Annotated in this window: 51 protein-coding genes and 1 rRNA gene; 20 read left to right on the top strand and 32 right to left on the bottom strand. The window is 61.5% G+C overall.

Annotated elements, in window-relative coordinates:
- The 9 genes from F561_RS28030 to F561_RS0118255 form a co-directional block, all read right to left on the bottom strand.
- On the bottom strand, nt 1–215 hold a 215-nt coding region (locus tag F561_RS28030), incomplete at its 3' end, for a transposase (RefSeq protein ID WP_157451949.1).
- 4 nt (nt 216–219) lie between these two features.
- The gene (locus F561_RS29035) at nt 220–471 is read right to left on the bottom strand and encodes a hypothetical protein (protein WP_157451992.1); all 252 of its coding nucleotides are present in this window, start codon (nt 469–471) and stop codon (nt 220–222) included.
- An 87-nt stretch (nt 472–558) separates the two neighbouring features.
- Nucleotides 559–1,680 carry an LptF/LptG family permease gene (locus F561_RS0118285; RefSeq protein ID WP_019011413.1) on the bottom strand — a complete coding sequence of 374 codons (1,122 nt, stop codon included), beginning with the start codon at nt 1,678–1,680 and terminating at the stop codon, nt 559–561.
- A complete protein-coding gene (locus F561_RS0118280) occupies nt 1,665–2,726 on the bottom strand; it encodes an LptF/LptG family permease (protein WP_019011412.1) in 1,062 nt (353 codons plus the stop codon). The genes F561_RS0118285 and F561_RS0118280 overlap by 16 nt, the downstream gene beginning before the upstream one ends.
- A 114-nt stretch (nt 2,727–2,840) precedes the next feature.
- A complete protein-coding gene (gene ddrC / locus F561_RS0118275) occupies nt 2,841–3,542 on the bottom strand; it encodes a DNA damage response protein DdrC (RefSeq protein WP_019011411.1) in 702 nt (233 codons plus the stop codon).
- A 292-nt stretch (nt 3,543–3,834) separates the two neighbouring features.
- Nucleotides 3,835–4,368, bottom strand: a complete 534-nt coding sequence (locus F561_RS0118270; protein WP_019011410.1) for a macro domain-containing protein — start codon at nt 4,366–4,368, stop codon at nt 3,835–3,837.
- Nucleotides 4,369–4,378: 10 nt separating this feature from the next.
- Nucleotides 4,379–5,092: a guanylate kinase gene (gene gmk, locus F561_RS0118265; protein WP_019011409.1), complete on the bottom strand. Its 714-nt coding sequence runs from the start codon at nt 5,090–5,092 to the stop codon at nt 4,379–4,381.
- 168 nt (nt 5,093–5,260) lie between these two features.
- Nucleotides 5,261–5,692, bottom strand: a complete 432-nt coding sequence (locus tag F561_RS0118260) for a hypothetical protein (protein WP_019011408.1) — start codon at nt 5,690–5,692, stop codon at nt 5,261–5,263.
- A gap of 706 nt (nt 5,693–6,398) precedes the next feature.
- A complete protein-coding gene (locus F561_RS0118255; protein ID WP_019011407.1) occupies nt 6,399–6,692 on the bottom strand; it encodes an Lrp/AsnC family transcriptional regulator in 294 nt (97 codons plus the stop codon).
- Nucleotides 6,693–6,881: 189 nt separating this feature from the next.
- Here F561_RS0118255 and ahbA point away from each other — a divergent pair, with 189 nt between their 5' ends.
- Nucleotides 6,882–7,955 carry a siroheme decarboxylase subunit alpha gene (gene ahbA / locus F561_RS0118250; RefSeq protein ID WP_019011406.1) on the top strand — a complete coding sequence of 358 codons (1,074 nt, stop codon included), beginning with the start codon at nt 6,882–6,884 and terminating at the stop codon, nt 7,953–7,955.
- A 134-nt stretch (nt 7,956–8,089) separates the two neighbouring features.
- Nucleotides 8,090–8,365, top strand: coding sequence for a hypothetical protein (locus F561_RS0118245; protein WP_019011405.1), 276 nt, complete (start codon nt 8,090–8,092; stop codon nt 8,363–8,365).
- An 89-nt stretch (nt 8,366–8,454) separates the two neighbouring features.
- Here the strand turns inward: F561_RS0118245 and F561_RS0118240 are convergent, their stop codons facing one another.
- Nucleotides 8,455–8,994: a M23 family metallopeptidase gene (locus F561_RS0118240; RefSeq protein ID WP_019011404.1), complete on the bottom strand. Its 540-nt coding sequence runs from the start codon at nt 8,992–8,994 to the stop codon at nt 8,455–8,457.
- A gap of 94 nt (nt 8,995–9,088) precedes the next feature.
- Here F561_RS0118240 and F561_RS0118235 point away from each other — a divergent pair, with 94 nt between their 5' ends.
- Entirely contained in the window at nt 9,089–10,435 is a 1,347-nt protein-coding gene (locus tag F561_RS0118235; protein ID WP_019011403.1) for a M16 family metallopeptidase, read from the top strand.
- Nucleotides 10,428–11,720, top strand: a complete 1,293-nt coding sequence (locus F561_RS0118230; RefSeq protein ID WP_083922539.1) for a M16 family metallopeptidase — start codon at nt 10,428–10,430, stop codon at nt 11,718–11,720. Before F561_RS0118235 ends, F561_RS0118230 begins: the two co-directional genes overlap by 8 nt.
- A 239-nt stretch (nt 11,721–11,959) precedes the next feature.
- Here the strand turns inward: F561_RS0118230 and cmk are convergent, their stop codons facing one another.
- Complete coding sequence (gene cmk, locus F561_RS0118225) at nt 11,960–12,592, bottom strand: (d)CMP kinase (protein WP_026299042.1); 633 nt, start codon at nt 12,590–12,592, stop codon at nt 11,960–11,962.
- Nucleotides 12,593–12,652: 60 nt separating this feature from the next.
- Between cmk and F561_RS0118220 the strand changes: the two genes are divergently transcribed.
- On the top strand, nt 12,653–13,435 hold the full coding sequence (locus F561_RS0118220) for a peptidylprolyl isomerase (RefSeq protein ID WP_019011400.1): 783 nt from the start codon (nt 12,653–12,655) through the stop codon (nt 13,433–13,435).
- A gap of 217 nt (nt 13,436–13,652) precedes the next feature.
- Here the strand turns inward: F561_RS0118220 and obgE are convergent, their stop codons facing one another.
- The 3 genes from obgE to rplU form a co-directional block, all read right to left on the bottom strand.
- Nucleotides 13,653–14,972, bottom strand: coding sequence for a GTPase ObgE (gene obgE, locus F561_RS0118215; protein WP_026299041.1), 1,320 nt, complete (start codon nt 14,970–14,972; stop codon nt 13,653–13,655).
- Between the two features lie 243 nt (nt 14,973–15,215).
- The gene (rpmA, locus tag F561_RS0118210) at nt 15,216–15,491 is read right to left on the bottom strand and encodes a 50S ribosomal protein L27 (RefSeq protein WP_019011398.1); all 276 of its coding nucleotides are present in this window, start codon (nt 15,489–15,491) and stop codon (nt 15,216–15,218) included.
- A gap of 11 nt (nt 15,492–15,502) precedes the next feature.
- On the bottom strand, nt 15,503–15,805 hold the full coding sequence (gene rplU / locus F561_RS0118205) for a 50S ribosomal protein L21 (protein WP_019011397.1): 303 nt from the start codon (nt 15,803–15,805) through the stop codon (nt 15,503–15,505).
- Between the two features lie 399 nt (nt 15,806–16,204).
- On the opposite strand from rplU, the gene F561_RS0118200 reads away from it, so the two are divergent.
- The 6 genes from F561_RS0118200 to F561_RS0118175 all read left to right on the top strand — a co-directional run bounded on the left by F561_RS0118200 (nt 16,205) and on the right by F561_RS0118175 (nt 21,447).
- A complete protein-coding gene (locus F561_RS0118200; protein ID WP_245556570.1) occupies nt 16,205–16,591 on the top strand; it encodes a YkvA family protein in 387 nt (128 codons plus the stop codon).
- A gap of 120 nt (nt 16,592–16,711) precedes the next feature.
- Nucleotides 16,712–17,374, top strand: a complete 663-nt coding sequence (locus tag F561_RS0118195) for a response regulator transcription factor (protein WP_019011395.1) — start codon at nt 16,712–16,714, stop codon at nt 17,372–17,374.
- A gap of 43 nt (nt 17,375–17,417) precedes the next feature.
- A complete protein-coding gene (locus tag F561_RS0118190; protein ID WP_019011394.1) occupies nt 17,418–18,812 on the top strand; it encodes a sensor histidine kinase in 1,395 nt (464 codons plus the stop codon).
- A 186-nt stretch (nt 18,813–18,998) separates the two neighbouring features.
- Nucleotides 18,999–19,823: a nucleotidyltransferase family protein gene (locus F561_RS0118185; protein ID WP_019011393.1), complete on the top strand. Its 825-nt coding sequence runs from the start codon at nt 18,999–19,001 to the stop codon at nt 19,821–19,823.
- A gap of 172 nt (nt 19,824–19,995) precedes the next feature.
- Nucleotides 19,996–20,232 carry a ferredoxin gene (locus tag F561_RS0118180; protein ID WP_019011392.1) on the top strand — a complete coding sequence of 79 codons (237 nt, stop codon included), beginning with the start codon at nt 19,996–19,998 and terminating at the stop codon, nt 20,230–20,232.
- A 339-nt stretch (nt 20,233–20,571) separates the two neighbouring features.
- Nucleotides 20,572–21,447 (top strand): sulfurtransferase, encoded by an 876-nt coding sequence (locus tag F561_RS0118175; RefSeq protein WP_019011391.1) that lies wholly within the window; start codon nt 20,572–20,574, stop codon nt 21,445–21,447.
- 48 nt (nt 21,448–21,495) lie between these two features.
- On the opposite strand, the gene F561_RS29030 is transcribed toward F561_RS0118175, so the two are convergent.
- From F561_RS29030 to crcB, 3 genes are all read right to left on the bottom strand, one after another.
- Nucleotides 21,496–22,080, bottom strand: coding sequence for a hypothetical protein (locus F561_RS29030; RefSeq protein ID WP_157451991.1), 585 nt, complete (start codon nt 22,078–22,080; stop codon nt 21,496–21,498).
- A 64-nt stretch (nt 22,081–22,144) separates the two neighbouring features.
- Nucleotides 22,145–23,353 (bottom strand): exodeoxyribonuclease VII large subunit, encoded by a 1,209-nt coding sequence (gene xseA, locus F561_RS0118165; RefSeq protein WP_019011389.1) that lies wholly within the window; start codon nt 23,351–23,353, stop codon nt 22,145–22,147.
- A 121-nt stretch (nt 23,354–23,474) separates the two neighbouring features.
- Complete coding sequence (gene crcB, locus F561_RS0118160) at nt 23,475–23,849, bottom strand: fluoride efflux transporter CrcB (protein WP_019011388.1); 375 nt, start codon at nt 23,847–23,849, stop codon at nt 23,475–23,477.
- 133 nt (nt 23,850–23,982) lie between these two features.
- Between crcB and F561_RS0118155 the strand changes: the two genes are divergently transcribed.
- A complete protein-coding gene (locus tag F561_RS0118155) occupies nt 23,983–24,897 on the top strand; it encodes a magnesium transporter CorA family protein (RefSeq protein WP_019011387.1) in 915 nt (304 codons plus the stop codon).
- A 131-nt stretch (nt 24,898–25,028) separates the two neighbouring features.
- On the opposite strand, the gene F561_RS0118150 is transcribed toward F561_RS0118155, so the two are convergent.
- Complete coding sequence (locus tag F561_RS0118150; RefSeq protein ID WP_019011386.1) at nt 25,029–26,189, bottom strand: acyl-CoA dehydrogenase family protein; 1,161 nt, start codon at nt 26,187–26,189, stop codon at nt 25,029–25,031.
- A 142-nt stretch (nt 26,190–26,331) separates the two neighbouring features.
- Nucleotides 26,332–27,114 (bottom strand): TatD family hydrolase, encoded by a 783-nt coding sequence (locus F561_RS0118145; RefSeq protein ID WP_019011385.1) that lies wholly within the window; start codon nt 27,112–27,114, stop codon nt 26,332–26,334.
- Nucleotides 27,115–27,374: 260 nt separating this feature from the next.
- On the opposite strand from F561_RS0118145, the gene F561_RS0118140 reads away from it, so the two are divergent.
- Genes F561_RS0118140 through F561_RS0118130 form a run of 3 tightly spaced genes read left to right on the top strand, consistent with a single transcriptional unit; the run spans nt 27,375 to nt 30,053 of the window.
- The gene (locus tag F561_RS0118140; protein WP_019011384.1) at nt 27,375–27,983 is read left to right on the top strand and encodes a hypothetical protein; all 609 of its coding nucleotides are present in this window, start codon (nt 27,375–27,377) and stop codon (nt 27,981–27,983) included.
- 46 nt (nt 27,984–28,029) lie between these two features.
- Entirely contained in the window at nt 28,030–28,944 is a 915-nt protein-coding gene (locus tag F561_RS0118135) for an LptA/OstA family protein (RefSeq protein WP_019011383.1), read from the top strand.
- Nucleotides 28,945–28,979: 35 nt separating this feature from the next.
- Complete coding sequence (locus F561_RS0118130; RefSeq protein ID WP_019011382.1) at nt 28,980–30,053, top strand: LptA/OstA family protein; 1,074 nt, start codon at nt 28,980–28,982, stop codon at nt 30,051–30,053.
- 97 nt (nt 30,054–30,150) lie between these two features.
- Here F561_RS0118130 and F561_RS0118125 read toward each other — a convergent pair whose 3' ends face one another.
- Entirely contained in the window at nt 30,151–30,612 is a 462-nt protein-coding gene (locus F561_RS0118125; protein ID WP_019011381.1) for a universal stress protein, read from the bottom strand.
- Between the two features lie 105 nt (nt 30,613–30,717).
- Here F561_RS0118125 and F561_RS0118120 point away from each other — a divergent pair, with 105 nt between their 5' ends.
- The gene (locus tag F561_RS0118120) at nt 30,718–32,193 is read left to right on the top strand and encodes an MBL fold metallo-hydrolase RNA specificity domain-containing protein (RefSeq protein WP_019011380.1); all 1,476 of its coding nucleotides are present in this window, start codon (nt 30,718–30,720) and stop codon (nt 32,191–32,193) included.
- Nucleotides 32,194–32,548: 355 nt separating this feature from the next.
- Here the strand turns inward: F561_RS0118120 and F561_RS29545 are convergent, their stop codons facing one another.
- On the bottom strand, nt 32,549–32,938 hold the full coding sequence (locus F561_RS29545) for a VOC family protein (protein WP_019011379.1): 390 nt from the start codon (nt 32,936–32,938) through the stop codon (nt 32,549–32,551).
- 426 nt (nt 32,939–33,364) lie between these two features.
- Nucleotides 33,365–33,925 carry a 3'-5' exonuclease gene (locus F561_RS0118110; RefSeq protein ID WP_019011378.1) on the bottom strand — a complete coding sequence of 187 codons (561 nt, stop codon included), beginning with the start codon at nt 33,923–33,925 and terminating at the stop codon, nt 33,365–33,367.
- Nucleotides 33,926–34,028: 103 nt separating this feature from the next.
- Between F561_RS0118110 and F561_RS0118105 the strand changes: the two genes are divergently transcribed.
- Nucleotides 34,029–34,538 carry a thioredoxin-like domain-containing protein gene (locus F561_RS0118105; RefSeq protein WP_026299039.1) on the top strand — a complete coding sequence of 170 codons (510 nt, stop codon included), beginning with the start codon at nt 34,029–34,031 and terminating at the stop codon, nt 34,536–34,538.
- A gap of 48 nt (nt 34,539–34,586) precedes the next feature.
- On the opposite strand, the gene F561_RS0118100 is transcribed toward F561_RS0118105, so the two are convergent.
- The 8 genes from F561_RS0118100 to rpsF all read right to left on the bottom strand — a co-directional run bounded on the left by F561_RS0118100 (nt 34,587) and on the right by rpsF (nt 41,175).
- Complete coding sequence (locus tag F561_RS0118100; RefSeq protein ID WP_019011376.1) at nt 34,587–35,519, bottom strand: magnesium transporter CorA family protein; 933 nt, start codon at nt 35,517–35,519, stop codon at nt 34,587–34,589.
- Nucleotides 35,520–36,052: 533 nt separating this feature from the next.
- A complete protein-coding gene (rny, locus tag F561_RS0118095) occupies nt 36,053–37,741 on the bottom strand; it encodes a ribonuclease Y (RefSeq protein ID WP_019011375.1) in 1,689 nt (562 codons plus the stop codon).
- Nucleotides 37,742–38,100: 359 nt separating this feature from the next.
- The gene (locus tag F561_RS27350; RefSeq protein WP_245556569.1) at nt 38,101–38,634 is read right to left on the bottom strand and encodes a dienelactone hydrolase family protein; all 534 of its coding nucleotides are present in this window, start codon (nt 38,632–38,634) and stop codon (nt 38,101–38,103) included.
- On the bottom strand, nt 38,567–38,881 hold the full coding sequence (locus F561_RS30070; protein WP_245556568.1) for a hypothetical protein: 315 nt from the start codon (nt 38,879–38,881) through the stop codon (nt 38,567–38,569). The genes F561_RS27350 and F561_RS30070 overlap by 68 nt, the downstream gene beginning before the upstream one ends.
- A 155-nt stretch (nt 38,882–39,036) precedes the next feature.
- Complete coding sequence (gene rplI / locus F561_RS0118085) at nt 39,037–39,477, bottom strand: 50S ribosomal protein L9 (protein WP_019011373.1); 441 nt, start codon at nt 39,475–39,477, stop codon at nt 39,037–39,039.
- 11 nt (nt 39,478–39,488) lie between these two features.
- Entirely contained in the window at nt 39,489–39,764 is a 276-nt protein-coding gene (gene rpsR / locus F561_RS0118080; protein ID WP_019011372.1) for a 30S ribosomal protein S18, read from the bottom strand.
- A 60-nt stretch (nt 39,765–39,824) separates the two neighbouring features.
- Complete coding sequence (gene ssb, locus F561_RS0118075) at nt 39,825–40,715, bottom strand: single-stranded DNA-binding protein (RefSeq protein WP_026299038.1); 891 nt, start codon at nt 40,713–40,715, stop codon at nt 39,825–39,827.
- Nucleotides 40,716–40,866: 151 nt separating this feature from the next.
- Nucleotides 40,867–41,175, bottom strand: coding sequence for a 30S ribosomal protein S6 (gene rpsF / locus F561_RS0118070; RefSeq protein ID WP_019011370.1), 309 nt, complete (start codon nt 41,173–41,175; stop codon nt 40,867–40,869).
- A 155-nt stretch (nt 41,176–41,330) separates the two neighbouring features.
- Here rpsF and F561_RS0118065 point away from each other — a divergent pair, with 155 nt between their 5' ends.
- Entirely contained in the window at nt 41,331–41,912 is a 582-nt protein-coding gene (locus F561_RS0118065) for a DinB family protein (RefSeq protein WP_019011369.1), read from the top strand.
- On the top strand, nt 41,913–42,866 hold the full coding sequence (locus F561_RS0118060) for a GNAT family N-acetyltransferase (protein WP_019011368.1): 954 nt from the start codon (nt 41,913–41,915) through the stop codon (nt 42,864–42,866). It begins immediately after the preceding gene.
- 106 nt (nt 42,867–42,972) lie between these two features.
- Here the strand turns inward: F561_RS0118060 and F561_RS25935 are convergent, their stop codons facing one another.
- On the bottom strand, nt 42,973–43,968 hold the full coding sequence (locus F561_RS25935) for a serine/threonine-protein kinase (RefSeq protein WP_019011367.1): 996 nt from the start codon (nt 43,966–43,968) through the stop codon (nt 42,973–42,975).
- 314 nt (nt 43,969–44,282) lie between these two features.
- Nucleotides 44,283–45,378 (bottom strand): peptide chain release factor 2 gene (gene prfB / locus F561_RS0118050; protein WP_211214835.1). Its coding sequence is split into 2 segments (ribosomal slippage): nt 44,283–45,332 and nt 45,334–45,378, totalling 1,095 coding nucleotides; the frame shifts between segments, so codons are not numbered across the junction.
- A gap of 539 nt (nt 45,379–45,917) precedes the next feature.
- On the opposite strand from prfB, the gene F561_RS0118045 reads away from it, so the two are divergent.
- Nucleotides 45,918–46,029: ribosomal RNA gene (locus F561_RS0118045) — 16S ribosomal RNA — on the top strand; the annotation flags it as partial.

The following is a 46,029-nucleotide window of genomic DNA, read 5'->3' as shown; positions in this document are numbered from 1 at the left end:
CGCTCATTCCACTCTTGAAAACGCTCGAAACAGGTGGATTTGGGCGGATAGTCCGGCCGGGGGAGTTGCGCCCACTGCGCACCAGTACGCAACACCCATAGGATGCCTTCAAGCAGCTCTTGGTCACCCCGCCGCGGACGTCCGCGGCGGGTCTGCTTCTGAGGGGGAGGAAGGAGGGGGGCGAGGATGGCCCATTGCTCGTCCGTCAACCGCATTCATTCAGGATGCCAGTCGTCCTCGCCTCGCTACCGTAACCAATTTCCGGATGATCTCTAAACCCTCAAGAATGACTTGTCCTGCTCCGCCTGTCCAAGCACTAGGAGTGACGCTTATCTTACCTGCTGCGTCCAAGGTGAGCTTGCCTTCCACCACGGTTCCATCCAAGTTTTTCGCTTCAGGAGCCTTGAACATGTCGCAGGACGCGAGAGCGAGAGGGGCAAGAACCAACAGTCCAAGAGTGATTTTTTTCATACTTTAAGTAGCCTATCGGACTGTTACTGTAAGCGAGGCTAATACGAGCATTCGTATAGACATAAATTTTACAATATGGTTTCTGGTTCAGCGCCGTCCCGCCATCCGTAGCAGCACCAGCCCCGCAAATACGGCGATCAGATCGGGGGCATAGGCGGCCAGCAGGGGCGGCACGGCTCCGTTTTCGCCCATCACGCGGAAGACGCTCCAGGTGGCGTAGTAGGCAAAGCTGAGCAGCAGCGCCCACACCAGCCCCACGTTCAGGCCACTGCGGAAGGTGTACACAGCGAGGCTGACAGCAAAAAAGGCGAGGGCTAAAGCTGCCAGCGGTTCGGCAAATTTGCGGTGCAGAGCAGTAAATTCGGCGGGGGCGCGGATATTCTGGGCGCGGTAGGTCTGGGTACGCGCCAGCAGGTCGGGCAGGGGCAGATAGATGGGCTTGAGCTGCCCGCCGTTGTCTTCAAAGCTGGCCTGAACGTCCTGCACGGGCAGCGTGCCTTTTTCAAAGGTCAGCACGGTCACGGGCCGCGCATCCTGATAGGTGATGCGTTGGCCGTTTTCCAGCTCGAGCACGTTGCTGCCGGGTTTCAGGCGGCCTGTGCGGGCGGTGATGACCTCACGCGGGGGTTGACCGATCTGCATGGTCACGATTCGCAGGTCGCGCAGTTCTCCGCCCGCCTGCACGCTGCCGATGCTGATGGCGCGGTTCAGGGCGTCGCGCAGCACGAGGCTGTCCTTGCCCACCTCTCCCAGCCCGATCACGCGGGGATTGTCGAACACGATTTCGCGCTGCACGGTCTGGGCCTGCACCTTGGCACGCGGCACCAGCGTTTCAGCCACCACAAACGACAGCACAGTTACGCCCGCTGCCAGCGCCAGCACGGGCCGGAACAGCCGGGAAGCTGGAATGCCCGCCGACAGCGCCGCCTTGATTTCCGAATCCGAGGCGAGGCGCGACAATCCCTGCAAGGTGGCGAACATCAGGGCAATCGGCAGCGCCCGTGCCACGGCTTCCGGCACGTTCAGGGCCAGCAGGCGGGCCACCAACAGCGGATTGGCTCCCTTTGCCAGCAGCGGCGCAATGGCATCTTCCAGCGCGGCCAGCACCAGCAGCACAATAACCACCACCAACGCGCCCACCAGCGGCGGCAGGATTTCCTCCAGAACATACCGCTCGAACCGCTTGAGTCCTATCACCGGAGCCGCCACGCCAGCACGCCCGCCACAACCAGAAACACCAGATTGGGAATCCACGCCGCCAGATTGGGGTCGATGGCTCCGGCGCGGGCCAGTTGCGGCACGGTGGTCCACAGCACATAAAAGCTGACGATGAAGACCAAGACGGTGGCAAAGGCAGCGGCGCGGTTGCGGATCAAAAGGCCCAAAGCTCCAGCGGCCAGCGCAAACACAATCGGCGTGACCGGATCGGCCAAACGGGAGGCGAGCTGAAACTGGATGTCGCGGCGTTGCGTGGGCGTCAGGCGGTCATTGCCCTGTGCCAACTGTGCACGGAGGGCCGGGGTACTGACCTTTTTGGCTTCGGGCGGCGGCGGGGCCAAAGTATCGGCTTCCGGCACAGTGATGGGCTTGGTCTGTGCCTGTGGATTCTGTCCGGGCCGCACGATCCACGCGCCCGTCAGCGTCCATGTTTTGGCGGTGGTGTCCCAGGTGCCGCTTGGCGCGGTGATGGTTTCATCGCCCCGCTGCACCATCACGCCCTGAAGTTGCGCCACCGTGCTGCCTGCATCGTTGCGAACCCGTCCGGCGTAGTACAGCGCACCGGGTTCGGCATAGGTGTACTTTTCCTGTGTGGGCTGCGGCGGAAGCATGCCGTAAATCTTGTACCAGGCGTTGTCCCAGCGGTCCAGTCCGGCGGGAACCACGTATCCGGCGTTCACAAAGGCCAGCGCTCCCACCACGGCAAAGGGCAGCACCAGCGGCCACACCAGACTCAGGGGCCGCACACCCGCCGCGAACATGGCTTTAATCTCGCTGTCTTTTTGCATCCGTGAGAAGGCCAGCAGCACGGCAAAAGGCACGGCCAGCACCAAAGCCCGGTTCAGCAGCGTCGGCAAATATCCAGCAAATGCGCCCGCCGCCTGCCCAAAACTGGCGTTGTAGGTCAGCAACCGGCCCACGGTGGTGCTCAGGGCATCGGTCATCTGCAAAATCAGGAACAGGGCGAGGCCCGCGCCGTACCACCCCAACACCTCACGAAAAACAGAACGGGGCAACAGAGACGGCACAGGCGGCATTCTAGCGGCTGAGTGCATGAGAGATGGCGGAAGTGGGCTGGTATGCCCGGATAAAGCCCAATGAAAGAAGGCAGGCCAATTAGACTTCTTGGTCTGCCTTCTGGATTGAACGGATTAGCCCGCTTGCGGAGCCAGCGGCGCGTCCCACAGGTGGCGCTCACGGCGGGCCACATGCTCGTGCAGACGCAGAATTGCGGTGTTGCCGTGTGCCCCGTGATCCTGAATGGCCCGCTCGGTGGCCGTGTCCACATACGCCATCCGCAGCAGTTCGGCGCTGCTGAGGCCATCGCGGGTCTGCTTCACACCACGCTCACGGCGAATGGTGGCGCTGTCGGTGCCCAGCACGCTGCGGTTGCTGATGCTGCCCAACTGTCCGTAGACATTGCCCTCGCCGCCGTGCCGCGCCACGGTGCTCATCAGCGTGCGGCGGGCGTCGGTACTTTCCAGGCGTGCGGCCAGCCAGCGCCGCGCTTCGGGGTCGGGGTTGCGCTCGGCAATCTGGGCACTCAGGCGCACATCGCCCTGCATGGCACGGGCCAGTAGGGTCTGGGCACGCTTGCGCCACCGCTTGGCTTCGGGTGTGGTCAGCACAAAGGCGAGGCGGGCAAATTCGTCGGGGTGTAGCGTGGCTTCCGGGCCGACGCCAAAGTCCCGCTGAGCGCTATGAAGGTCGTGCTGGGCGGCAAAAGTAGTCCAGTCGGAGACGGGCACAGTCAGGCCCAGTTGCAGGAGGGCGGTGGGGGCGTGCAGCAACCCATCCGCGCTGGCGGGCAGGCGCACCGTACCAAATTCCAGTGTGTTGGGGAGGCTCTTCATACGTATATATTAGCATAGATTATGTTTTTAGCATAACAAAACGGGCGGAAAATCACCAATCTGATCCAACGATAAAGGGCAAGTTTTTGACGTCTGGAACGGCGTTCTTGAAATCATCTCGGTGCCGATCTTGAGGTATGTGCCCAGAAGCTCCAGATGCCAGAGATCTGACTCTTCAACGTTCGTTCAGGGCGTCCAGCCAGAGCGGAGAGCCTAGATGTGAACAGCAAAAAAAGCCGCCCTCTCGGACGGTGTTGAAAAGAATATAGCGCGGTATGCAGGGCCAGTCAAGCTATGCATTCGGATTCTGGGCGGCGAACTTCTCCCACGCCCGCTGAAACACATGAAGATTCCCCACGTCATACAGCACCAAGCGCACCCTCAGGTCTGGACGTTTCGCCAACACTTCGGCAATGGCGGCGAGGGCCACAGGCGCGGCTTTTTCAACCGGGTAGCCGTACACGCCCGTACTGATCGAAGGAAACGCCACGCTGCCGCAGCCGTGTTCCAGTGCCAGGCGCAGGCTGTGGCAATAGGCTCCGGCCAACAGTTCAGCCTCTCCCGACTGCCCGCCGCGCCAGATGGGGCCAACCGCATGAATGACGTATTTCACGCCCTGCTGCGCCAATCCGAAGGCGGGGGTAATGACGGCGGTGCCTGTGGGTGTGCCGCCCAGTGGCCGAATTGCCCGCAACAACTCTGGCCCTGCGGCGCGGTGAATCACGCCGTCCACGCCCCCGCCGCCCATCAGTTCCTTGTTGGCAGCCGTCACCACAGCGCAGGTGGTCTGCGCGGCAATATCGCCCTGTACCAGTTCTAGCGGCATCAGTCCTCCTTTAGCTGTTTACGACCTGTTCCAGATCGGCGGCGCTCAGGCCGTCGCTCCGCACCGAAACGGCCAATTCCTGCGCGGCGCGGTCTTCGGGGGTCCAGTGTTCTTCGGGAATTTGCCGCGCCCGCTCGAAGCGTTGTACGGCCTGCAATTCGTGCAGGGCGCGGTTCAGGTCGTCGTTCACGATCACGTAGCGGAAGGCGTGCGCCTGCGTGATTTCCTCACGGGCACGCAGCAGGCGTTTTTCTATGCGTTCAGGCGTCTCGGTGGCCCGGCCTTCCAGACGGCGGCGCAGTTCGGTCAGGCTCGGCGGCATGATGAACACCAGAATGGCTTCCTCGCCCGCACGGGCCTGAACCTGCATGGCCCCTTCTACCTCAATTTCCAGCACCACGTCCTGGCCACGGCTCAGGGCCGTTTCAATAGGTTCTATGGGCGTGCCGTAGCGGTTGCCCACAAAAGCGGCATGCTCCAAAAAGCCGTTGGCAGCGGCTTTGGCTTCAAAGGCTTCAGGCGTGACGAACACATAATCCACGCCGTCCTGCTCGCCGGGGCGGGCGGTGCGGGTCGTCCATGAGGTGGAATAGAACACGTCCTGGCCGTCCAGCCAGCGTTCGCGGAGTGTACCCTTGCCCACGCCTGACGCGCCCGTCATGACGATCAAGAGGCCTCGGCGGGCAGAAGAGGAAAGGGCAGGAGCGTCAGACACGGCCATCATTGTCAGGCAGGATACGCGCCCCTGACACCAGAGGAAAGGGGCAAAACGGATACGATGCCAAAATGCCGCCAGTCACCTGTGTTCTGCCAATAGACAACGCAAACAGGGTGGATGCTCTTTTAGCGTCCACCCTGTCAGTAAAATTAAATAATTGAACAGCCGTGAGGCTTACTTGCGCTTGCCGCCCTTGCTGCCCTTGGCCCGGCTGTTACCCAGAGCCTGACCTTTTTCATAGCTGGCCTGCATTTTCTTGCGGGTTTCTTCGGCCATTTTCTTAAAGTCCACCAGACCGGATTCAATCGCTTCCACGCTGGGCTTGATATTGCCGCCTTTGCGTGCAGCAGCCAGATCACGGTTGGTCTGGTCGAACCAGGCTTCAAAATCAGGCGTGATTTCAAACAACATCTCTTTGGCGTCGCGTTGGTAGGTACCTTCTGCACCACGGCGGCTAAATTGTTTGGGCATGGTGAAGCGTTCAGGCATATACGTGGCATCAAATTTGCCCTGACGTACAGCATCGCGGAAGAGTTTTACAAAGGAGTCGCTGCGCTGTGGATTGCTGAGCTCATGAATCTGCTCGCTGAGTTTCTTGTAAGTCATCTCGGTAATCCTCCGGGGATTCAGTATGGACGTTTGGCCTATACGTTGTAAAGCCCCCTTTTCGAGTGGAGTTGTGTGTAAAGAGCTTGTTTGCACCAGCCAAAGCCAATAAATCTCTCTCTGAACGTACCCAAAGGTTATATGAGGATTTGATTTAACGTAGGACGGATTCTGTGGCCTTCACAAAAACGCAATCCTCTCTTCTCGGAAGTGATGGTCAAAATTTCCAATCAACGCGCCCCTCTGGAAGGTTGAAGGCCGTTCTGAACGATGAAAATTTGCATGGTCTCATGCGGCAACCGATGTCTACTGGTTGAGGCTGAGCAGTCAGATAATGTTTATTGACAGCATGGTAATTTTTTTGAAAGGCATGTAAAGTGCATCCCTCCATATTTGTCTAGAGGGGAAATGTATGGAGATTCTGTGCAAGCTGCTTTTATGCCGCTGGGAGGGCCGTGCCATGAGAGTCAGATCTACAGGGTTGGAATGCCTTTCAAGTTCAGCCCAACTGCTGTCATACCTCTCTGCTCCACCTGCAACCTCTGCACAGACACCTCATCTCAAATGAGAGCAGCCAGCAATTATATGTCCAGAGCGTCATCGCTCTAGACACGGGGCTTAATCCCAATACATATCAGGCGCAATCCACAGAGAGCAGATTCTTTGTGGCTTCAGCAGTCTGGATGTGGTTGGACAGCAGGGGATCTTATTCCGTTCGGCCCTCGTCCAACCCCACGCCAAAGCCCTGATCCAGCAAATCTTCGCTGTAGGTGCGGAAGGCCAGCATGGTCTGGGTGCGTGTAATGCCGTCTACCTTGCGGAGATGACCCGTCACGACGTCGTCCAGATCTTCGTAGCGGCTGAGGCGCAAGACGGCCACGATGTCCCATTCTCCGGTGACCGAATACACCTCGCGCACGCTCGGCACGCTGGCGAGCGCCTCGGCGGTTTCTTGAATGCGTTGACGTTCTGCCTGTACCATCACGAGTGCGGTCACCATGTGCGTATTGTGGCCTGTCGGCGGGTCCACTGTGCACAGGAAGGCCAGTTTCTTATAGAAGGTAGCCCTCATGTGACGCTGCCAAAGCCCCGCACTTCTTAAGCAGATGCAAAGGCTTGGGCCGTCTGCCCCGGCTTACCGCTCGTTCGGGGACGTTTTACCGCAGGGAGCGGGCGTATCTTGAACAATATGACCGCTCCTTCGACCGCTCCTGCTCACCCGGAGCCGATCACCACGCCTACGCCGCGTGAGCAACTGCTGAACCGCATTCAGCGTGATATTCCCATCGTGCAGCGCCCCTACGCCGTCATTGCCGAGCAGGTAGGCCTGACCGAAGCCGAAGCCCTGGCCATCCTGCGCGAGGTCAAAGCTGAGGGTGTACTGCGTCAGGTCAGCGCCATCTTCGATACCCGGACGCTGGGTTACCAGAGCAGCCTCGTGGCCGCTGTACACGACGAAGACCAGCTGGATGCAGGCGCAGAGATCGTCAACGCGCATCCCGGCGTCAGCCACAATTACAAGCGCAACCACGCCTTCAACCTGTGGTACACGATTGCCGTACCGCCCGAAAGCGATCTGGAAGCCCACGTCCAGAAGCTGCACGAGCAGAGCGGCGCACGCCTGACCCGGCTGATGCCCACGCTGCACCTCTTCAAGATCGGCGTGGAATTCGACATGACCGGCAAGGAAGACTGGAACGCCAAAGCCGCGCCGCAGTACACCAGCGAGCAGCGCAACATCGGCTACGCCGTTACCGACCTTGACCGGGCCTTTGTCACCGAGTTTCAGAAAGACCTGCCCGTGACCGAAGAACCCTACGCCGACGCCTGCGCCGCGCTGGGCCTGAGCATCTCGGAAGTGGCCGCCCACGCCGAGAAGATGAAGGCTGCCGGAGCCTTGCGCCGCGTGTCTGCCGTGTTCCGCCACCAGAAGGCCGGATTTACTTTCAATGCGATGGGCGTTTGGGCTGTGCCGCAGGAAGAAGTGGCCGAAACCGGGCGGCGCATGGCCGAATTCAAGGCCGTGTCTCACTGCTACCTGCGCCCCACCTATGCCGAGTGGCCCTACACCATTTTTACGATGGTGCATGGCCGCAGCAAAGAAGAAGCCTTCGGCAAGATTCAGGCCATTCATGATGAAGTGGCGCAGGGTGTAGACCACGCCATCCTGTATTCCACCAAGGAGTACAAGAAGATTCGGTTGGAGTTTTACAAACCCGAGTTCTACCAGTGGGCGCGAGAAAACCTGGGAACTGACGCCTGATCTTAGAAGTTCATCAGCGCGGCACGGCCAGAAAGGGGCAACAGGTTTAACCGCCGTTGCCCCTTTCTTCAACTGGTCTTCAGCTTGTCTGAGTTCACCCATTTTTCCCAACAGGCGGGCGGCAGGCTAAGACCATGCTTGCCTTTCACCCCCACCTGTTCGTGAGGATTCAGGAACTGACTGGCCCCCGTGCGCCTATGCCCCGCCCGCTGGACAGCGGCTTTTCGGAAGACCGCCTGTACCGCGTGCTGGGCGTCTTCAATCCCAGTGAAACCAGCGACGCCTATTTTATTCTGGCGAATGACCGCGACGAGATGTGGTTCATCTGCCAGCGCCATCTGCGCTTCGGCGCGTTGGTGGATACCCAGCAGCACCATCTGCCGTGGGTAGGTCAGCAGGCCGCCGACTGAGAAGAGAAGTTGATCCATTGACTGCCCTTCAAAAAACTGAGATTTCGACCCACCCGCTTTTCCCACTGACCCCTTACTCCTGACAGATTTCAGCGCTTTTCCCATTCCCGCCGCAGGAGTGGATAAGGATTGATGGCCCCGCTATATCCGGTGTAATTGGCATAGATGCCGTAGTGCAGATGTGTAGGCGTCCCCTTTGCATTCCCGCTGTCTCCGACGTAGCCCACCACGCTTCCGGCCTCTACCCAGTCCCCCTCTTTCAGTTCGGAATAGCGCTCCAGGTGGGCGTAATAGTGGCGCTGCCCGCCGGGGCCAAGAATCATGACCGTGCGCCCGCCAAGGCGGTTTTCGCCCACATTCACCACGATGCCGCGTGTGGTGGCCTGAATCGGCGTGTTGCGCGGCGCAAAAATATCGACGCCCTCGTGCTTGCGGCCCTCGCTGCGTGCGCCGCCCCACGTATCCACAAAGCGCTGACCGGGCAGCGGGTTGGGCAGGCTGCGGGCAGCGGCTGGTGGGGCAGACAGCAGCGCCGAGTAGCGGCTGGCGTTCTTGAGCATGGGCCACAACAGATAGGCCAGGCCGCCCAGCACGGCCAGAGTCAAGAGGAGGGAGAGCAGACGGCGCATAGGCTCTCAGCATGGCGGTTCAGGGGGAGTCAGGAGTCCTTCTAAAGTTGCCTTTTCTCTGTGTTCCGAGATGGGGAGCGGTAGACTACCCCTGATGACGATTGGCGCAGAAGGACAGGCAGCCGCGCCTGAGGTTCAGACGGGGACAGGACAATACACAAGCGGGCCGCAGGTCTGGCTCTGGACGCTGGAGAGCGGCTTGCGGGTGGCCTACGAGCGCCGCGCTGGGCCGGGATTCGCCCTTGATCTGCGGATTCCGGTGGGCAGCGCACACGACCCGGTGGGCCTTCAGGGATCAGCGGGTGTGCTGGAAGAATGGCTGTTCAAGGGAGCCGGGGGCCGTTCTGCCCGCGCCCTGCAAGACGCCTTCGATGATCTGGGCGTGCGCCGGGGCGGAGGCGTGGGGCCGGAAGCCACCCGCTTTGGCGTCAGCGGCCTGCGGGCCGACCTGCCCGGTGCGCTGGCATTGCTGGCCGACGTGCTGCTGCGCCCCGACCTGCCCGACTCCGAATTGGCGGTGCTGCTGGATCTGGCCCGTCAGGATCTGGAAGGACTGGAAGACAGCCCGCCCGATCTGCTGGCGGTGCAGGCCCGCAGTGTGGCGTTCGACGGCGCGGCGGCGGCTCCGTTCGCGGGGTTTGCCCACCCAGCCAGCGGCACGCCGGAGGGCCTGGCCGCCATCACACCAACCAGCCTGCGCGACTTTCTGACCCGTTACGGCGGTAAAGGCAGTGTGCTGGGGCTGGTGGCCGATGCCGACCCAGACGAGGTACACGCGCTGATGGCCCATGCTTTTGCCGATTGGCGCAGCGGGCAACACGACCTTGTTACAGCCCGCTTTCTGCCCGGTCTGCGCTCGCATCTGCCCTTCGAGGACGGCGAGCAGACCCACATCAGCCTCAGTTCGCCGGGGGTCGCGCCGCTGCATCCCCACTGGCTGCACTGGCAACTGGCGATCACGGCGCTCTCGGGCGGCAGTGCCAGCCGTCTGTTTCATGCGGTGCGCGAGGAACGCGGGCTGGCGTACTCGGTCAGTGCTTCGCCCGTGGTGCTGGGCGGGCAGGGCTTCCTGTCCACCTATGCCGGAAGCACGCCCGCCCGCGCCCCCGAGACGCTGGAAGTGCTGACGGCCGAACTGGGCCGCCTGCCCCTCGGCCTGACCGACGCCGAATTCGTGCGGGCCAAAACGGGCCTGACCGCCAGCGTGGTCTTCGGGGCCGAAAGCCTGCGGGCACGCGCCACCAGCCTCACGCGGGATGTGGCCGTCTTCGGGCGAATTCGCAGTGTGGCCGACCTGCGCGGGCAACTCGCGGCCCTGACACTGAACGATGTGAACGCCTTCCTGGAGGGCTACGACCCGGCAGGGCAGGCCACCACCGTCACGCTCGGGCCTGCCGAAGTTGGCCCAGCAGATGCAGCGGCAGAGGTCAACCATGTCTGAATTCCCTACTCCAACAACCCAAGTCCCTGAATCTCGTGTGCCTGAAACCCAGCTTCATGTGCTGCCTTCCGGCCTGACCCTGCTGCTGGAACCCGATCCCGCCGCGCAAACCGTGGCCGCCGGATATTTCGTGAATACGGGCGCACGCGACGAAACACCCGCCGAAATGGGGGCCTCGCACTTCATAGAACACCTGATGTTCAAGGGTTCCGAGGCCCTGAGCGCGGCGCAACTGAACGAGCGGCTGGACGACCTGGGCGGCAATGCCAACGCCTTTACCAGCGAGGAGGCCACCGTGTACCACGCCGCCGCGCTGCCCGAATACACCCCCGCCCTGCTGGACACCCTGACCCACCTGATGCGCCCCGCCCTGCGCCAGAGCGATCTGGAATCCGAGCGCGGCGTGATTCTGGAAGAAATCGCCATGTACGCCGACCAGCCGCCCGTGCGCGTGATCGACGAATTGCGGGCCGATTACTGGGGAGCGCACCCGCTAGGGCAACCCGTGTTGGGCACGGTGGAAACCGTCAGCGCCCTGACCCGTGACGCGCTGGCCCGCAACCACCGCGAACGCTACGGCGCGAATGAGGTCACACTGGCCGTGGTGGGCGCGTTCGATCCGGTGGCAGTGTTGGCGTGGGCCGAAGCCGAATTACAGGGCTGGCCCGCCGCCGCGCCTCTGCCCACGCCCCCGCTGCCCGCTCCGGTGCATCCCAGTACAGTGCGGGTCGTTCACGATCCCAGCCTGACGCGGGTACAACTGGCCCTCAGCCTGCCGGGTTTGCCCACCACCCACCCCTTACGGGAAGCCGCCGTGGTCCTGGCCGACCTGATCGGCGGCGAAAACGGGGCGCTGTACTGGGCCTTGCTGGATACCGGGCTGGCCGATGGCGCTGATCTGGCGCATCTGGAATACCGCGATACCGGAACTTTCGAGGGCGGTTTTTCCTGCGACCCAGACCGCGCCCAACTGGTGCTGGACGGCTTCCGGGCAGTGCTGGCCGGGGCCGCTGACCTGATTACCGAAACCGCCGTACGCCGCGCCGCCCGCAAGATGGCCGTGGGAACCTTGCTGCGGGCCGAAACGCCGCATGGCCGCCTGTTTACGCTGGGCATGGAACATCTGGCCCACGGCCACCCCAGTACCACCGCCGACCTCGTAGACCGCTATACCCGCGTTACCGCCGACGATGTGCGCGAAGTCCTGCGCCTGTGCCCCATCAACCTCGTGGCCGAGTTTCCGCCCACGGTGGTGGCGTTGGGGCCGATTGAGGCGCTGAAGTAGGGTGTTGGTCTGGAAGTAGGACGTGGGTTGTGGGAACGGTAGCCTGAAAGCTGGGCGACTGAACCCCCCAGTCTGCTTCGCAGCCAGCCCCCCTTAGAGGGAGCACATCAGCCCTTGTCCTCCCCTCTAAGGGGGGGCGTTGCGTCAGCAACGGGGGGGTTCAGTCGCTCTAGGAACAGAAAAACGAGCCGGAAAGCCTTTCAGAACGCTGTTCCAACAGCCCACTTCCTGGAGCTGCTCTAGGCTTTCCCCACTTCCCCCAAGCCTTCCAGAATCACGCTGATCACGCCCTCTAAGGTCAGTGGCCCGGTGTCAATGACTCGTGCGTCGGGGGCGGGGGCACTCTGCACCTTGTCCTTGGCGTCCCGGCGAATCAGGGCGGCTTCGATGGCGGGAATGTCTTCGGGGCGTTCGCGGGCGCGGCGTTCGGCCCGGATGCGGGGGCTGGCGGTCAGGTAAAACTTGGCTCCGGCCTGCGGAAAAACGTTGGTGCCCATGTCGCGTCCCTCGGCCACAAAGGGTTCAGGCAGGGCACGCAACTGGGCATCCACCCACGCCCGCAACTCGGGCAGCACGGCCACCACGCTCACGCCCGCATCCACGCGGGAAGAATGCAGGGCGTCCGTGAGTTCACGCTTTCCGGCCCAGACGCGGTTTCCTTCGGCCAGCGGCTCCAGCCGGGGCGCGTGGGTTTCCAGCAGGGTCAGGAGTGCCGGGGCGTCGTGCAAATCTACGCCTGCTTCCAGGCCCAGCAGGGTGGCGGCGCGGTACAGCAGGCCGCTGCTGACATACGGAATGCCCAGTTCCCGCGCCACACCCGAAGACACACTTGATTTTCCACTGGCGGCTACGCCATCTATCGTTACGATCACATCCCGCAGTCTACCGTCAATCACCGTTTTGCCCCGTGCCGAGCAGGTAGACTGCACCCGATGAAACAGGCCGCCCTGCTGCTGACCCTTGCCCTGACCCTGACCGCGTGTCCCAAGAACGACACCGCCGCGACCACCACGCCGGAAGAGACGGCCACGGAAACGCCCGAAACTGCGGCGACCACACCCGAAACCACCACGCCCGAAACGGCTGCCACGCCTGCCGTCGCCAAACCCGGCGCGGTGCCTGCTGGCTATACCCTCGTGCCTTTCCTGACCGACAAGCCCGTGCGCGAATTCAAGACCGAGCCTGCCCTGAGCCTGCAAGACGGCAAGAACTACTTTGCCCTGATCGACACCAACCGGGGCCAACTGCTGGCCGACCTGTACGAGGCCGAGACGCCCGTCACGGTCAATAATTTCGTGTTTCTGGCCCGCAACCATTATTTCGATGGTATCCGGTTCCACCGCGTGATGGACGGCTTCATGGCGCAGTCGGGCGATCCTCAGAGTACCGACCTCGCCAAAAAAGCCCAGTGGGGCACGGGTGGCCCCGGCTACAGCTTTGCCGACGAATTTCGCACCGCCCTCACCTTCGACAGTGCCGGAATTCTGGCGATGGCGAATAGCGGCCCAGCCACCAACGGCAGCCAGTTTTTCATTACCTTCGCCCCCACCGAGAACCTGAACGGCAAGCACACCATCTTCGGCAAAGTGGTTACGGGTGACGACGTATTGCCCAAGCTGACCCGCACCAGCGACAGCAGCACCGGACAGGAAACCCCGATTGAGAGCGCTGTGGCCGACGATATTCTGTCGGTGCGGATTTTGACCAAGAACTGAATTCCGAATATCCAGTCGCCGTTTGACTGAATATTCCGAGCAGAGCGAGTAGGAAAAGGGCAGATTCCAGAGTGGAGTTGGCTCCCGGTGTTGTTCCGGGGGCCAACGAAATGGCCGGAATCTGCTTGCTGGTGCAGAGAGACAGAACGTGGACCGCAGCCCGTAGATTCTCCCTACGTTCCACGGTCCACGTTCTGGCCGTCGTTCCGGCCCGCGTTCAGTTCCCTTTTTCGCCGGGCTGATCGTCGTCGAAGTACTCGAAGCGGAAGGTGCCGATTTCCACGGTGTCGCCCTCGCGTGCGCCTGCCCGCTTCAGTGCCCGGTACAGACCCTGACGCTTGAACAGGTTCGACAGGTATTCGGCGGCGTCGTCGAGGTGGCGGGCAAATCGGGTGATCTTCTCGGCAAAGCCGCCGCCATGCACTTCCCAGACCCGCTCGTTTTCGCCGCCGGGTTTGGCGGGTTCGTCCTCGCGGTATACCACCGTCAGGGCTTCTTCGCGCACGTCTTCCACTTCGATTTCCAGTGCATTCTGCTGCGCCCACAGTTCGCGGTCAGGCAGCATGGCAAACACGTTGTCGCGGAGTTCGGTCAGGCCGATCTTCTCTTTGGCACTCACGCGCAAGATGGGCAGACCAAAGTCCAGCAGCTCGTCTTCGACCATCTGGGCAATGTCTTCTTCGACGAGTTCCACCTTGTTCAGCGCGATCAGGGCCACGTTGCTCAGCAGGCTCGGATCGTAGCTCTGAAGCTCGGAACGCAGGCTCCGCATTTCCTCGATGGGGTCGCGGGTCACGTCCAGCACATAGATCAGCAGGCGGGTGCGGCTGATGTGGCGCAGGAATTCCAGCCCCAGCCCTTTGCCTTCGCTGGCTCCCTCGATGATGCCGGGAATGTCGGCCAGCGTAAAGCGGTCATCGGTATCCACGCGGTCCACCACGCCCAGAATGGGGGAGAGGGTCGTAAACGGATAGGCGGCGATGGCCGGATTGGCCCGCGACATGGCCGCCAGCAGGCTGGATTTGCCCGCGTTGGGGTACCCCACCAGGCCCACATCGGCAATCAGGCGCAGTTCCAGACGCACGCGCCGCTTTTCGCCCGGAGTGCCCAGCTCGGCAAAGCGGGGAGCCTGCCGGGTGCTGCTGGCAAACGTGGAGTTGCCGCGCCCGCCGAAGCCGCCGCGTGCAATAACTTTTTCCTGCCCCACGCGCACCAGATCGGCAATCACGCGTCCGGTGTCTTCATCGAAAGCCGTGGTGCCCACTGGAACTTCGATGTAGATGTCTTCGCCGTCTGCACCCTGCCGGAGTCGGCCCTCGCCATATGCGCCGTTTGCGCCCTTGAATTTGCGCTTGCCGACCAATCGCTCCAGGCTTTCTACGCCCTCGATGGCCCGCAAAATGATGCTGCCGCCGCGTCCGCCGTGCCCACCGTCGGGGCCGCCCTTTTCCATAAATTTGGCGCGGTGAAAACTCATCGACCCATCGCCACCATTTCCGGCGGCTACTTCAATATTTAAAACGTCACGAAATGCCATGTGTACCTCTGGTTGTTGGTGCTGAAAAAGAGTGTCTAAGGGTCAGGGGGTCTAAGGAAGGGTGGGGAAAGATATTCTTGGTCTTTTGAACGCTTCTTTGAGGTCTGAAAAGAAATCCAAGTCCTCAAGCAGAAGTGGTTCTTGGACGCTCAGACTTTTGACCCTTAGACAGTCCTTTCCCCAATCCAAACAAAACACGCCATGCCACCTGTGCGGCAGGGCGTGCTGCGTTCCTGCCTGATCTCAGTCGGCAGCGAGTTCGGGTGCGGCGACTTCGATGGAGATGAAGCGGCCCGTTGCGCCCTTGTTGGTAAACACGACTTTGCCGTGCTCGAGAGCAAACAGCGTGTGGTCGCGGCCCATGCCCACGTTGGGGCCAGCCTTGAACTTGGTGCCGCGCTGACGCACGAGGATGTTGCCTGCCAAGACCTGCTCGCCGCCAAACTTCTTGACGCCGAGGTACTTGGGCTGGCTGTCACGACCGTTCTTGGAAGAACCTACGCCTTTCTTGTGTGCCATTTCAGTTCACCTTACCCTTTGATGCCCAGAATTTTGATGGCCGTAAAGCCCTGACGGTGGCCGGTGCGCTTACGGAACTGCACGCCGCTCTTGTACTTGCGGACGTAGATCTTGTCGCCGCGTCCGTGCGCCACAACTTCGGCTTCCACGGTGTAGCCGCCCACAGCGTCACCGAACAGGGCATTGTCGCCGCCCACAAAGAGGGGCTTGAGGTCCATCTTGTCGCCCGCTTCGGCCTTCAGGTTCTCAACGCGCAAGACGTCGCCTTCCTGCACGCGGTACTGCTTGCCGCCCGTTTGAATAATTGCAAACATCGGTCGTTCCTCCTGCTGTCCCCGCCCCGGAACGCTGCCGGGCGGGTGCTGCTCACCCACATACGCGGGTCACCAAGCAAAGACTTTAACACATCTCGGGGCGGCCTGCCAGAATCATGCAAACATCCCCGAACCGGACTGGAGGCCGGAACGGGTCGCAAACATCGGGGTCAACACGGTTTCTGTACAGAAAGACCTCCCTGCACGCGGCAGGGCCAACCCGTGAGGGCTGGATGTTGGATGATGGTTGCAGTTTCCGTTCCTGAACGTGTCCTCGCGGTACACGACGGCTCGCGTGATGCGAGTCATATTGCTGTGGCCTCCGGCGCGGCGCACCTGAGGGCGGCCACGACTACCCGGCAGAATAGCAGATGCCTCCCGGCCCCTTGCAACTCTGGGGTGTCAGACCCCGTATCTGTGGGCGTGATTGCCCGCATTCGTCCCATCTGGCGTGACGCCCTGGCCCTGCTGTTCGCCCTCGGTGACCGCCGAACGCCGCTGCCTGCCAAAGCCGCCGCGCTGATCGCCATCATCTATGCCGTCAGCCCGCTGGACCTGCTGCCCGACCTGACCCCCTTTCTGGGTCTGGGAGACGATCTGGTGATCGTGCCCACGATTCTGGCCCTCGCTGCCCGCAGCCTGCCCGCGCCCGTGCTGTACGATGCCCGCGCCCGCAGCGCCGGAATGCAGCGCCGCCTGCCCTGGCTGCTGCCTGCGCTGGGTGCAGCGTTGGTGTTGGGTGTGGTGCTGCTGGTGTGGGGGGTGGTGCGGAGCTTAGGCGGGTAATTGGTTTATCTGACAGGAAACAGTTTCTTCCCATCAGCACTTTTGCTGCCTGCCGCTCAATGCCGCTTAACCCACCCCTAACCGCCGCGCCTACACTGAGAGCTGTATGAGGCTCCCCCGATGAGACTGCTGCTTGTAGAAGACGACCCCCGCATTGCCGAGCCGACGCGGGAGGCACTACGGGAGGCGGGCTACGTGGTGACTTGGGCGCAGACTGGGCCGGAGGGTCTGGAAGCTGCCATGCTGGGCGACTATTCCCTCCTGGTGCTGGACGTGATGTTGCCCGGTCTGGACGGTTTCGAGGTGGCGCGGCAACTGCGTGGGGCCGAGGTGGATTCGGCCATCCTGTTCCTGACGGCGCGGGGCGAGTTGGGCGACAGGGTACAGGGGCTGGATCTGGGCGGAGACGCCTACCTTGTCAAGCCGTTTGCCATGCCCGAACTGCTGGCGACCCTGCGTGCCCTGTCGCGCCGAGAGCGGGGGCAGGGTGCGCCGAGGCTGGCGTTTGCAGCGGGGCGCGGCGTGGTGGATACGGTGGCCCGCACGGTGGCCTGGGATAGCGAAGAAGTGGCGGTGACTGGGCGCGAATACGCCCTGATCGAGGTGCTGGCACTGGCCCCTGAACGCTGGTTTACCCGCGAGGAACTGCTGGACCGGGTGTGGGGGCCAGAGTTTGAGGGAGAGGCCCGAATCGTGGACGTATACGTGCGCTACGTGCGGCGCAAGCTGGCGCAGGAGGTCATTTCCAGCGAGCGGGGGCGCGGCTACCGGGTCGAGAAATGAGGGGGCTGCGGGCGGCGCGGCCTCGCTTCTGTGGCGGGAGTGTATGTCTCTGAACTGGCCTGCCCTGACCCTGCGGGCGCGGTTGGCACTGTGGGCGGCGCTGGCAACGGGTCTGGCGGTGGCGTTGGTGGCGGGCGGACTGTATGTAACGGTCAACGGCTTCCTGTTGCGCTCGCAGCAAGACCGTCTGCTGAGTGCGGTCAGCGCCGTGCAGGAGCGGGTCGAAGGAGCACTGGGCCGCGCCGCTGGCCCGCTGGGGCTGGGCGTGGTGGAGGTGACGGTAGCCGATCTGGAACGGATCGTGAATGGCAATCCGCAGACCCGCAACCTGGAACTGCGGCTGGTGTCGGTGCAGTTGGGTGTGATGTCCCAGGTTCAGACGGCCAACTTTCCCGCAGGAGTGGCCCTGAATCTCAAAGACAACCTGTACCGCCTGAACGACCAATTGATTGCGGTGCGCGGCGTGCGGGCGCGGGGGCCGGGGCGCGACTCGGGAACGGACATCACGTTGGCGGTGGCTTCTGATGCACAGGCGTTGACCGAGGCGCAGCGGGCCTTCGGGCGGGCGTTGGCCTGGCTGCTTCCCGCCGCACTGCTGCTGTCTTTGGCCGTCGGTTGGGGCGTGGCTGGACGGCTGCTGCGGCCCGTGCGGGCGCTGGAAGGGGCGGCGCGGGACATCGGTGCAGGGGGTGATCTGCGGCGGCCAGTTCCCGGAGCCGGACAGCGTGACGAATTGGCGCGGCTGGCCCTAACCTTGCAGGGGACATTCGCAGGCCTAGCCGATGCCCGAGAACGCGAACAGGCTTTTTTGCGGGCTGCCGCGCACGATCTCCGCAGTCCGTTGGCGGCTGTACAGGCGCGGGTCGAAGGCACTCTGGCCCGTGACCGGGATGCGGCCCGCTACCGCGACGAACTGCGCGAGGTGGGCACCGATATGAACCGCCTTGCCACCCTCACCAATCATCTGCTGCTGTTGGCACGCGATGCCGAGGCGATGGGGCGTGCGCCCGTGCCCCTGCGCGATCTGGCCGCCGACGCCGTAGACCGTGCCCGAGAACTCTCGCCTGAAGCCGACGTGGATCTGCTGGCCCCCGCGCCGGTATCGGTGCAGGGAGATCGGGTATTACTGGGTCAGGCCATCTGGAACCTGACCATGAATGCTGTGCGGCACGCGCCCGGAGCCACCATCACCGTCAGCGTGGAGGCCGAGGCCGGGGGCGCGAGCATCACCGTTCAGGATGACGGCCCCGGCGTATCTTCCGAGGTGTTGGCCCGCCTGGGCGAAGCCTTTTACCGCCCCGACGCGGCCCGCAGCGGCGAGGGGCACGGATTGGGGCTGGCTATCGTGCGCCGCGCCGCCGAACTGCACGGAGGAACCCTGACGCTGGCAAGTACGCCCGCAGCAGGCTTCACCGCAAGACTGTATCTGCCGGGGTAGGGTGTGTCGGTCAACATGCCTCCACAGCATCAGGAATGAACTGAAGCGGGCCGCGAAAGAGCGACCCTCGTTGCTCATTGATCCCCTGTGTGCGGCAACTCAGCGCTTCTTCAGCTCAGGCTCTCAGACGACTGATATAAACACCCGTTCAGACTCACTGTCTTGTCCCTGCTACCCTTGACCCAGATGAGTCAACCTGAGCGCGTGACAAGTGACGCCCCCCCTGCGGCGGCCTCGGCGGTGCGCTGGAGTGCCGTGGTACTGGGCGGCGGCGATCCCGGCGATCCTTTTGCAGCGGCGCACGGCGTGAAGGTCAAGGCGCTGATTCCGGTGGCGGGCCAGCCGATGGCGCTGCATGTCCTGCGTGCCCTGCACGGCAGCGGGCGCGTGGAGCGGATTGCTTATGTCGGCCCCACGACTCCCGAGATGGACGCCATGATTGCCCTGCGCGTGACCGATCACGGCACGTTGCTGGGCAATCTGGAGGCTGGTGTAGAGGCTCTGGCAGCGGGCGTGGGCGAGCGTGTGCTGGTGGTCACTGCCGATATTCCGCTGCTCACGGCAGATCAGGTGCGCGACGTACTGGACGCCACCCCCGCCGACGCCGCGTTGGTGTATCCGGTGGTGCGGCGTGAGGTCTGCGAGGCCGCCTATCCAGGAGTGAAGCGTACCTACGCCCGCCTGAAAGACGGCACGTTTACGGGCGGCAACCTGTTTATGCTCGACCCGGCCCTCATCGGCCAATTCTTGCCGCGCCTGCGCGATGTGCTGGCTGCCCGCAAAGCACCTCTGAAACTGGCGGGCCTGATCGGGCCGGGTATCCTGCTGAGGCTGCTGACCGGGCAACTGACGGTGGCGCGGCTGGAATCCAAGGTGGCTGCGCTGCTGGGCGTGCCCGTTCACGCCCTCCTGACGCCCCACGCCGCTGTGGGCACCGATGTAGACAAAGAAGAGGACCTGCACCTGGCTGAGGCACATTTTACTGATCAATATTCTGGGGCAGCCCAGTAGATCGCCCTCTCCTGGCCCTGTTCTGCATTCCATCTACCCCGCGCTGGGCAATCCCGACCTCTAAGCTCGGATTTTTCCGCACCCGCACGGACAAAACCTGACTAGTCCGGTACAACTCCGTTGGGGGGCTTTGCCCTTGTCACTTCCCCCGGCGCTGTGCATACTGTCTGGCATGCCTCATGTCATCGTCAGCCCCTGCATTGGTGTCAAGGACAACGCCTGCACCGAAGTTTGCCCCGTAGAGTGCATCTACGACGCAGGCGACCAGTTCCTGATCCACCCCGACGAGTGCATTGACTGCGGCGCGTGCGTGCCTGCCTGCCCTGTCAGCGCCATCTACCCCGAAGAAGACGTGCCGGGCGGCGAAACCGAATTCATCGTCAAGAACCGCGCCTACTTCGGCCTGTAAGAACCGCTTCGTTCGTGTCGCCTACCTTCCGGCTCTGGCTGGGGGTAGGTGTTCTTTTTTGGTTGCAGGACATGACTTCTGGGACATGCGGAAGAGGCCGAGTCAATGGCGTCTTTCGACTTGCAAAAACCGCAGGCGGCGGCCTGAGCAGTTGGCCTCAGTCTATGCAAGGCACTGGGAAACGCCTGAAGAAAACTGACGTGCAGGATGAGGTTTTCTGGTCACAGCGTATGGGTTTGACTTTGCCTGCATAGCACGCTATATTTAACTTATCACCGTCCGAGCAGGGCGGATTTTTTGTTTTCTCTCTTCCCGGCCTGCCGTTGTAGGCTAGCGGGCATGACCGACGCCAAGATTGTTGCTGGCCTGCCCTCTCCGCTCAAGTCTGCCGGATGGCTGCTGGAACATCTGGCCGACCCGCAGGTCAGGGTGCTGGACTGCCGCTACGCCCTGTCTGATCCGTTGGTGGGGCGTTTTGCGTACATGGGCGGGCACATTCCGGGCGCGGTGTACGCCGATCTGGAAACCGACCTCAGCGGCCCGGTGCAGGAAGGCGGCGCGGGTGGCCGTCATCCCCTGCCCGATCCCGAGGAGTTGGCGGCGTGGCTGGGCGCGGCGGGCATAGACAACGGCAGCACCGTGGTGGCCTACGACGATCCCAGTACCGGGCAGGGCTTTTACGCGGCGCGGGCGTGGTGGCTGCTGCGCTGGCTGGGGCATGCCGAGGTGTATGTGCTGGACGGCGGCTGGCCCGCTTATCTAGCAGCGGGCGGAGAGGCCACCACCGATGAGGCCCCGGTCACGCCCAGCACCTTCACGCCCCAGGTGCGCCCCGAACTGGTCGCTACCGCGCAGGATGTGCAGGCCCGCGACGGTTCCACCCTGCTGATCGATTCCCGCGCCCCTGCCCGCTACCGGGGCGAAACCGAGCCGATAGACAAGAAAGCCGGACACATCCCCGGAGCCGTGAACCGTGACTGGACCGGTGCACTGACCCCGGCGGGCACCTTCCGTAGCGGGCCAGAGCAGGCCGAGCGCCTGAACGCCGCTGATGCCCCCACCATCACCTACTGCGGCAGCGGCGTAAGCGCCACGCCCAATCTGCTGGCCCGCGAACTGGCAGGCGTGCCACTGGGCGCAGAAAACCGCCTCTACGCCGGATCTTGGAGCGACTGGATCAGCGATGATGGGCGGGAAATTGTGGAGGGGGAGTAGAGAGTGGGAAGTAAAAAAATTATGCTTTCTGACAAAAACTAGAGCCAATTAAGAAACTAAGAAATCTCTGATGGTTTCACGGAAATGGTCAGATAGCTTTTCAAGCAGATTAGGATCTGTGACTCCATCAGTATTGAGAGAAAGAATGAGTTGATTCGTCAAGACTCTGTATGCACTCATTGTTTTGCTGGACGCAATTCTTGCTTCTGAGGGTCTTCTTTCCTTGATTTCATATTCTTGGCTTATATAATCGCAAAAGCCTAAAAAGCTAACATTCGCGTAGAGTATGTTGTTTAAATCTCCATTGACTTCGAAGCTCGCCAAGTAATGAGGGATACATATGCAGGATTCCAGTGCATTGTCGCCCAACTCAATAGCCTCATCCAGCAAACCTTCATAGGTCTGCATCATATCTTGCCAAGAGGGGGCGGGGGTAGTATGGAATATTCTTTTTATATGTAAATCTATAGTCCCATTGTATCTAGCCAAAAAGCTGGAACTCACGGCCACGCAAGATGGATATTGCCTGACTGTTTTCAATAAAATCAAGCCATACAAGGCGGCTTTTCCGGTCTCTAAATTACTGATGGCAATGTGAATAGGATCATTTTTGTAAAATTCTAAAGTTGTCAAGCGTATCTCCTGTAGAAGTGGGACTGTTTATCTATTGAAAGGTCTATTTAGGTACTCTGTCCACTTACTCGCTCACCACTTTCCGCTCCCCGTCCTGAAACTCCAGTGTCAGGCGTTCGCTGGGGCCGATCTGGGCGGCGCGGGTGATGGGTTGGCCTGCCGCGTTGCGGACCAGAGCGTAGCCACGTTGCAGCGTGCGGGCGGGTGTGAGGCCCAAGGCTTGGCGCATCAGGGCATCGGTGTGGGCGTGGGCGGCGTCGGCCTGGCGCAGGGCGGCGGTGCGGGTACGGTCAAGCGCCCACTCTGCGGCGGCGGCAGCGTCGACCAGAATGTCGCGGGCATGGGCGCGGATGGAACGGGCATCTTCCTGGGCCTGTGCAGCGGCGGCGGCCACTACACCCACGATCAGAGCAGCGGCCTTGCTGGGCGTGTCGGTGCGGGTGTGGGCCACCTCGTCGGGCAGGGTATCGTCGCGGGCGTGGCCCAGTCCGGTGATCACGGGGGCCGGAAAGGTCGCCAGCGCACGGGTCACGTCCAGATCATTCAGCCATGCCAGATCGGTCACGGCCCCGCCGCCCCGGATGACCACCAGCGCGTCAACAGGAGCCTCGGCGTGTGCGGCCCGCGCCTTTGCAATGGCCCGCGTCAGGCTGCCCGAGGCGTCCCGGCCCTGAAAGGTGGCTTCCAGATAGATGAATTGGATGACCCCCGCGGCCTCCAGCGGGTCTGTTTCTCGCCGGAAGTCGCCCAGACCCGCCGCCCCTTCCGGGCTGATCACGGCCACTCGCGCAAAGTCGGTGGGGGCGGGCAACAGGCGATTCAGGCCGTAGACGCCTTCCCGTACCAACTGTTCGCGCAGGGCGTCCAGCCGGACCGCCGCGTCTCCGAGGGTAAATTCGGGCGATACATCCAGCACATTCAGCGAGAATCCGTATTGCGGGTGAAATTCGGCGGTGCAGAACAGCAGCACTTTCAGGCCCGCCGTGAAGGTGCCCCCGGTGGCGCGGCGAAACTTGCCTTCCAGCGCGAAGCGTTCACGTGCCCACACGGTGGCGCGGCACTTGGCGACCTCGCCCTCCTCGCCCAGTTGCACCAGATCCATGTACAGGTGGCGGCGATCCGTGAGGCTGGCAATCTCGGCCCGCACCCAGATGGCCCCCGGCACGCCCCGCGCGATGACCTGACCCACGTAGGTCAGCACGTCGGCCAGATCCAGAAACTGTTCGGGCGGGCGGGTGGCTTCGGCTTTGGTCCGGCGTTTTTTTCCAGTCATGATTGGTGCCGCTACAGTACAGCGGCGGGTAGTGGTGAGTGGTCAGTGGTGAGTGGGAAAGGCGTGGGGGACACTTCATCAGCGGTTTGGTCAGGGCCAGAAGCGTCCTGAAAGTCCCTTCCTACAGCCTGCCCCCCAACACCCGCCCTGCCACCGCCGCCAGTACGCCCAGCAGCACGCTGCCCAGCGCATAAGCCAGAGCTGTACCCACCGCGCCGCGCCCGATGAGGCCATCCAGGTCTACGCTGAAGGTACTGAACGTAGTAAACGCGCCCAGCACGCCTGTGCCAAAGGCCAACCGCGCCGCTTCCGGCCAGACGCCGCGCCCCACGAGGGCCACCGTGAGGCCCAGCAGGAACGACCCCAGCACATTGATCACCAGAATTCCAGCCGGAAAGCCTGCGCGGGCGGCCAGCGGTGCGAGGGCCATCGCCGCGCCGTAACGGGCCACCGCACCCACCGCGCCGCCGAATGCCACCCATGCCCATGCGTTCATCGGATTACAGGGTAAGGGATAGCGGTGGGACGTGGATTGTGGGGCGTAGAAAAAGGCAGAGCAAAAAATAGACCTGTCTTTCCCCGATGGCCTTTCCCACTTCCCACAACCTATAACCCACTACCTTGGGAGCATGATTCAAGCCAAGCGGCTGGACGGCAGCCTTTTTCAGTGGAACGGAGAAAGTGAGCATCTCTGGCTGGACGTGCAGGACGTGACCCCGGACGAGTTGGCCGCGCTGCAAGCCGCCTTTTCTATCAACAAATTGGCGCTGGAAGACACGCTGGAAAAGGGCCACTGGAGCCGCGCCGAGCAGTACCCCGAGCACACCTTCATTACCATCCGCAGTCTGGCGAATCCCCAGGAACCCGACGACTTTACCGAGCGCCTGAGCATCTTCATGTATCCGCAGGCCCTCGTGACCATCAGCACGCACGGCACGCAGGCGCTGGCGAACGTGTGGGAGATGATCGGACGCGAGCACATCAATACGCCGCAGGAGATCATGTATGAGCTGCTCGACCATACCGCCGACACCTTTTTTACGCTGGCCGACGCCCTGGAACTTCGGGTGGAGGCGCTGGAAGAACGGGTGTTCAAGCAGCGGCGACAGAATCCGGTGTCGGATGTCTTCGATCTCAAGCACCTGATCAGCCATGCCCGCCGCCTCGCCACCGATGCCCGCGAAGCCGCCGCGCTGCTGGGCCGCCACGCCACCGGCACCGCTGCCGATCTGGTGCGCTACCGCGATGCCCAGGACAGTTTTACCCGCGCCAGCAGCCATCTGGACGGCCTGCGCGACTACCTCACCGGCCTGCTTGACCTGCACCTGAACCTGCAAAGCCAGCGCATGAACGAGGTCATGAGAACCCTGACCGCCGTGAGCGTCATCTTTTTGCCCCTGACCTTCCTTGCGGGCGTATGGGGCATGAATTTTCAGCACATGCCCGAGCTGCCGTGGAAATACGGCTACGCGTTGGCATGGGCCAGCTTCATGCTGATCGGCGGGCTGCTGGCCTACTATTTCAAGCGGCGGGGCTGGTGGTGAAAAACTGTGAGTGGTCAGTGGGCTGGAACTTAGATCGTGGAACGTGGATCGTGGAAAGAGCTGAGCTAGGAAGCGCGGCAGCAAATGCTTTTTTTGCTTTTCCCACTCACCACTGACCACTCACGGTTTTCCTACTCCAGCGCCCCAACCCCCGTCAGATGTCGTCCCACGATCAGCGTGTGAATGTCATGCGTGCCTTCGTAGGTGTCCACGGTTTCCAGGTTCAGCATGTGGCGAATCACCGGGTATTCGGTGGTGATCCCGTTGCCGCCCAGCAGTTCGCGGGCGAGGCGGGCACCGGTCAGGGCCACGCGTACATTGTTGCGTTTTGCCATGCTGACCTGGGCAAAGTTCATGCGGCCCGCGTCCTTCAGTTGGCCCAGACGCCACGCCAGTAACAGCCCGGTGCTGTGGTCGGTCGCCATGCGGACCAGTTTGTCTTGAACCAGTTGGCGGCTGGCAATCGGTTTGCCGAAGGTGGTGCGGCTGCCCGTGTAGTCCAGCGCTGTTTGCAGCACGGCCTCCAGTGCGCCCAGTGCGCCCCAGGCGATGCCGAAGCGGGCAGAGGTGAGGCACGACAGGGGCGATTTCAGGCCGCCGCTGCCCGGAAGCAGGTTGGCCGCCGGAATCCGGCAATCTTCCAGCACGATTTCCCCGGTCACGCTGGCCCGCAGGCTCATCTTGCGGGTAATTTTGGGGGCATGAAAACCGGGGGCGTCGGTGGGCACGATAAATCCACGAATCACGCCCTCGTCGTCTTTGGCCCACACCACCGCCAGATCCGCCGCCGGAGAGTTAGTGATCCACATTTTGGACCCATTCAGCACGTATTCGTCGCCGTCCAGCCGTGCGCGGGTTCGCATCGCGCCGGGGTCAGAGCCGCCGTCGGGTTCAGTCAGGCCGAAGCAGCCGATCAGTTCGCCGCTGGCGAGTCCGGGCAGGTATTTCTGGCGCTGTTCATCGTTGCCGTAGGTAAAAATGGGGAACATCACGAGGCTGCCCTGCACGCTGGCGGCACTCCGCAGGCCGCTGTCGACCCGTTCCAGTTCGTACATCATCGCGCCGTATGCGCTGTAGCTCACGCCCGCGCCGCCGTACTCTTCGGGCGTGGTCGGCCCCAACAGGCCCATGCCGCCAAACTGCTGCATCAGGTCACGTACGGGCAGGTCGCCGCTGTCCCACCACTCAGCGATCTGGGGCATCAATTCGGCGTCGCAGTAGGCCCGCACACTCTGGCGGATCAGGCGTTCGTCGGGGGCCAGCAGGTCATGAACCAGAAATTCGTCGAACATGGGGACTCCTTCGGGGATGGGTCAGTGGGAAGTGGGTAGTGGGACAACACGAAATCAAGAGAACTTACGCCGAAGCTCTAGGCCGTAAAGCCCCCGTTGTGATCGCTGCTGAATTGAAACTGCTGTGGAGAATGCCCAGAGTCTATCCGGCGGAAGGGGTGGCATACATCCCGTACACCCGTTCTGCGTTGGCATCGGCGGTGCGTTCGAGTTCGTCGGGGTCCAGCCCACGCAGCGCCGCGATGAATTCCAGCGTGTGCCGCACATAACCGGGCCTGTTGGGTTTGCCACGCTTGGGCACTGGAGCCAAAAAAGGCGCGTCGGTTTCCAGCAGCAGGCGGCCCAGCGGCACAGTCTGAGCGGCGGCCTGAATCTCGTGGGCCGTTTTGTAGGTGGTGTTGCCCGCAAATCCGAAATAGGTGTGCGGGCCGCGATCCAGCCCAAATTTCAGCAGCCCCGCATGCCCGCTGAAGCAGTGCAGAATCACGGGCACATCGGGCCAGGCGCTCAGCACGTCCATCACGCCCAGATGGGCCGATTCTGCCCCAGCCTTGTCGCGGGTATGAATGACCAGCGGTTTGCCCACCCGCCGAGCCAAATCCAGTTGCCACTCAAAGGCCGAGACCTGCGCGGCCCGCTGCGTCTCGTCCCAGTAGTCGTCCAGCCCACTTTCTCCGATACCCACCACGCGGGGATGCTGGGCCAGGAGTTCCAGTTCGGCCCGCACTTCGGGGCTGTCTTCGGCGGTGTCGGTGGGATGGATGCCCACGGTGGCCCACACGCCGGGGAGGGTTTCGGCCAGTTGTACGGCGTTGCGGGCGTGCTGGGCACTTGCGCCGATGCAGACCATCCCGGTCAGGCCCAGTTCGCCGCGTGCCGAGGCGGGGTCTTCGAGGTAGTCGAGGTGACAGTGGGTGTCGATCATTGAGACAGGGTAAGTGGTGAGTGGGGAGTTTGCCTTCCGGCGCTGCGTGTAAACCCCCACTCTGCTCTGCTTCGCAGCTTTGCCAGTCCGCAGCCAGCCCCCTTGAGGGGAGCACAACAGCCCTTGTCCTCCCCTTAAGGGGGGGCGTTGCGCCAGCAACGGGGGGGTTCACCTTCCAACCCGGAACCACCCCCCCAAGTCTCACCTCCAGTCAGGCTGGCCCCACCACTCTCATGAGGGTCTGACGCTAGAGTGCCTGCGTGTTAAGAGCCGGGTTATGGACGCTGACGGCGCTGGTCCTGTTCGCGCTGGTGTTCGCGTTCCTGCCCAGTGGGAGCCAACCTGGAGCCGGAACAGGGGCGCAGTTGTCGGGTGTGGTCCTGTCGCTGTATCCGGCGCGGGATGAAGGTGCAGTGTGGCGTTTTCAGGCAGCCAAAGTCAGCAGCGACCCCGTAGCGGGCGAAACGCGCCTGAGCGGTTTGTCGGACGGCCAACGCCTGCTGCGCGAAAAGAACAGGGCGGGCATCTACACCGGGCGCGAGACCCTGGACGCCACCCTCACGACCCCTGACCTGACCATCGATAGCCAGGACAATATGACCACCCAGAAGGCCCGCATCACACTGGTGGCCCAGTGCGCCGACTTGGATCTGGCCGGAAACGCCACACAACCGATAAAAATCGAGCAGGGCTACGGCTTTACGGCTCCGCTGGCAATCATAGATTCCCCAGATGTAACGGGCCGTGTAGAAAAACTTCGCATGAGTTTTCAATTCGTCATCGAAGATTCAGATAACGACAACTCCACCTACTCGGCCAATTTGGATGCCACCGAAACCTGCCGAGATGGAAAAAGAGTTCCACTCTAATTCCAGCCTTCTTTTTCAAACCCGACGACACCCAAGGAGCCAGACCATGACCAACTTCACCACCAAGACCGCCAAACTGAACCGTAACCTCCTGCTGATGGGCCTGCTGGGAGTCACGCTGGCCGCAGCTCAGGCAGATACCAACAAGCGCATCATCACGATTCAGGGCGGGCCACGCGGCGACCTGCGAAATGGGCCATTGACCTTCAGTGGCAATCCCGTGAAGGCCACCGTGAGTACCCTGCAAATTCAGGCCACTCAGGCGGTGCTGGCCGCGCCCGCCGGAACCCCTCTGATCGAGGCCAAAGGCAAGCGCAGCGCCAACTTTACGGGCAGCGTACAGGTCACGCGGGGTCGCCTGAGTGCCAAAGGCACTGCTCTGGCCTACAGCGAAACCACCGGGCAGGGCGTGCTGAGCGGCAATGCTAGCGCCACCTTTCAGCCTGCCAGCAAGGAGGACGGCGACACGGTAAGCATCACGGCAGCCCAGATGAGCCTCGACGTAGACAACAACGTCTCGACGAGTACAGGCAATGTGGGCCTGACCAACGGCACCCAGACGGGCAAAGCCGCCAAGCTGATCTTTGACGAAGACCGCGAACTGGCCCAACTGACCGGTAGCCCCAGCCTGACCCGCGCCGCCAAGGGCACCCAGAAAGCGCTGGTCATGACCGGCCAGGAAGTGCGCGTGTTGACCAAGGCCAAGACGCTGTATGTGCGCGGCGGCGTGAAGCTGGTGCAGGGCACACTGACCACCACGGGCGACGCCGTGTTCTACGACGATAAAAAGAACGTGGCTTACGTGGTGGGCAATGCCATCAGCGTGGACAGCAAGAGCAAGGTGACCGTGAAGGCTCCGGCCAGCGGCTACCTCGAACAGCGCACCGATCTGGCCCGTGTACGCGGCCTGAACAGCGCCTACAAGATCCCTGCCGATCAGTTCAAGCTGCGCGGCGAGTAAATGTCGGTGCCCTCTCAACAGGTAAGCTGATGGCTATGAAACGGCTTCCGGCAGCGGGCCTCTGCCTGACCCTCGTGCTGGGGGCCGCCCTGACCTGGGGCGTGAATGTGGGGGCGCAGTCCACAGACCAGGTGCCCACGCCTGCTCCGACAACAGAACCTCAGCCTGTGTCTGATCCCCCGGTCACCCCGGTCACGACCCCCACAGAGGCCGCAGACGAGGCTGAAAATGCCACCCTGGAACTGATCCGCAAAGGAGACGACGGCAAAGAACGCCGTATCCGGGTGGTCCGCACTGGGACGACGGATGCAACGGGCATCTTTACCATCTGCTCGCGGCAGGATGACGAACCCGAAGATGCTCCCAGCCTCGCCGTCTTCAGCGAAACAGGGACAGGCGGGATTCAGATCACCATCGACCAGAACGTGATCCGCGTGCCTCTGGCTTTGGTGACCCAGAAAGACGTTCCCGAGGGTCAGGAAGGCAGTGACGGACGGATCGAGGCCAGTGCCGGAACAGCCCGTTTCCTCGATAATCCACCGGAAGGCAAAACGGATCGCCTGAGCCGCTGCGCTGTGGAAGCCACGCCCGCGCCCACGCAGGGCACGGTACGGGTGACGCAGGGCAAGACGGAATTGACCGGGCAAAAGCTGGTGTACGACGAAACCGATGGCATCGCCCGCATCGACGGCCCGATTGTTTTTTCCCGTGCCAACACCGATGGTCCTCTGACGGGCAGCAGCCAGCGCATAGAGGTCGATGTGGATGCCGAAAAAACGGTCCTGGTGGGTAATGTGACGCTGACCAGCAAGGGGGGACGCGTCAGCAAGGCGGGCCGCGTGGAGTACGACGACGCGGCGAATGTCGCCCGCCTGATTGGAACGCCCGAGCAACCCGCCGAAAGCGTGCAGGGCGGCGATACCCTGCGTGCTGGCGTGATCCTGTACGACCTTGACCGAAATGAGGTGGTGGCCCGCAAAGCAGAAGGGGGCACCATCACGGGTGAGTTTCAGGACGGGGAAGCAAGTCCGGATACGCCAGAGACCGCACCAGCAGAAGTTCCGGTCAGGCCCACGCTGCCCGTGAATCCACCGCAGGAGGAGCCGTAGGGCACAGGGGCAAAGGCTGTAACGGCTGAGGACAGGCTGGAAGAAGGGGTGGGGGAGTCCAACATCGGACAAGCCCCTACCCCTTCTCCCTGTCTTCCTACCGACTCATCCGAACGGTCAAGACTGGAATAGGACTGCGGGCCACCAGCTTTTCTGCCGTACTGCCCAGAAAGAAATGCTCCAGCGAACCTTTGGCGTGCGTACCCACGATCAGCAGCTCTGCACCCCAGTGCTGTGCGGCGTCCAGCAATCCAGTGACCGGGTCGCCGACCAGCAGTTCCGTTTCCTCACCGTCCATCATGAGTTCGTTCAGGCGGCCCGCGTCGGCGTGTTCCATCGTCTGGAGAAGGCTGGGATCGGGCAGGGCCGGGGTCATGCCGCCCATCAGGTCGGGAGTGGCAGTCACGCGGGCGTCGGTGACGTGCAGCAGGCGAATGGCCGCGCCGGGAAAGCGGGTGCGGGCCACATCCAGTGCGTAGCGTGAGGACGGCGAGAAGTCGATTCCCACGGCGATTCGGGCAAAGCCGCTGCTTGGTCTGACGGTGTCTGGTTGAGTCATGCCCTGACCGTACACCCGCGCACCCGCCCAAACCTGAAGGGCGCATAAAGGCCCATTGGAAGTGTGACGGAACGCACGGTCAGACTGGGCCGCTAGACTTGCTCCATGAAAATGCAAAGTCTGGGGGCGGCCTGCACAGTCACGGGCAGCATGCACTTGCTGACGCTCGGCGCACCGGGTGGCGGCACGCGGCAACTGCTGATCGACTGCGGGCTGTTTCAGGGTGGCGAGGACCTGGAAGCCCGCAACCGCGAACCGTTCCCCTTCGACCCGCGTGATCTGGCCGCTGTTGTGCTGACGCACGCGCACCTCGATCATGTGGGCCGCCTGCCGTTGCTGATCAAACAGGGTTTCCGGGGGCCGATCTACTGCACTGCGCCCACCGCAGCACTGGCAGAAACGGTGCTGCTGGACTCGGCCCGCCTTCAGGTGGAAGGCTACCGTCAGGACATTCGCCGCGCCCGCAGGCAGGGCCGGGAAGATGAAGTGCCGCCCCCGCTCTATGAGGAAGAGGACGTTCACCGCACGGTGGCGTTGCTGCGCCCACGGCTCGAATTTGGCGATACCCTGCTGATAGAAGGCATCCGCATCACGCCGCAGCGGGCCGGGCACATTCTGGGCAGCGCGTACCTGCTGATCGAATCGGCGCAGGGCCGCCTGATCATGAGCGGCGACCTCGGCAACCGGGAAAGCGGGCTGCAACTGGACTTTACGCCGCCGCCGGTGGCCGACGCCGTGGTGATCGAAACCACCTATGCCAACCGCACCCACCGCGCCTGGCCGGAGACACTGGCCGAATTTCGTGACGCTCTGCGGGAAAGCGTGCGTCTGGGCGGCAAAATTCTGATTCCCAGCTTTGCCATAGAGCGGGCACAGACCATTCTGTATACCCTCAAAGAGCTGATGGACGCCGGAGAAGTGCCGCGTATACCGGTGTTTCTGGATTCTCCGATGGCGGCGCGGGCCACCCACGAATACTTCGAGTACGGAGACGAACTGATTCCGCCTGTGCGTCAGGCCCTGCAAAACGGCGAAGACCCTTTCCGGCCCAACACTCTGCACGTCGTTCCCACGGCTGCCGAATCACAGCGCATCAACCGCTACGACGGCCCCGCCATCATCCTGGCAGGCAACGGCATGATGACGGGTGGGCGTATCCAGCACCACCTCAAGCACCATCTCTGGAAGCCCAGTACCAGCCTCGTCATCGTCAGCTACCAGTCGCCCAGCAGCCTCGGCGGGCGCATCGTGGAGGGTGCAGAATCGGTGCGGATCATGGGCGAAGATGTGGCGGTTCGGGCCAGGGTGCACACCATCGGTGGCTTCAGCGCCCACGCCGATCAGGATGATCTGCTGGCCTTCCTGAGTACCGCCGGCAAACCGCATGTGTGGCTGGTGCACGGGGAACTGGGTGTGATGGAGGCTTTTGTGCCCGTACTGGACAGGCTTGGCCTGAAGGGAGACATCGTGCCCGACCACCAGCCCGTGGACCTCCTGGGGGCGGGTTTCCCGGCAGGCAGGCCACCCGGATTGCCCGCTGCAGAAGTGCGGGACACACAACGGAGCGCGGGAGGCGAGTAGGTCTTTGAGCTAGAACAGATAGCTGAGGAACGAGGGGTTTGAGAAAAGCGGTGGCTCTTCCCCTCATTCCCCGACCCTTTTCCTCAGGGTATCTGGGACAACTTCAACAGGACGAGCATCTCTTCATCTCTGGAGTCAGCTGCTACCTCCTTGAGCGCCTTCCAGCTCGCAGCTGAGGGTGAGGACCCTCTGTGCGCGGCGACCACGCCATTTCACTGGACATCTCTCAAGGATGTCCATCAGCGTGCACCAGATGTAGGTCAGGGTGAGCAGACAGAGCAGACGTCAAGCTCTCAACGTCCGAAAGCCGCTGCCAGAAATCAATCACCACCTGCGGATCCGTGGCTGCCTCAACTTACCCAGTGGTATGCGAGACGATCTCTATCAAGAAGCCATTGTTGTCGCGCACGTACGCGACCCTTCCCCACGTTTTGTTCTCTGGGGGCTTGACCACCACGGCGCCCGCAGCAACCGCCCGCTCGAAGTCGGCATCAACCGAGTCAGTAACCATGCCCAGTTCAAGGGGTGGCGCAGGCTTGTGCAGGGCTGCCGGTTCAAACGCGACATCAGACAGTGTTTTCACAATGCTACGCGCGGTAAACGCCAGCGTGGTGCTGCCGGTCTTGAGTTCACCGTATTCTCCGGATTCCAGGATCGTCCCGCGTTCAAAGCCAAAGGCCCGCTCGTAAAAGTCAATGGTTTCGTAAACAGACTCGACAAAAAGAGCGGTGTATCCGTACTTCATGGCTGCCTCCAGAGGCGCTGATCCTGTTTGAGAGCGTATTGCGGAGTAAACGAAACGGGTCATCAACGGACTGGCTATGGCAAAGACAACATGGGTGAACTCCTCCACCTGGCTCTTACGGTCATCCGGGAAATGGTCCGGTGAGGCAACGCGCCAGCTGGTGCGGGGTAAGGGCAGACGCATTCTGTTCGTGCGTGTCAGAGGAGATTTTTCAAGTCTATCGGAAAAGTGTCGGGTAAAGAGCTTTTTCCCACCTCCTAGACCCTGATACGGATTCCGTATGATTCCCGTACAGTCGGCCCCTTCGCTAAGACACGGCCACCGCCTGTCCGTCCATCTCCCGGAATCCATATCTTTTCCTACTCGTTCCACTCGGATTAAAGACCAAAAAGCACGGTGTTTAATCGGAATCCGTATGAGACGCCCTCAGCCCACCTTTGCCGTCACCAGCTTCAGCAGTTCTACGTACACCTGCGCCGTCACCGTGGCGTCTTCCAGTGCGTCGTGAGCGGCATAGCTCAGGCCAAAGTGCTTGACCAGTTGGTCCAATGGGGTGCCAACCTTGCGCGGCAGGTGGCCGGAATGCAGCAAAAACTGGGCCACCAACTTGGTATCCACCCGCCCCCGCCGGAAAACCCGGCCCAGATCGGGCAGCAGCGGGGCCAGAAACCGGGTATCGAATTGCAGGTTGTGCCCGCCCAGGATGACCCGGCCCACCTCTGCGGCATAGTCGCGGATGGCCTGTGCTACGGCTTCCGGCGGCTGCGCGGCGGCGTCGTGGGTGATCAGGTCTATGCCGTTCACAGCCATCGCTTCCGGCTCCACGTCATATTGCGCGTGCCGTACGCGCAGATGCAGAGGCCGGGTGATCTCGCCTTCCGGGGTCAGGGTGACCAGACCCACCGTCAGCAGCGGGTGGCGGGATGGGTCGCGGCCCCCCGTCTCGGTGTCTACAAAAATAATCGGTTGGGTCAGGGCGGCCAGCATGGGTCCAGGGTGGCATATCTGGCTGCTGCCCAACGCTTCAGGCACTGCATTCGTGTCCGTGTATTCACATCGCCCCAACTTTTACCCGCTAGGCTGTAGCCTGATGAACCGCACCCGTCTCACCCTGCTGCTCCCCGTCCTTGCTGTCTCTCTTGCTGCCTGCGGAGGCGGCGGGGGGATAGAAGGACTGCAAACCTTCACCTACCCGGCGGGCGATCACCGCAGCGGCTCGCTGGTCTACGCCGAGAATCCGCCCGCAGGCGGCCCACACAATGCCGTGTGGCAAAACTGCGGTGTGTATGCCCAGCCCCTGTACAACGAATACGCCGTACACAGCCTGGAGCACGGCGCGGTCTGGATCACCTACCGCCCTGACCTAGACGCCGCATCGGTGGATCAACTCAAAAAGCTGGTGGACGGCAGGCCCTACACGCTGCTCAGCCCCTTTCCCAATTTGCCTTCCCCCGTGGTGGCAAGCGCGTGGGGCGCACAGGTGAAGGTAGACAAGGCCGACGACAGCCGACTGAAAACCTTTCTGGACAAGTACGAACAGGGTGCGACGGCCCCTGAGCGCGGCGCGGCCTGCTCGGGCGGCTACGGCGGAACGCAGTAGGCGTGTAAGGGTGTGGGCAGAAGGTTCCTACAGCCCACACCCAACGGTCTAGAACACCTTCAATCGGTGGAACAAGAAGGCCAGAGTGGATGCCAGAGCCAGCGCCATTCCCAGGACAATCCACATGCCATATGGATTCTGGGCAAAGGGAATAGGCACGTTCATGCCAAAAATACTGGTCACCAGCGTCGGGATCGCCACCAGAATCGTCGTCACGGTCAGCACTTTGACGACCTGATTTACATTGTTGGAAATCACGCTGGCAAAAGCTCCGGCCATGCTGGTCAAGATGTTGCTGGCGATGCTCGCCATTTCAATAGCCTGCAAGTTCTCGATCAATACGTCATCCAGCAAATCTGAATCTTCCTCGTACATTTCAAAGATCCGGTCACGTTTGACGCGCTCCATCATCGCTTCATTGGCCTTAAGACCGGTCATGAAGTAGACAAGGCTTTTTTCCAACTTCAGCAGGTTCAGAAGTTCGCGGTTTTGCTGCGAATTTTCCAGCTTGTCTTCAATCAGGTCCACGCGTTTGTTGATCTGGCGTACATCAATCAGAAACCGCTGGGCATTGCGGAGAAACAATTGCAGAGTCAGGCGATTTTTCTTGGCCGTGCTGACGCGCCGCACCAAGCCGCTGATGACATCCTTGACCACCGGATTTTCCAGCGCACATACAGTAACCAGGCAGTGATCGGTGTGCAGAATGCCGAGTGGCACAGTGTCGTAAGGAATATCGCTCTCGTCGGGCAGACGGTAGCTGGTCTGCATGATCATCAGCAATTGGCCGTCTTCACGCTCAAAGCGGGAGCGTTCGTCCGGGTCAAGGGGGTACGACAGGTAATCGAGTTCCAACCCGGTTTCGCGGCTGATGCGGGCCAGTTCCTCGGCGGTGGGCGCAGTGGCGTTGATCCAGCAGCCGTCGCTGTAGCTTTCGGCAGTGGTCAGCTTGCCGCCGATAGAGCGGTAATAGGTCAGCATGGGCTGCCGCCGGAGCCTAAAAAAGTGCGGGTAACTGAGATGAAAATCTTTTGTGGCACGTTGTGGGGCACAGCTGGAAGCATGAGCGTCCTCCGGTGGGGTGGGATGGCGTCAAGTTCAAACTGGGCGGTTCGTTGTCCAGAGTTTCGGAATGCACGTCATCACCTCCCTTCCGGTGGGCTGCCTTTTGCGGCTCGGCCTTACCGCCCGCCATGCTAGCTGCATACACGGTAGAGGTGCAAGGGCAGGCCAGGAAAGTCATCCGGGATGGCCGAGAGTATGGATGTGTGCCCCTCTGCCATACAGCAGCCTCAAAACTCTCTTTTCAGAGCAATAAAAAATCCGCCCTGCTCGGACGGTGGTTATTTTCTCTTGATTGAAACGAGTGTACCGTTAGATGCAGAGACCGTCAAGCCCATGCTGACGCTCCAGTAAATCCCGTCCTACACGATAAAAATGCTGAGCCTATATCCAGCTACATGCATAAGGGCGACCAAGTCAGGCCGCCCTGCTGTTCTTCTGTACTTTTGGCTTTAGCGGGCGACCTCTACCGCTCGGCTTTCACGTACCACCGTCACCTGCACCTGTCCGGGGTATTCCATATCCTGTTCGACCCGTCCGGCAATCTCGCGGGCCAGCAAGGTGGCCTGCGCGTCGGTGACTTTTTCGGGCTGCACGATGACGCGTACTTCCCGGCCCGCCTGAATGGCATAAGCCTGTTGCACACCGGGAAACGATACCGCGATCTGCTCAAGTTGCTCCAGGCGGCGCACATACGATTCCAGTTCTTCGCGCCGCGCACCGGGCCTTGCAGCGCTGATGGCATCGGCGGCGGCCACCAACACCGAGTACAGCGTTTCGCCGTTTTCGGGGTCGTGGTGGTGGGCAATGGCGTCGATCACGTCAAAAGGTTCGCCAAAGCGTTTGGCAAGATTGATACCGATTTCGACGTGTGTGCCGTCTATTTCGCGGTCAATACTCTTGCCCACGTCGTGCATCAGTCCAGCGCGGCGTGCCAGTCCGGCATCCAGCCCCAGTTCGTCGGCCATGATCCCGGTCAGGTGGGCCACCTGCACCGAGTGTTTAAGCACATTCTGGCCGTAGCTGGTGCGGAAGTACATCCGGCCCAGCAGTTGCACCAGCCCCGGCTTCAGGCCCACCACGCCAGCCTCAATCGCCGCCTCCTCGCCCTGCGTATGAATGAAGGTTTTCATTTCATCCTGCGCTTTCAGCACCATCTCTTCGATGCGGGTCGGATGGATGCGCCCATCGGCCACCAGTGCATCCAGCACATGCTTGGCAACCTCACGGCGTACCGGATTAAAGCTGCTCAGAATCACGGCTTCGGGCGTGTCGTCAATGATCAGGTCCACGCCGGTCAGGGCTTCAAAGGCCCGGATGTTGCGGCCCTCGCGCCCGATCAGGCGGCCTTTCATGGCGTCGTTGGGAATAGGAACCACACTCACGCTCAGGGCGGCGCTGGTCTCGCTGGCGCTGCGCTGAATGGCCTGTGCGATCACCTGCCGCGCCGTGCGTTTGGCGTCGGATGTGGCACGTTCCAGCATGGTTTTGATTCGCAGGGCTTTTTCTTCTTCCAGCTCGGCATCCAGCCGACCCAGAATGAGGTCGCGGGCCACTTCATGCGTCAGGCCTGCGACCTCATAGAGTTTCAGGTCTACCTGGCGTCCTCGCTCGGCCAGATCGGCCTCCTGACCGGCCAGGACCCGCAACTGACCTTCCAGACGTTCTTCCAACGAGTCCAGCTTGTCGCCTCTGGCATCCAGTTGTTCTGCACGGCGGTTCAGGCGCTCGATCTCACGTTTCAGTTCCTCGCGTTCGCGGCGGTTTTCCTGCCGGTCTGCGGCCAGTGATTCCCGTTCCCTTGCCGAATCCTGTTTGATCTGAGCGCGTTCGGCATCTAATCCAGCCCGCAACCCAGTAAGTTGTTCGCGCCTCGCGGCTTCCTGTGCCGCCTGAGCTGCTTCACGTTCGTTGGCTTCCTGAATTCGTTTGCTGGCGTCCTGTCTGGACTGGTCTGCCTGCTCGCGCACCTGCCGGGCCTCTGTCTCTGCTTGCCCCCGAATGCGTTCTGCTTCTGCACGCGCTTCCCGCAACAGCCTGTCGTCGATCTCGGCCCGTTCTTTCAGGCCGCGTGACTGCCCCGCGAAAAACCCGCCGACCAATCCCCCCAAGAGCGCCAAAATGACGTACAGCATGGTCATGACGGCTCCTTTTGTCCTTTGTTCATTGGATGATGTATGAGGCGTCAGTTGCTGGCTGGCTCCCGTCTACACCATATGAAAAGTGATGAGGGTGGAACTGTTGTGATTGCTCTGGCGTCCGGCCCAACAGAATCGGGCCTGAGCCAACGCGAATCGTTCGCATCAGAAGTGCCTCAAGAACAAGGTGCATTCAGACAGAAACGTTTCGCCCTAGCAGTCTAGCCCCAAAGTCGGCTGACCCCTGCGCTAAACCCGGTTCATTTGTTTATTTGTGTGCAAACAGCAGTCAGGGAAGACCGCCTCTGAGATATGAGCGGCCTTCCCTGCACCGGGATTGTCTTTTGTGTTAGAGAACTCAGTTACCTGAGCGTTTCTCCAAAGTAATTCAGCATGTCGCGCCGGGCATCACGGCTGGCCTGCGTGTTTGCTATGTTGCCTTCCGCCAGAAGGAATCCGTGAGGTTCGCCCTGATACACGCTCAACTTGAAAGACTTGTTGGCCGTGTCCAGTTTCTGGGCGTAGCTGTAGATGGTGGCAACCGGGCTGGCCTGATCCTTGGTGCCGTGAATAATCAGCATGGGCGTGGTCAGATCCCCAATCAGGGCGCTGGGCGTTTGCGGTTTCAGCGCGGTGCCGCCCTGATCAGGAAAGCCGTACCAGGCCACACCCGACTTGAAGGCCTTGATCTGGGGCAGGAGCAGCATGGTGTAGCGTCCGCCCGCGCAAAAGCCGGTCAGACCAACGGCGTTGGCATTCACGTCTGGGCGCAGGGCCAAAGCCTTCAGGCCGTCTTCCACCAATGTTTTGACGGTAGCGTCCGTGGGTTCAGGCTCGAAGGTCTGCCAGCCCAGCGCCAGTGTCACGTATCCGGCGGCGGCCATCTCGTCTACCAACTCGCGGTAACCCGGCTCCAGCCCCCGGAAGGAATGCAGCAGGATGACGGGTAGCCGGGGTGGTCGCGGCAGGCGCGGCCAGATAGCTTTTGTAGGCTTTGCCGCCGCTCTGGATCTCCAGGTCCTGTCCCTCCGATACGGCAACGGTGGTGGGAGGCGTGGCTGTGCTGGGCGTTGTCTGAGCCGAACCCGGCTGAATCAGGGCGAGCGAAATCAGGGCCAATGCAGTCAGCGTGTGCTTGAGCATAGGTGAATCCTCCCAGTTGCCTTTATGTACTGATACCGTACCCAACTTGGTATTCCTGACCTGTCTGTTGCCTCCCAGAATAAGGGAAAGATGAAGCATAACAACAAGCGGGGCCGTCTCCCATGACAGGAAACGGCCCCACTTTGGTATTGGCTTTACTTCTGAGCGTGTACCACGAGCTTCATCGGAATGGTGACTTCCGGGTGGGCGCGGTAAGCAATGTCGTATTCGCCAATTTCCTTGACGGTCTTGGGCATTTCGATCTTGCGGCGGTCCACGTCGAAGCCGAGGCGGTCGAGGGCATCAGCAACGTTTCCGTGTGTGACGGCTCCGTAGACTTTGCCTTCGCCAGCGCGGACGCTGATTTCTACAGCCACACCGTTGAGGCGGCTGGCGAGATCTTCGGCCACGGCCTTCTCCTGCGCCTGAATCTTCTGGCGCGAGCGGAGGCGGGCTTCGAGGCTCTTCATGTTGGTGGTGGTGGCGGGCGTTGCCATTCCCTGAGGAATCAGCCAGTTGCGGGCATAGCCAGCTTTGACTTCTACAACGTCGCCGGTTTTGCCGAGGCGGCCCGGTTCAAGAAGAATAACTTGCATGTCTATTCTCCTTACTTCCGAACCAGTTTCTCGGTATAGGGCAACAGGGCAAGCTGGCGGGCGATTTTAATCGTCTGCGCGATGCGGCGCTGGTGCTTGGCCGAGAGGCCGGTGCGGCGGCGAGGAAGAATTTTGCCCGTGTCACTCACGAAACGGCGCAGCATCTTCACGTCTTTGTAGTCGGTGATTTCCAGTTCGCCAATGGAGAACGGGTCCACCTTGGGCTTGCGGGGGCGCTTAGGCCCCTTGCCGCGCGGTTTGCGATCGGCACTGTTTGACTGCGTCATAGGGATTCCTTGTGATACTCGTTTTTAGAAGCCCCTGCTCGCCACACCCGGAGGTGAGGTTTAAAAAGGCAGGTCTTCTTCTTCCGGCGGAAAATCGTCGAGACCTTGATCAATATCCAAGCCGCCCGAACGGTTCCCCGAATTCGTGGCTCTGCTCGCAGTTGCTGCTTGCGGAGCACGCGCCGTACTGCTCGCGGTCTGAGGGCGAGGTGCGGCGGGGGTGGCTGCGGGACTGCCGGTCACGCCCGCGCCTCGGGACAGGGCTTCGACTCGCGTCGCCTCTATCTTGGTGCTGTTGCGCTTGTTGCCGTCTTTGTCTTGCCATGATTCGTTGACCAGTCGGCCATGCACCAATACCGGATCACCCTTGCGGAGATCTTTCATGGCTTCGGCCAGTTCACGCCAGAGCGTCATGTCGATCCAGTGGGTCTTTTCCTGCTTTTGCCCCTGACGGTCATTCCACGTTTCGTTCACGGCAAGGCCGATTCCGAGTACCGCGTCTCCGGCGGGGGTGTAGCGCAGTTCGGGGTCGCGAACGACGTTCCCGATCATCACCACTTCATTCATGCCGTTTTGCATCCGGACGCCGCCTCCGGCATCCTGTACAAGTTCGGGTGTATAGCCCAGCTGCTCCATGCGGAGTGCTTTGACTTTCACCGCGCTGCGTTTGCCGCCTTCCGGCGCTTCCCACTGGCTGTAATCCAGGCTGCCTTCGACCATCACGGCGTCTCCGCCTTTCAGGTTGCGTTCGGCCTGCCACTCGGCGGGTTTGCCGAGAATAGATACGCGGTGATACCAGGGAAGTTTGCGCTCGCGTCCGTCGGCGCCGACCACATGGTCTTCTCCGGCGACAGTGGCCTCAAAAACCGCCACACCAGTTGGGGTGTAACGCAGTTCGGGGTCACGGGCGAGTGCGCCAATCAGGTAAACATGGTTCATGCCTCGGGCCATAACAGGTGCTCCTTTTTTGCTGGCTGATACGCTGGGCGTACCGTACTGGGGTTTAATGTTGCTGGCTGACCCTGCGCTAAACGAAGCAGGTTGACTTTACTTTAACAAGCCCTGAGCGTTACGTCAATGGCATAATGCCGCCGCGTACAGTTCAGGCTTTCTTCGTCTTCCACTCGGGGCGGTCTTTGACCACCAAGATGCGGCGGACGTGATCGCGCAGGCGCAGGCTAGCAGCAATGTCCTTTTCAGGGTTGCCACTGGCTTTGATGGAGTACATCAGGTAGTAGCCTTCGCGGTCTTTGTTGATGGCGTACGCCAGGCGGCGGTTGCCCACATCGTCGAGGCTGGCGATTTCGGCCCCGGCCCCTTTCAGGGTGGTTTCGATGTACTCCTTCTCGATGGCCACTTGCTCGGCGCTCAGGTTGGGGTTCAGGATCAGGTTCAGATCGTAGGTATTCATGTTTCACCTCCTTGTTGTGCAGGGATTGGCTGGTTGTTGTTCGCAAACACGAATCACCAGACAGCGCAACTCACCACTTTACCAGAGCCGGAGCCAGGATGCCAGAGCCTTGCGGCCTATCTGGTCGGCGCGGGGGCCAGCAAGTAGGCTTGGGCATGACTGAACTTGTGCCAGATGCAGAGCAACACACTCCGGCCACCACTGAAGCCACCACCAATCCGGCTCAGGCCGTGGCCCAAACTGACGCAGATCAGAGCGGCACCTGGGTGGACGGCATTCTGGATATTTTGAAAGAAGCCGTCGAGGGGGGCACTCCCGGTCAGGGCACTGCCTTCTTGGACGGCACCAAAGCCGATGGCAGTGGCAATCATGGCCTCCTTGCCACCCTGGACGGTCTAACGGCGGCGCAGGCCAGTCAGGAGGTCCACGGATCTACCATTGCCGGACACACACTGCACACGGCCTATCACCTGGAAGTGATCGTGCGCTGGGAAAGGGACGGCGACCGGGGGCCGTTCGATTGGAAGGGGAGTTTCGGCAGTGGTCAGGTCACGGATGACGAATGGGACGAAGCCCGCGTGCGTCTGCGCGTTGCCTATGACGCTCTGTGCGCTTTTGCCCGCACACAGGCCACGCAACCTGCCACCGGAGACGCGGTAGGCGGCCTCAGCGGCGGCATGGCCCATGTGGTCTATCACCTTGGCAGCATCCGGCAGATGGTCAAGGCATTGGGCTGAGTGGGCAGGGCCGTTCGCGCCTTTACGCCCGCCGATGCTGAGGCCTGGGCCACGATTCAGAGCGCCGTGACAGGTCAGCCGATCAGTGCCGAGGCTCTGCTGACCGATGAAGCTCGCCGTAACCCGGCCCATTTCAGTCGCCGCTGGGTCGTCGAGGACTCAGGAACCGTCGTTGGGATAGCCCACCTGTATTTCTTTCCCTTCGATCCGCCGGGATTCCTGCATGTGGCCTTGCAGGTTCACCCGTCGGCGCGGGGCAGAGGAGTGGGAAGCGCACTGTGGGGGGCGGTGTCAGCACAGGCCCACGAACACGGCATGGCTCTGGCAGCCAGCGTGGACGACACTGATACCGAAAGCCTCCGCTGGGCCACGCGGCGCGGGTTGGTGCAGCAGGCCCACCGTTTCGCCTCGGAACTTGATCTGATTCACTTCGATGCAGTGGCTCACGCACCTGCTCTGGCAAACGTCACGGCTCAGGGTGTCACTTTTACCGATCTGGCGGGGGCGGATACAGCAACCACCGAGCGCTACCTGAATTTCGTGGCCGATGGCCTGACCCAGACGCCCGATCTGGCTGGTCATCCCCGCTGGCCGCTGGCACAGGTGCGCGAGACACTGCGGCTGGACGGCACGCCTGACTTTCCAGCCCGTCCTGATTGGCTGATTCTGGCCGTGGCTCCCAGTGGGGAGTGGCTCGGCACCACGGCCATGATCGGTTTTCGCACCCGGCCTTTCGTGTACAACGAACTCACTGCCGTGATTCCTGAGGCACGCGGGCGCGGCCTGGCCCTGCCGCTCAAGCTTCAGGCCATTGCACGCGCACAGGCTGAGGGTTACGCGCGGATGCGAACCAACAACCTATCGACCAATGCGCCCATGCTGCGCGTCAATCAACAATTGAGGTTTATGCCGCAGCCAGGACGCTTTGAGATGCACCTGAGCAGATCAGATTGAGGGCGGCGTTTCATCACCCTGTACCCACTGATTTTAATTTTCTCCAAAAGCGTTATTCGGTTGTCCTTTATGCCCTTCTTACATCCCATAACCTACAGCCCAGCTTCTACTTCTTGGCACGCTTGAACGGATTCCAACTTTTGGCCGGAGCTTCCTGCACCTTGGCCGGGGCAGGTACAGAGGGCGTGGGTTGCAGTGGAGCGCGTGCGGTTGCCATGCCGTGTCGTCCGGCGCGTCTGCCTGCTTCCTGTACGGGCGGCGCTTCCTCCAACTCATGAAAATTTTCGTCCTGGGGAGTCTCGCCCATGGCCGTCAGCAGGGCGCGGCGGATGGCGTCGGCAGTGGGGCGGTCATGCGGACGTTTGGCGAGGGCCAGTTCTGCCAGCCGGGAGACGTTGCGTGCCACCTGCGGATTCAGATGAATCAACGGCTGCGGAAAACGGGTCATGTGCGCCACCATCAGTTCTTCGTAGGTATTGCCGACAAAGGGGCGCTGGCCGCACAGCAACTCATACATCATGATGCCGAGGCTGTACACGTCGCTGGCTCCGCTGCTGCCTTCCCCGTGGTAGATCTCCGGGGCCATGTAGTACGGACTGCCGCTGACCTTGCCTCCCTGAGAAGTGAAATAGGTATTTCCCAGGTCTCCCAATGCCGCTCGTCCCTCGCTGACATACACGTTCTGGGTCTTCACATCCTGATGTACCGCACCCAGATGATGCAGGTAGGTCAGCGCGGAGGCGATGTCGGCCAGCAGCCGCATGCTGGCATCCAGCGGCAGCATCCGCCCCGGTTGACGGGTCAGGTGCTCGTTCAGTGCGCCTTCCGGGTAATAGCGAATCGCCAGAAACGAGAGCGGCCCAAACGGAGTGCCCGCGTAGCCCGGCACCAGATGCGGATGCCGGAATTGCAGCGTCAGACGAACCTCGTTGCCAAAGCGTTCGGCAGCGTCATGTACGGCCAGCGTTTCGGCCAGCGGAATCTTGAGGGCCACCTCACGTCCGTCGGCTCCTCTGCCCAGGCGCACAAGCGATGTATTGCCGCGTCCGAGGGCTTGCAGCAAGGTGTAACCGGGAATGGAGATGTAGGTGGGTTCAGTCATAGGGCGGGGGAGAGCAGAATTCAAGGAAAAGCTGTGAAGGGCATTGCGCCTTCAGGAAAACATGCAGAGCTTCGGCACGGTGGCTGGAGTCAGTGTACTGCTCGTTTATCACGTAAGTCTGTCGAACTGACCGAGGAACTTCATGAATGGCTGAATTGGCAACGGGGCGGGCTACCGGAGATGCGCAAAAGCAGAGGCCAGAGCAGAAGATGTCTCCCGCTCTGGCCCAGCTTGTCCGTTCTCTGGTGTACCAGTCCTGCTTACTGCCGCTCCCGTGCTACATGGAGTGATCTGGCAGCAGTTTATTCGTCTTCTTATTCGTCGTCTGTGCCTTCCTCAGCGACCCGTTTCCCGGCCATCCATTCCAGTCCGGCCCACATCAGGTCGTCCAGATCGCCGTCCAGCACGTCGCTGGGGTTGTGCTTCATCAGGCCCGTGCGGTGGTCTTTGATGTACTGCTTGTCCAGCACGTAGGAGCGGATTTGCGATCCCCACTCGATTTTCTTCTGTTCGCCGCGAGCTTTGGCTTCTTCCGCTTCGCGTTTCTTGATCTCAATGTCATAGAGACGCTGTTTCAAAATTTGCAGGGCGATGTCGTGGTTCTTGATCTGAGAACGCGTGACCTGAGAAGCCACCGCGATCCCCGTGGGCAAGTGTGTCAGGCGCACAGCAGAGTCGGTGGTGTTTACGCCCTGACCGCCCGCACCCTGCGACCTGAACACGTCGCGGCGCAGATCGCTGACCGGGATATGGATGTTGATTTCCTCTTCCGGCACTTCTGCCACTACATCTACAGAAGCAAAAGAGGTATGACGGCGATTGTTGCTGTCGAAGGGCGACACGCGTACCAGGCGGTGAACACCGTGTTCGGGGGCCATCATACCGTAAGCCTTTTCGCCCCGAATAATAAATTCGGAACTCAGCACCCCTGCCTGCTCGCCGTCTTGCTGATCGATCAGTTCGACCTTAAAGCCGCGCCGCTCGCCCCAACGCATGAACATCCGCGACAGCATCCCGGCCCAGTCCTGAGATTCGGTGCCGCCTGCACCGCTCTTGACGCGCACGATGGCCGAAGTATCGGCGTGTTTCATCGTAAACAGCGTCTCGCGGTACAGGTCATCTACCCGCGCCTGAATGCTGGCCTGCTCTTCGGCCAACATTTCCAGTTCTTCGGCGTCGGCCATCTCCAGCATTTCGCTGAGGCCCTCTGCGTCCGATTGCAGGCTCTGGTAGCCGTCTACGATGCGGCGCACCGTACCTGCTTCCTGGGTTACCTGCCGCGCCCGAGCCGAATCGTTCCAGAGTTCCGGATCGGCCAGTTCCCGGTCCAGCTCGTTTAATCTGCGTGCTTTGCCGGGAATGTCAAAGGTACTCCCGGAGCGACGCCAGTTTTTCTAGTAAGTCCTGCATAAGCGTGCCTCCCTTCCGCGCCGCTCTGTTGATCAGGAGCGCGGGTACTGCCACCACCGAGTATAAGGACGGCGGCCACTGAAACGCAGTGAGCGCGTCGAGCTAAGGCAGGGTGCTTAGGTGAAGAGTGCTTAGGTAAATTGCGGTGTTGTTCTTCCTTATGCCTTCGTACAGCTCAGCATCTTCAGCTCACCGATCAGAGCCAAAGGCGTCTGGGTCAGTGTTTTTCCAGGATGGCAAGCAGCAGGCGGGGAGCACGTAGAAGGTCTGCTCGGGGAGGGGGTTGACAGAAGGAGGCTTGGCCTGTAATCTTTCTGAGCCTCAAGAGAGGCGGGACGCATGAAAAGTGAAGAGCATACGAGAACAGGGTTGCCTGACAGGGCAATTTCAGCGGGTTGGCAGGAATGCTGATCTCCAGACTGAAGCAAGGCGGAGACGCCAAATGAAGAACTTCCTTGGAAGTTCGCAAATCGACCATGCGACCTGTTGCATGGACAAACTGATCATTACAGCTTCTTTGGAAGCTGCACTGAATCCACTTTTTGGAGAGTTTGATCCTGGCTCAGGGTGAACGCTGGCGGCGTGCTTAAGACATGCAAGTCGAACGAGGGTCTTCGGACCCTAGTGGCGCACGGGTGAGTAACGCGTAAC

Origin of the sequence: Deinococcus aquatilis DSM 23025 (assembly GCF_000378445.1) — a bacterium.
In the GTDB taxonomy this organism is placed as follows: Bacteria; Deinococcota; Deinococci; order Deinococcales; family Deinococcaceae; genus Deinococcus; species Deinococcus aquatilis.
This window is presented reverse-complemented; position numbering and strand designations above follow the sequence as displayed.

Bases quoted from the DNA above. Each gene is read 5' to 3' on its own strand.
- F561_RS29035 (WP_157451992.1), bottom strand. From the start codon at position 471: ATGAAAAAAATCACTCTTGGACTGTTGGTTCTTGCCCCTCTCGCTCTC.
- F561_RS0118280 (WP_019011412.1), bottom strand. From the start codon at position 2,726: ATGCCGCCTGTGCCGTCTCTGTTGCCCCGTTCTGTTTTTCGTGAGGTG.
- ddrC (WP_019011411.1), bottom strand. From the start codon at position 3,542: ATGAAGAGCCTCCCCAACACACTGGAATTTGGTACGGTGCGCCTGCCC.
- F561_RS0118270 (WP_019011410.1), bottom strand. From the start codon at position 4,368: ATGCCGCTAGAACTGGTACAGGGCGATATTGCCGCGCAGACCACCTGC.
- gmk (WP_019011409.1), bottom strand. From the start codon at position 5,092: ATGATGGCCGTGTCTGACGCTCCTGCCCTTTCCTCTTCTGCCCGCCGA.
- F561_RS0118260 (WP_019011408.1), bottom strand. From the start codon at position 5,692: ATGACTTACAAGAAACTCAGCGAGCAGATTCATGAGCTCAGCAATCCA.
- F561_RS0118255 (WP_019011407.1), bottom strand. From the start codon at position 6,692: ATGGTGACCGCACTCGTGATGGTACAGGCAGAACGTCAACGCATTCAA.
- ahbA (WP_019011406.1), top strand. From the start codon at position 6,882: ATGACCGCTCCTTCGACCGCTCCTGCTCACCCGGAGCCGATCACCACG.
- F561_RS0118245 (WP_019011405.1), top strand. From the start codon at position 8,090: ATGCTTGCCTTTCACCCCCACCTGTTCGTGAGGATTCAGGAACTGACT.
- F561_RS0118240 (WP_019011404.1), bottom strand. From the start codon at position 8,994: ATGCGCCGTCTGCTCTCCCTCCTCTTGACTCTGGCCGTGCTGGGCGGC.
- F561_RS0118235 (WP_019011403.1), top strand. From the start codon at position 9,089: ATGACGATTGGCGCAGAAGGACAGGCAGCCGCGCCTGAGGTTCAGACG.
- F561_RS0118230 (WP_083922539.1), top strand. From the start codon at position 10,428: ATGTCTGAATTCCCTACTCCAACAACCCAAGTCCCTGAATCTCGTGTG.
- F561_RS0118220 (WP_019011400.1), top strand. From the start codon at position 12,653: ATGAAACAGGCCGCCCTGCTGCTGACCCTTGCCCTGACCCTGACCGCG.
- obgE (WP_026299041.1), bottom strand. From the start codon at position 14,972: ATGGCATTTCGTGACGTTTTAAATATTGAAGTAGCCGCCGGAAATGGT.
- rpmA (WP_019011398.1), bottom strand. From the start codon at position 15,491: ATGGCACACAAGAAAGGCGTAGGTTCTTCCAAGAACGGTCGTGACAGC.
- rplU (WP_019011397.1), bottom strand. From the start codon at position 15,805: ATGTTTGCAATTATTCAAACGGGCGGCAAGCAGTACCGCGTGCAGGAA.
- F561_RS0118195 (WP_019011395.1), top strand. From the start codon at position 16,712: ATGAGACTGCTGCTTGTAGAAGACGACCCCCGCATTGCCGAGCCGACG.
- F561_RS0118190 (WP_019011394.1), top strand. From the start codon at position 17,418: ATGTCTCTGAACTGGCCTGCCCTGACCCTGCGGGCGCGGTTGGCACTG.
- F561_RS0118185 (WP_019011393.1), top strand. From the start codon at position 18,999: ATGAGTCAACCTGAGCGCGTGACAAGTGACGCCCCCCCTGCGGCGGCC.
- F561_RS0118180 (WP_019011392.1), top strand. From the start codon at position 19,996: ATGCCTCATGTCATCGTCAGCCCCTGCATTGGTGTCAAGGACAACGCC.
- F561_RS0118175 (WP_019011391.1), top strand. From the start codon at position 20,572: ATGACCGACGCCAAGATTGTTGCTGGCCTGCCCTCTCCGCTCAAGTCT.
- xseA (WP_019011389.1), bottom strand. From the start codon at position 23,353: ATGACTGGAAAAAAACGCCGGACCAAAGCCGAAGCCACCCGCCCGCCC.
- crcB (WP_019011388.1), bottom strand. From the start codon at position 23,849: ATGAACGCATGGGCATGGGTGGCATTCGGCGGCGCGGTGGGTGCGGTG.
- F561_RS0118155 (WP_019011387.1), top strand. From the start codon at position 23,983: ATGATTCAAGCCAAGCGGCTGGACGGCAGCCTTTTTCAGTGGAACGGA.
- F561_RS0118150 (WP_019011386.1), bottom strand. From the start codon at position 26,189: ATGTTCGACGAATTTCTGGTTCATGACCTGCTGGCCCCCGACGAACGC.
- F561_RS0118145 (WP_019011385.1), bottom strand. From the start codon at position 27,114: ATGATCGACACCCACTGTCACCTCGACTACCTCGAAGACCCCGCCTCG.
- F561_RS0118135 (WP_019011383.1), top strand. From the start codon at position 28,030: ATGACCAACTTCACCACCAAGACCGCCAAACTGAACCGTAACCTCCTG.
- F561_RS0118130 (WP_019011382.1), top strand. From the start codon at position 28,980: ATGAAACGGCTTCCGGCAGCGGGCCTCTGCCTGACCCTCGTGCTGGGG.
- F561_RS0118125 (WP_019011381.1), bottom strand. From the start codon at position 30,612: ATGACTCAACCAGACACCGTCAGACCAAGCAGCGGCTTTGCCCGAATC.
- F561_RS0118120 (WP_019011380.1), top strand. From the start codon at position 30,718: ATGAAAATGCAAAGTCTGGGGGCGGCCTGCACAGTCACGGGCAGCATG.
- F561_RS29545 (WP_019011379.1), bottom strand. From the start codon at position 32,938: ATGAAGTACGGATACACCGCTCTTTTTGTCGAGTCTGTTTACGAAACC.
- F561_RS0118110 (WP_019011378.1), bottom strand. From the start codon at position 33,925: ATGCTGGCCGCCCTGACCCAACCGATTATTTTTGTAGACACCGAGACG.
- F561_RS0118105 (WP_026299039.1), top strand. From the start codon at position 34,029: ATGAACCGCACCCGTCTCACCCTGCTGCTCCCCGTCCTTGCTGTCTCT.
- F561_RS0118100 (WP_019011376.1), bottom strand. From the start codon at position 35,519: ATGCTGACCTATTACCGCTCTATCGGCGGCAAGCTGACCACTGCCGAA.
- rny (WP_019011375.1), bottom strand. From the start codon at position 37,741: ATGACCATGCTGTACGTCATTTTGGCGCTCTTGGGGGGATTGGTCGGC.
- F561_RS30070 (WP_245556568.1), bottom strand. From the start codon at position 38,881: ATGCTCAAGCACACGCTGACTGCATTGGCCCTGATTTCGCTCGCCCTG.
- rplI (WP_019011373.1), bottom strand. From the start codon at position 39,477: ATGCAAGTTATTCTTCTTGAACCGGGCCGCCTCGGCAAAACCGGCGAC.
- rpsR (WP_019011372.1), bottom strand. From the start codon at position 39,764: ATGACGCAGTCAAACAGTGCCGATCGCAAACCGCGCGGCAAGGGGCCT.
- ssb (WP_026299038.1), bottom strand. From the start codon at position 40,715: ATGGCCCGAGGCATGAACCATGTTTACCTGATTGGCGCACTCGCCCGT.
- rpsF (WP_019011370.1), bottom strand. From the start codon at position 41,175: ATGAATACCTACGATCTGAACCTGATCCTGAACCCCAACCTGAGCGCC.
- F561_RS0118065 (WP_019011369.1), top strand. From the start codon at position 41,331: ATGACTGAACTTGTGCCAGATGCAGAGCAACACACTCCGGCCACCACT.
- F561_RS25935 (WP_019011367.1), bottom strand. From the start codon at position 43,968: ATGACTGAACCCACCTACATCTCCATTCCCGGTTACACCTTGCTGCAA.